The following is a 57671-nucleotide window of genomic DNA, read 5'->3' as shown; positions in this document are numbered from 1 at the left end:
GCCCGACGCCGAGATCATGGCCGCCGCATTCACCGGGCGCGTCCCCGCCGCCCTGTCCTGCTGGTACCCCCCGCCCGAAGACAACGCCCAAAAGCCCAAGCCCCGCCCCCAGGCCGCCCACAAAGAGCTCCTCAGGGCCCTAGGCAGCGCGCCCGCCGACGGCAACCGCATCAGCGCCTCGACCACCAGGCGCGGCTGGCTCATAGCCTCGTGGTCCATGGCCCACGCCCGCGAATACGGCCTCCGCGAAATCCGCTTCGCCAAGCACGCCTGGAGCGCCGAAACCGGCTACGACGGCTGGAAGGCGGACGAAAAGGCCGGCGGCACCCACGTCATCATCGACACCCCCACCCCCTAACCCCACCGCGCGGCCACGCATTCGGGAACCGGCCACCCCGGGAGCGCGAGGGGGCGCCGGTGCTTGGACCGAGGAGCGCCGGGAGCGCAGCGACCAGAGCGACGAGGGAAAGCACCGGATCAAGAGCCCCCTCGCCGCGCGCCGCAGGCGCGCAATAAACACAGCTCGGCCAACATGCCGGGAGACGGCTGTGTTGGCCTGCTTCCCTTCAGGAGCCGGCCAGGTCGATGGAGCCTGGGGGGAGGGGCTGGGCGTATGACGCCGTCCAGGCTTCGCCTTGGACGCGGTCGAAGGACAGGAGGCGTCCGTCCTGGGCTCGGTAGTCGGCGAAGTCGAGCAGTCCCCGGTCGGGGTAGCCTGTGGCGCCTTCGGATTTGAACGCCGCGGTGCCCCGGTCGGCGGGGTAGAACTCGACGCCTTCCACGATCAGCATGGATTTGGCCGGAACCATGCCCTGGGTGGGCACGGCCGTCCACAGGAGCACTTCTAGGTGTGGCGCGTCGGCGGGGAGCAGGCCGGGCCGTACCTCGACCGAGAGCCACTGGGATCGGGGTGTGCCGTCGTCGAGCAGCATCTCGGTCCATTGCCGTCCCTGCCACGACACGTGTATCGCTCCGATGACGCGGGCGCGCATGCCCTGGCAGTCGATCGCGTCGCCCACCTTGACGGTGCGCGGGTCGAGATAGTCGGTTCCGACGATCCCCGGGTGGCCTGTGGGAGCGGCGAGGGGAGGGTGGCTGGGCTGGTCGGGCGGCGATGGCGTCTCGGGGCGCTCAGTGTGGCCTTTGCGCCTGTCGCGGCGCATGGTGGCGAGGAACGCTCCGAGAATGAGAAGGATCAGGATGATGCTCAGTGCGAGGACGACCGTTGAGGTCATGGCGGGGCATCCTACTGGAGGCGGCGGATGGCCGCGTCGATGCGTTCGTCGGTGGCGGTGACGCCGATCCGGACGTGGTTTTTGCCCGCCTCGCCGTAGAAGTCGCCGGGTGCGGCGAGGATGCCGAGTTCGGCGAGTCGGCGCACCTGGTCCCAGCAGCCGGTGCCGTTGGAGGCCCACAGGTAGAGCCCGGCCGCGGAGTGTTCGATGGTCCAGCCGGCGGCCTCCAGAGCGGGGCGCAGCGCGGCGCGGCGCCGCGCGTAGAGCTCGTATTGGCGGTCGGCGTGTTCGTCGTCGTCGAGGGCGGCGGCGGTCGCCGCCTGGATGGGCGCCGGCACCATCATGCCCGCGTGCTTGCGCACTTCGAGGAGGCGCCGGATCAGCGCCGGGTCGCCTGTGACGAAGCCCGCGCGGTAGCCCGCGAGGTTGGACCGTTTGGAGAGGGAGTGTACGGCGAGCAGCCCCTCGTGTGATCCTCCGCACACTTCCGGGTGGAGCACCGACACGGGGTGCTCTTCGAAGCCCAGCCCGATGTAGCACTCGTCGGAGGCGACGACGGCGCCGCGTTCGCGTGCCCAGTCCACGACTTTGCGCAGGTGGCCTACGCCGAGTACGCGTCCGGTCGGGTTGGAGGGCGAGTTGACCCACACCAGCGGGACACGCTCGGGTCCGAGACTCACCAGGCCGTCGGTCGGGTACGGCGACGCCCCGGCGAGCCTGGCTCCCACGTCGTAGGTGGGGTAGGCCAGTTCGGGGAACACGACATGGTCGCCGGGCCGTACCCCGAGAAGGGTGGGCAGCCATGCGACGAGTTCTTTGGACCCGATCGTCGGTAGGACGTCGACCGGGTCCACCTCGACCTCGTGCCGCCGACGCAACCATTCGGCCGCGGCCCGCCGCAGCCTTTCCGTGCCGTGGGTCGTCGGGTAGCCGGGGCTGTCCGACGCGTCCGCCAGCGCCTTCCTGACCACGGCGGGAACCGGGTCGACCGGCGTGCCCACCGAGAGATCGACGATCCCGTCGGGGTGGGCCTGCGCGAGGTCCTTGTACGGCACAAGCCGGTCCCAGGGGAAGTCGGGCAGCGCGCTCACCATGGCGTCCCTCGTGGTCGAAAGGCGGGTCGGACTAGGTCAAGTGTCTTGCGTTCGGGCACGTCGAACATGACCAAACCTATCGGCCCGCGTGGGCCGGGCGTGGTCATGGCGACGGTCGCGCGTCAGTGGTCCTCGCCACCGGGGGGCGCGGCGGCGACCACGGGGTGGTCGCGCTCGATCTTGCCGACCTTGGAGGCGCCGCCCGGCGAGCCGAGCTCGTCGAAGAACTCGACGTTGGCCTTGTAGTAGTCCTTCCACTGGTCGGGCAGGTCGTCCTCGTAGAAGATCGCCTCCACCGGGCAGACCGGTTCGCACGCGCCGCAGTCCACGCACTCGTCGGGGTGGATGTAGAGCATCCGGTTGCCCTCGTAGATGCAATCGACCGGGCATTCCTCGATGCACGCCTTGTCCAGGACATCCACGCAAGGTTGCGCGATGACGTAGGTCACCTCGGGCTCCTTCTTGTTCCGCACCTTGGCACGAACTCGATCGCAGGTTGCTATGCCTAGTATTGCCGTGCCGAGCAAATGCCTGGAACAGAGGGGGGCGAAGTCGTTTGACTCCTCGTTTCGCAGCGCGCCTGACGGTGGCGATCGCTCCGTCCGACATCGGTGAAAGAGTCACGGTGCGACGCGCCGACGCCGACGGTTTCCGCGACACCGTCGGCACGCTTGAGGCGTGGTCCGACGGGGTTCTCACCATCCGCAAGCGTGACGGGACCCTGGTCGAGGTGCTGGAGAAGTCGCTCGTGGCGGCGCGGGTGGTCGGCGCGCCGAGGCGTTAGCGGAGTGGCCCTTCGGCCGCGCCTCCTCGACCTTCACGGCAGCTACGCGCAGTATGCATAGCGTGACCCTACGCATCAGCGCCGCAGCAGCAGTCCTTTTGACCAGCGCGATCGCCGGGTGTGGCGCACCGGCCGACGAGAAGGTCTACCCTCCGGTCAACCCCCAGGGCGCCTCGCTGAGCGCCGGGTTTTCCACGATGGAGCGCCTGGTTGAGGCCGCGAAGAAGGAGGGGGCGCTCAATGTCGTCGCGCTGCCGCGCGATTGGGTGAACTACGGCGAGATCATCGACGCGTTCAACGACGAATACGGCATCAAGGTCAACCAACTCGATCCAGGAGCCAACAGTCAGCGCCAGATCGACGCGGCCAAGCGAGGCGGACCCAACGCGCCGGATGTGCTGGATTTGACCTTGGACGTGGCTGTTACAAATACCTCCCTATTCGCTCCATACAAGGTGCTGGGATGGGCGGACATCCCGGATGACCTAAAAGATCATGGTGGAGCCTGGTATGCGGGTTATGGGGGATACGTCTCAATTGGTTATGACTCGCGCAAGGTGCAGCCGCCGACGTCCTTCGCGGACCTCCTCAAGCCCGGATACAGCGTCGCGCTGCCCGGCGACCCCCGGGAGACGATCTCGGCGTTCAGCGGCGTGATGGCCGCATCGCTTCCGGGCGGGCAGCCGGAGGCCGCCCGCGGCGTCGAGTTCTTCGGCAAACTCAAGCAGGCCGGCAACCTCACCGACCCCAAGGGCCAGGCCACGGCCGTGGTCGACTGGGACTACCTGAACGCCGCGCGGGCAGCCAAGGAGTCCGGTGCGTGGAAGGTCACAATCCCGGCTGACGCCGTACTCGGCGCGTTCTACGCGCAGGCGGTGAACCAGCGCGCGCCGCACCCCGCCGCGGCGAGGCTGTGGCAGGAGTTCCTGTTCTCCGACAAGGGCCAGAACCTCTTCCTGAAGGGCTTCGCGCGCCCGGCCAGGCTGGAGGCGCTGCAGATGAAGGGCACCGTGGACCTGGAGGCCGCGGCGAAGCTGCCGGAGGTCAAGGGCAAGCCGGTGGTGCTCACCGTGCCGCAGACGGACAAGGCACGTTCCTACCTGCACAGCGCGTGGGTGAAGACGATGGGGTGAGCTCTGCGGTCGGCTGTGGCGGCGTCCGGGATGAGTTCCGGCTGGAAACGCTCCCATGAGAGGGGTGAAGTGACTCCTGCGACAGGCGAGATAAATATGTCGTTCCCACATTCAGGCTCTAAAGTGTCATCTCCATAGAGTCCGAGGCACCTTGTCTCAGAATGTGAGCTGATGGTCTTGCAATACGGCACGCCGAGCACGATGCGGTGGAACGCGAAGACCTACGACAGTTCGTTTGGGTATGTCTCTGCTCTTGGCGCACCGCTGGTCGACCTGCTCGATCCCCGGCAGGGCGAGCGTGTCCTCGACCTCGGCTGCGGAACGGGCGCGCTCACCGCGGAGATCTCCATGCGCGGAGCGCAGGTTCTCGGCATCGACGGCTCCCCCGCGATGATCGAGAAGGCCCTCGCGGGTTACCCGGGCCTGGACTTCATCGTCGGAGACGGGCACGACTTCGGGGTGGCGGAGCCGTACGACGCCGTCTTCTCCAACGCGGCCCTCCACTGGATGAGCCGCGACCCCGACATGGTGATCGCAAATGTGCACGAGGCGCTCATCCCGGGCGGCCGGTTCATCGCCGAGATGGGCGGTGCGGGCAACTGCGCCGCGCTCATCGCCGCGATGTCGACGGCTTGGCGCGAGCACGGACTACGCGAGCCCGACCTGCCCTGGTACTTCCCCACGCCGGCGGAATACGCCCAACGGCTGGAGAAGGCGGGCTTTACGGTGAGGCTCCTTGAATACTTCGACCGTCCCACCCCGTTGGACGAATGCCCGGCGGGCGCGTCCGACTGGGTGCGGATGTTCGCCGGAACGCCGCTTGCGAACGTTCCGGCCGACCTGGTGGAACCACTGCTGCGGCGGGTGGACGAACTGGCGGCGCCCGCTCTCCGCACGGAGAGCGGTTGGATGGCCGACTACGTTCGTCTGCGATTCGCTGCCGTTCGCCGCTAACGGGCCCAATACATGGGGGCGATTTGCCAGACTATGGTCTGTTCCGTGGTTCCCGTCTGTAGCAGCACACGACAGTATGGCGAGGCTTGGGCCGCGAGACGCGAAGGGCTGGTGAACGGTGAGTCAGCCGGAGAGGGAACAGAGAGATGAACTTCAGCCTCAGTGACCTCGTACCCCCGCTGCGTTGGAGCGACGCAGCGGCCATCCCCCGGCTCAGAGACCGGCCAGACCTACCACCGGCCTGGTGGCGCAGCCTCCCGCTCCCCCACGTGCTCGCCGCCGTCGACGCCGGCGCCCTCGGGGAGCTCCTGACCGAGGCCGCCCTCGGCCAATGGCCCGCCGCCTCCGTCGGCGACGTCCTGCCCGCACTGCACGTCCTCGACCCCGACGACATCGACAGCCCCCAGGTCGCGATCGCCCTCGACCGCGCCGGGTCCTGGCCGGGCCTGCTCGCCCTCACCGGGCGCGAGCTGCTCGACCAGCCGTTCGTCCAGGCGAGACCCGTGCTGAACGCCCTCTTCACCGAGGTCTTCTTACGGCTGACGCCACACGCGGCCGGCCGTACGGCCGAAGCCGGCGCGGCCCCCCGAACCACCTCGGCCGTGTCCGGTCGCGCTCCCGAAACCCTCGTGGCCGAGGCCCCGGCCGCGAACGTGCCGCGGCAGACCGCCCCCTCCGGCAATGGACAGGTGCCGGGCCCCCCCGCCGAACGCCCCGCCCCGGGGACCGCTTCAGGCGGCGACGAGGCTCCCCACCCCTCGGGAGCCAAGGCCAAGGGGTCGAAGACCGACGGGACGGCTTCCGCCAAGGCGTCGGCCTCGGCGCAGCCGCAGGCCAAGACCGACACGCCCGGACGTCGGCCGGAGGCCGACCGGGCATCGGCCGCCGACCCGCAGACGTCCAAGGACACCAAGGACGCTAAGAACGCCGAGCTCGCGAAGGGCAACGACAAGGGGCAGCGGGCCGCCGGGGCGAAGTCCGACGGACAGGTGGCCGCCGCACCGCAGGCGGCCAAGCCGGCCGAGGCGAAGGCGGCCGACCACAAGGGCCACGCACCCCAGGCAACCGCCGACCCGGCGCAAGCCACGGCCAACCCCGAAGGCCCCGCGCAAGCCACGGCCGGCAAGAGCCCGGCGCAAGCCGCAGCCGACCCCAAGACCGCCAAGGGCCAGACGGCCAGTGCTCCCGCGCAAGCCGCGGCCGACAAGAGCCAGGCCCAAGCCGCGGCCAGCCCCCAAGGCGGCCCCAAGGCCACCAAGGGCCAAGCGGCCGACGCCCCGGCCCAAGCCCCAGCCGACGCACACCCGACCAAGGCCGACAAGAGCCGGGCGCAAGCCGCAACCGACCCCGAGACCGGGCCCAAGACCACCAAGGGCCAAGCGGCCGACGCCGCACACCCGGCCAACGCCGCACACCCGGCCAACGCCGACCAAGGCCAGGCACCTTCCGGCACGGCGCAAGCCACGGCCGACAAGAGCCGGGCGCAAGCCGCAGCCAACCCCGAGACCGGGCCCAAGACCACCAAGGGCCAAGCGGCCGACGCCCCGGCGCAAGCCACGGCCGACACCGCACACCCAGCCGAAGCCAAGCAGGGCCAGGCGCCCTCCGGCACGGCACAAGCCACGGCCAACCCCCAAGGCGGGCCGAAGAAGGGCCAAGCGGCCGACGCTCTGGCGCAAGCCGCAGCCGGCACCGCACACCCAGCCGAAGCCGACCAGGGCCAGGCACCGTCCAGCCCCCCGCAAGCCACGGCCGGCAAGTCCTCGGCGCAAGCCGCGGCCAGCCCTCAAGGCGGGCCGAAGAAGGGCCAAGCGGCCGACGCCCCGGCGCAGGCCGCGGCCGATGCCGACCAAGGCCAGGCGCCCTCCGGCCCCGCGCAAGCCGCTCAAGCCGCTCAAGCCGGAGTAGGCGATGGCCGGCCTGAGGCCGACGCGTCCCAGGTGCCTCCCCGCGCGGCGGAAGCGGTGGCCGACGCCGCCGAGCAGGGGGTGTCCGACGCACCTGAGGGCCCGGCCGGTACGGCGCAAGCCGGGGCCGAGGCCGAGGCGGGCAAGGACGCCGTGGACCGGTCGCCTCAAGGCGAGGCGGGTTCCGCGGAGGCGGCGGCCCCTGCAGAGGACGCGGGGGAAGGCGCTGCGCGGGAGCGGTCCGCTGCGGCGGACGGCGAGGCGGAGCCCGGCCCTGAAGGCCGCGAGGCGGACGGGGAGGCACCCGAGGCGCCCGCCGATGCGGACGACCGTGCGGACACGCCGGGCGGAGCGGCCGAACAGGCGGGCGCGTCCGCCGTACCGCCTGCCGGGTCGGCCGAGGTCCCCGCGCCCGGTGTGCCGGGCGGGCAGGGCCCCGGGGGCGCGGCGGCGGGAGCCGTACCTTCTCCTGGGGAGCCGGGTGGGTTCCCGAAGCCCGGCGCGCTGCCGAAGCGGGTGAAGGGCGTTTCGCCGGTTCATGCGGCGAAGGCGGCGTACGAGGCTCGGGCGGAGGGTGTCGCCGGCGGGGAGCCGGGCGAGGAGCCCACGCCGTTCCAGGCGTTCACGCCGACTCCGAGGCGGCAGGACGGGTTCTCGACGACCGGCGAGCAGGGCGGCCTGCAGGTCGACCTGTACGCGCTGGTGGAGGCGGCGTTCGCTCAACTGGACGACAAGAGCTGGGCGGTGGCGCAGAACCGGGTGTTCACGGATGTGCCGTCGTCGTCGGATGAGCTGGCGAAGCTGTTCGCGGTGTCGGCGGCCGAGATCGAGGAGCTTGAGGCGGACCTGAAGGTCCGGCTGAAGAAGTGGCTGGTGAGCGATGCGGCGACGCCGTACCGCGCCCACGCGGCCGAGATGGTGAGGCTGCTCGGGAAGGCCGCGCCGAAGGCGCGGCTGGTGGAGGCCGCGGACTGGCATGGCCGGGACCTGGTCTCGCTGGAGGTGTCGGCGTGGCAGTTCGTCTTGGCGACGCTGCCGGGCTACCGGCTGGTCGATGGCTGGGTGGTGGACGGCGACCTGGCGGAGCTGCAGGAGAAGACCCGGGAGCTGATCATCGGTTCGGAGCAGCCGCCGACGGTGAGCAAGGCGCTTGAGCTGGTGGTGTCGCTCGGGGTGCATCCGGATCTGGCCAAGGAGTGGCTGGAGAGCGTGCCGCAGCTTCGGATCACGCCTCCGGCGCAGGGTGCCGCCGCGGCTCCGGAGGAGCCCGCCGCTGCGGCGCCGCCGCTGAGCGAGGCGGCCCCGGCCGAGGTCGAGGCGCCGCCGCAGCAGCCGGTGAGCCCGCTGCGGGCGTTGAAGGACGTGTCAGCGACCCGCCGCTGCTTCCGGCAACCCGACGGGCGGTGGTGGCTTCGCGTGGATGTGACGGATGCCCACCTGAAGAACGCTGAATGCACGTTGCCGAGTGGTTTCGCGGCGTATCTCGGGCTTGTTCCGGGCGAGCGCCGTACGGTGCGGAGCGCGGCCGGGGACGTCACGTTGAGCTGGAGCACGGGCCCGGTGATCGAGTCGGTGCTTCCCCTTCTGGCCGATGTGGGGGCTAAGGAGGGCGGATACCTGTTCCTGACGCTGTCGGAGGAGGGCGTGCTGCGAGCCAGACACCTGTCGGCCGCGGGGCCGGGAGTGGATCCATTGACCAAGGCGCTGCGCCTTGTGGGGTATACGGCTCCGGGAGGCACGATCGAGCAGGCCGCGAGGGTCATCGCGACCAGGATCGGCATGTCGGGGCCGGTGACGGTGCCCGATCTCCTGACCCGTCTGCGCGAACGCGGGGACCGCGACCTGCTGTCCCTGCTCGGCTGAGCGGGGTCCCGGCGTGCCACGCTTAGCCATCGCCCCGGAGTTCCCCAAGGAGCTGGAATCCTTGGCCGGTTCCGTCCGCCGCGACGTCGTGGTCGCGGTGCGGCGGTTCCTCCAGTCGGTGACCTCGGCCCCGCACGCCGAGCGCGTGCGGGGCGCCAGGGACGAGCGTATGGCGACGCTGCGCCTGGCCGACCGCCACCGGGGTGTGGTGGCGCGGCAGGGCGATGTCTACTGGCTGCTCACCGTGCTTCCGGAGGCCGAGGCGTGGGCGTACGCGCAGCGGCTGCGGATCGGGGTGAACCTGGAGATCGGTGTCGTGGAGGTGTGGGACGCCGAGGCTTTGGAGCGGATCGAGCCGGCGCTGCGCCGTTCGGCCGACTCGACGGAGTCGCGGCTTCTCTCCCACGTGTGCGACGCCGATCTGCTGTCGGTGGGGATCGAGGCCCGTTTCCTGCCGCTTGTACGGCTGGTCGCCAGCGAGATGGCCCTCGACGCGCTGGAGCCGCTGATCCCGCGCACGCAGTATCTCCCGCTCGCGGCGCTGGCGAACGGCGGCACGCTGGCCGACGCGTGGCGCGAGCTGGCGACGTGCCGTACGGCCGCTGTCGTGCCCGGCCCCATCGACGCCGGAGACCTGTACGCGGCACTGCGGCGCAGCCCCGACCGGGCCGTGTTCGCCCCCGACGCCTGGGAGCTGGAGCGGATCCTGACGCGCCCGGACTGGTGCACGTTCCTGTATCCACAGCAGCACCGCCTGGCGCGCACCGACCGCTACGACAGACCGGTACTGGTCATTGGTGGTGCGGGCACCGGCAAGACTCTGGTAGCGCTCCACCGGGCCGCCCACCTGGCCAGGCAGGGCGGCGGGACCGTCCTGCTCATGTCGTTCTCCCAGCGGCTCAGCGGCGATCTGGCCGCCCGGCTCGACACGCTGATCGAGGACGAGGTCGCACGCAAGCGGGTCGAGGTGGGCAACGTCGACCGGCTGGCCCACCGGGTGGTCGCCGAGGCGGAGGGCCGCCAGCCGACGTTGGCGGGCAACGCCGAGCTGGCGGAGCTGTGGCGGGAGGCCACCGAGGTGTCGGGCACGACGCACGGCGCGGCTTTCCTGCTGCGGGAGTGGGAGCAGGTCATCCTCGCTCAGAACCTTCAGACGCTCGACGAATACCTCAACTCCCCGCGAAGCGGGCGAAGCATCCCCCTCGACGCCCGTGAGCGCGAGGCCGTGTGGCGCACCATCCAGCACGTCGTCACCACGCTGCGCGAGACCGGCAGGCGGACCCTGCTGCAACTCGCCGCCGAGGCGTCGGCCCTGCTCAGCCGCTCGACGGGCGACCTGCTCGATGACAGCGGGCCGGGGCGGGAGCCGTACCGGCACATCGTGGTGGACGAGGCGCAGGACCTGCACCCGGCGCAGTGGCGGCTGCTGCGGGCGGCCGTGCCGCGGGCGCCGAACGACCTCTTCATCGTGGGCGACCCCCATCAGCGCATCTTCGACACGCGGGTCACGTTGAGCGATGTCGGGATCAGCGCGGTGCCGCGCCGACTGCACGTGTCGTACCGGTTGCCGCAGGAGATCCTGACCTTTGGCGTACGGCTGCGCGGCGGCGGCCCGGCGGACGGGTTGGTCGAGGGCGTGCAGGAAATGTACGGCTATCGCGCGACGCGGCCGGGTGCCCGCCCCACGGTCCGGGCCTACGATTCCTTCGAATCCGAGCTCACCGGCCTTGTCGCCCACGTGCGGTCATGGCTGCAGGACGGCGTCGAACCCGGCGAGATCGCCGTGGCCGCGCGAACCGCCGAATCGGTGCGGGACGCGCGTACGGCACTGCGTACGGCGGGGCTCGCGGTTAGGGTGACGACCCTGCACGGTATGAAGGGGCTGGAATTCCAACGGGTGGCGGTGATCGGTGTGGCGGACGGCATCGTCCCGGCGCCGGACGCCCTCACCCCGGCGGGCGAAGATCCCACCGCTCGAGCGCACGACTTACAGCGCGAGAGGGGCCTTCTTTACGTGGCGTGTACGCGTGCCCGCGAACTGCTTTATGTGTCCTACTCCGGTAGGGCAAGCCCGTTCCTGCCACCCTGATCACATAGTCTGAACTGCGGATATCTTCCCTTTTGCCGGTTGGACCCCAATGAACCTGAGTCTGAGCGACATCGCGCCGCCCCTGCGCTGGACATCCCCCGGCCAGATAGCGCCCATCGCCAACGATCCACGCCTCCCCGAGGCGTGGTGGCAGGCGATCCCGCTCGACCGCGCCTGCGCCACCATCGGCGCATCCGACGTGGCCGCGCGGCTCGCCGACCTCACCCTCGCGTCCTTCGGCCACCTGATACTGGGGGACGTCCTCCCACTTCTCAGGTTCACCGACCCGGTGGAGAGCACCCGCACCGCCGACGGCCTCGGCAGAGACACGGTGCACAAGCTGTTCCACGGTGTGATCGAACGGCTGCTCGTGCCCGCGGAGGAACGCGTCGCCGTCCCCCTGCCGCCCTCCCGGCCCGAACGGCCCCTGCCCGAGGTCATCGACGAGGTCTTCACCGGGCTCGACGACAGGCAGCGGGCCATCGCCAGGGACCGCCTCTACGCCTCTCAGCGGGCCACCCTCGACGAGCTAGCGCAGAGATTCTCCGTCACCCGCGAACGCATCCGCCAGATCGAGCGCGACCTGCGCGACCACGTCGACGAATGGCTCACCGGGCCCGACGCGGCCCCGCTCGTCGCCCACGTGTCGTGGCTGCGCAGCAGACTCGGCTCCGCCGTACCGGCCGACGACCTCGCGGCGGCCGTCCCCTGGCACCGCACCGAGCTCACCACGCTGACCATCCCCGCCTGGCGTTTCGTGCGCACTCTGCTCACCGGATACGAACAGGTGGAAGGGTGGCTCGTCACCGGAGGCGCCGACGAGCTCAGGGAGAAGACCCGGCAGCTCTTCACCGACGGGCCCCGGTCGCTCGCCGAGGCCATCGGCATGGTCGCCCAGCTCGGCGTGCGGGAAGACGTCGCCGAGCGCTGGATCGCCGCCGTCCCCAACCTCCGCGTCCTGGAAGACCACGTGGTCGCCTGGCCGCGGAGCGTCAACGAGAAGGCCGAGGCGGTGCTCGCCGTCGCCGGCAGCGCCCTCACCCCCGAGGAGATCCAGGAGCGCATCGGCGAGGACTACAGCCTCGTCGGCATCCGCAACCAGCTCACCTCCGACGAACGCTTCCTGCGGGTCGACCGCAACAAATACGGCCTGGCACGCTGGGGCGGCGAAGGCTACCTCGGCATCCGCGAGATGATCGTCCGGGAGATCGAGCGGGCCGGCGGCGAGGCGTCGGTGTCCACCATCGTCGCCAACCTGACCTCCCGCTACGACGTCAGCGAGAGCTCCGTACGCGCCTACGCGGGCGGCCCCGGCTTCGAACGCACCCAGCGCGGCTGGGTGCGCGTCGCCGGCTCCGACGGCAACGGCGCCTACCAGCCCCGCAAGGACGTCTCCGAGACCCGGCGCTGCTTCCGCAGCCGCGACGGCCGCTGGTGGCACCGCGTCGACGTCAACGCCGAACACCTGCGCGGCTCCGGCTCCCCCCTGCCCACCGGCTTCGCCGCCTACCTCGGCATGGCGCCAGGCGGCCAGCTCACCGCCTCCGCCGCCTCCGGCGACGTCGTCATCAGCTGGCACAACCAGCCCACCATGGGCTCGATCCGAAACATCCTCTCGGAGGTCAACGCCTCCGAAGGCGACCACGTCTTCCTCACCGTCTCCGACGGCGGCGAACTGCTCACCCGCTACCTTCCGGTCGCCGCGCCCGCCATGCCCCCCGTCAACCGGGCGCTCCACCTCATTGGATACACCGCCCCCGTCGCATCCGAGGCCGAAGGCTACCGCCTCATCGGCGCCCGCATCGGCCTCCCAGAAAGCGCGCCCCGCGACGACATCATCGCCAGGCTCCGCGAACGCGGCGACCGCGACATCCTCGGCTTCCTCGGGGTGTGACCCACCCCTCCCGGCACGCCACGCCCGACGCGCAGGCGAGCCGCATTCAACGTGGCCCGCTCGGCGCAGGCTACGTTGAATGCGGGTAGTCGATGTAGCCCCGGTGGTCACCGCCGTAGAACGTCGCCCTGTCGGGAGCGTTGTACGGCCCCGCCGTCGAAACGCGATCCGCCAGGTCGGGGTTGGCCAGCCACGCCGCGCCCAGCGCCACCACGTCGGCGCCGACCGACTCCAGCGCGTCGCGCACCGCCTCGTGCGGCGGCAGCGGCGTCTCGTCCCGGTGCGGGTTCAGCACCAGCGTCCCCGACCACGCCTCGCGCAGCCTCTCCGTGATCGGGCGCATCCCCACCTTCTCCGCGACGTCCATGAACGCCAGGCCGTCGCCGGCCAGCTCGGCGAACAACGCGAGGTACAGCTCCTCGGGATTGTCCTCCTCGATGCCCAGGATCGTGGAACCGGGAGACACACGCAGCGCCGTACGCTCCGGGCCGACAGCGCCGGCGATGGCCCGCACGGCCTCCACGGCGAACCTGATCCGGTTGGCGGTCGAGGGGCCGCCCCACCGGTCCGTGCGGAGGTTCGCCCGAGCGCACAGGAACTGCTGGGGGAGGTAGCCGTTCGCACCGTGCAGTTCGACCCCGTCGAAGCCGGCCTCGATCGCGTTGCGCGCCGCCCGCGCCAGATCCCGGAGCGCGCCCTCGATGTCCTCCTCGCTCATCACGTTCGGCACCGGGTTGTCCTTCAGGCCCGACGCCGTGAACGACTGCCCCGGTGCCGCCACGGCCGACGGCGCCTCCGGCAGCAGCCCGCCCCGCACATCGGGGTGGCCCACCCGGCCCGCGTGCATGAGCTGAGCGAAGATCACCCCACCCTCCGTGTGCACGGCCTCGGTCACCTGCCGCCAGCTCTCCACCTGCTCCCGCGTGTGGAGTCCCGGCGTGTTCACGTACCCCTGGGCCACCGCACTCGGCTGGATGCCCTCTGACACGATCAGGCCGGCGGAGGCGCGCTGGCGGTAGTACTCAGCCATCATCGGCGTCGCGATCTCACCCACGCCGGCCCGGCTCCGCGTCATGGGAGCCATGGCAAGACGGTTGGCGAGCTTGATCTCTCCGAGCTTCACCGGGGTGAACGGGCTGGTCATCAAGGATTTCCCATCGTTTCCGACATTTGGTCACGACAAGTGTTGGAGGTCGCGAGACCGCTTGCCAAATGCCAGATTAGTTACTTACCTTTCATAAGTGACTTCCTTTGCCGCGCATGTCGCGCCCGCCACCGTCCCCGACAGCGCCTCCGGCAGCGCCCCCGACAGCGCTCCCGACAGCGCTCCCCACGAGATCAGCACCCGCGAGTGCAACGTCGTCCAGCACGTCCTGGACATCATCGGCCGCCGCTGGGCCGGCGCCATCCTCGTCGCCGGCACCCGAGGCGCCCGCCGCTTCAGCGAATACCGCCGCCTCATCACCGGCATCTCCGACCGGATGCTCTCCCAGCGGCTCAAAGAGCTCGAAAGCCTCGGCCTGGTCGAACGGCACATCGTACCCAGCACTCCGGTGCAGGTCCTCTACCAGCCCTCCCAGCGCGGCGAAGAGCTCGTCGCCTCCCTCCAACCCCTCATCACCTGGGGTGACCGCCACCTCCTCCCAGCCCCCTGACCACCCGCCCCCAACTCCCAATCCCCCAACTCCCAGAACTGGGAGAACCTGGGAGCAAACTGGGAGCAGCCCAGGACAGGGCCCCTGACCTCGTGTTTTACTGACCCCGAGACCCAACTCCCAGAACTGGGAGAACCTGGGAGCAAACTGGGAGCAGCCCACCGCTGTCCCGCCCACACCATTGATCCGAGGGCACATGCGAACGCCAGAGCAGCCACCGCCCACCGCCACGGTCCTGGGCCGCCTCGTCGACCCGCGCATCGCCGACGCCCTCGCAGGTGCGCTCGCAGGCGGGCCCCAGCCGTACCACCACTGGGACGACACCCGCTACCGCACACCTCCCCCGGGCCTGACGCGGGAGGAATGGTGGGCGGTGATCAAAGCGACCAGGCTGTCGACGAACCGCCGGATCCCTTTGACCAGCCCGGAGGGAACACCGTTCGCCTACTCGCTGCCCGACGAGGTGTTGCGCGACAACGAATTCGTGAGCACCCACACCGCCGGCATGATCAGCCTCGGCGAAGACGTGGCGAACCCGGCTGTGCGTGACCGATACCTCGTCAACTCGTTGATCGAAGAGTCGATCACCTCCAGCCAACTGGAGGGAGCCAGGACCGATAAACGCGTCGCTCAAGAGATGATCCGCTCGGGGCGCGAACCCCGCGACAAGAGCGAGCGCATGATCCTCAACAATTTCCACGCGATGGAGTTCGTCAGCAAGATCCGCGACGAGCCCCTCACGCCGGAGATCATCTGCCACATCCAGCGGATCGCCACCGAAGGCACCCTGGACACCCCGGAAAGCGCCGGACGATTCCAGTCGGCGCACGACAACCGCGTCGGCGTCTACGACACCACAGGTCACCTGCTCTACCAGCCACCGCCCGCCGACCTGATCCCCGAACGCATCGAACGGCTCTGCGCGTTCGCCAACTCCAGGGACACCACCACCTACCTACCGGGCGTGATCAGGGCGATCATCATCCACTTCATGCTCGGCTACGAGCATCCCTTCGAGGACGGCAACGGGAGGACCGCGCGCCTTCTCTTCTACTGGTCGATGCTGAACCAGGGATACTGGCTGACGGAGTTCATTTCAATCTCCCGCGTCATCAAAAAGGCTCCCGCGAAATACGGACGAGCCTTCCTCCACACCGAGACAGATGACAACGACCTCACGTACTTCATCCTGTTCCATTTGAAAGTGCTGCGCCGGGCGATCGACGAACTCAACGCCTACCTTGCCAGAAAGGTCGCCGAAGTGCGCGAGCTCACCGGCATCCTGCACAACGACTCCGGCCACTTCAACCACCGCCAGTTCGCCCTGCTCGGCAACGCGCTTAAAAACCCCGCCGCAAGATACTCGGTCCAGTCACACCAGACCTCCCACCGGATTTCCGCGGAAACCGCACGGCAGGATCTCGTCCAACTGGAGAAGTTCGGCTTCCTGGAGAAGCGCCGCCTCGGCAAAAAGTTCGTCTACCACCCCAAACCCAACCTGGCCGAAGCCATCAGAGCCTTCGGCCTCTAGGTCCCTCACGGGGCGGACAGGAGCGTGCTGAGGGCTTCCTGCCGCGTGGTCGACCGCGGGTCGTCGAACTCGGCGTAGGCGTCCAGCGCTTCGCGCCAGTGCCGCCGCGCCTCCTCCAGAGCCCCGTCGGCGGCCAAGGCGGCGGCAAGGTCGTCCAGCGCTACGGCGAGGAACCAGCGGTTGCCAAGTTCACGGTGCACTGAGGCTGCGCGGCGATGGAAGTCGGCCGCATCGGAGAACCGCTCAAGATGGCGATACGCCTGGCCTGCCCCGTTCCACGCGCGTGCCTCCCTGGTGCGGTCGCCGATGGTGCGCTGGATCACAGCGGCATGCTGATACGAGACGAGCGCGTCGGAGAACCGCTCCAACGACTGCTGGACGTCGCCGAGTTCGATGAGCCAGTAGCCTTCCCACATCCGGTTGCCATGCGACTGGGCTATCGCGACCGCGGCCTCGACCAACGGCAGCGCGCCGGAGGCGCGTCCGCTTTCGCGCAAGGTCATGGAGAGCACCCGCAGGACATTGCCCTCGCTCCCGGCGTCGCCGTATGACCGGTGCGCCTCAAGGGCCATGTCGAGCAGGGTCTCCGCTTTCGCGTACTCTCCAAGCTCGGCATACACCTGCCCGAGATTCCCCGAGACCAGCGCCTCCCTCCGTGCCTCACCGAGGTCCCGGAAAATAGCCACGCTCTGCTCGAAGTGCGATCGAGCCAGTCGCAGGCGGTGATCCCGCAGACCGATGAGGCCAAGCCCGTTCAGCGACATGGCCTCGCCGTACCGGTCGCCGATCTCGCGCCGGATCCCAAGGGCGCCCCTGTGAAACTCGGCCGCCCGCTCCGGGCGCTGGAACTGGGTATACGCCATCGCCAGGCCGTCGAGGTTCTCGGCTTCGCCGAAACGATCGCCAAGAGCGCGAGCCGCCTCAAGGCCCCGCTGCCCCGTCTCAAACCAGTCATGGAAGTCATTCAGGCGTGCGTAAATGGCCTTGAGAATCGCGGAAAGGCACCAGGCCGTCTCTGGAGATCCTGTGTCCACAGCCATCCTCGTCACATCGACGAGATTTCTCCGCTCCGCTTCATACCACGCTATAGCCTCACCATAGTCGCGAAAGAGCGGCACGTTCAGATCGCCGGGAGGAGGAGCCAGTGGAACAGGACGAGCTTGAGGTGTAATGCGGTGCTGAGCGGCAGCGGCTCCATGGAGATACCACGCGAACATCCGCTGTTCAGCGTCCAGCAGGTTCTCCGGGAGCTCTTCACTCTCTCCTTGTCCTGTCGCATACGCTCGCAACAGATCATGAAATTGGTAGCGGCCGGATCTGTTCTGTTCCAGTAAATGTGCCCCGACCAGCAGATCGAGCAGAGAGCGCACCTGGTTCAGCGGCCTCCTTGCCATCGCGGCGGCGACCTGGGCACCGAAATCAGCCCCGGGATGCGAGCCGAGCAAGCGAAACAGGTGAGCCGCCCCTTCGGGCAGCGCGCGGTAGGACCAGGCGAAGACCGCGCGTACGGCGTCGCCCTCCTCTCCGTCCACGATGGTCAGCGCCTCCCAGAGACCGGACTCATCGCGAAGTTCGGCGATCAGTTCGCTGAGAGGCATCCATGGGCGGCTCACAGCCCGTTCGGCAGCTATTCGTAGCGCGAGCGGCAGTCCCGCACACAGCCCGGAGAGTTCGGCGAGCTTCTCGGGGGCGTCGCCGCTGCGATGCGCGGTGGTCACCCGGCGGAGTAGGTCGACGGCGTCCGACTCGGACAGGATTCCGAGTGTCAAACGGTCCGCACCGTCACGCGCCACCAGCCCGGACAACCTACTGCGGCTCGTCACCAGCACCATGCAGGTCGCTGTGCCGGGTAGCAGCGGACGAACCTGTCCTACGGTCACTGCGTTGTCCAAGACCACGAGCATCCGGCGCCTGGCCAGCAACGACCGGTAAAGCGCGGATCGGGCTTCGAGATCATCAGGGATGGCGGCGGGCTTGACGCCCAAGGCCCGCAGGAAACGTTCGAGAACCTGCGACGCCTCCAAGGGAGGCCCGGGGTCGTAACCTCGCAGATTAACGTAGAGCTGCCCATCGGGAAACCGGTCTTGGACACGGTGCGACCAGTGGAGCGCGAGGGATGTCTTGCCCACGCCGGCCGTCCCGGCGATGACCGCCACGACAACACCCGACGATTGGCCGTCTCCGTCGTTCATCGCTCTGTCGAGCCGGGCGATCTCATCTTCCCGGTTCACAAAGCTCCGCACATCACCAGGCAACTCTCGCGGTGTCTGCCCAGGCGCGGTGGCCGCACCGTGAAAGTGCACCCCGCCATGCACGTTCCCGGCCTGGACAACATCGCCGGCATTGCCCGACAGATGTGTGTGGGTGCCCTTGTACATAGGATCCGGCTCGGGCTCTCGACTTTTGTCAGGCACGTCCGGTCCTAGGCCGCTCGGAAGGTCATAGATGAATTGCGGGGGGAGGAAGGTGGGCCACCTCGCGAGCGAAGTAGCTCCGCAGGTCCTCACCCTGGTCGAACAAGGCTTTGATGGATTCCCGGCATCGCATGACGGCGGATGAGTCGGTGAACCGGACGGCCCCGTCGCCCAGTCCATCGTCTGTGTAAACGATGCGGTACATCGTCGAGGCGCCGAGAACCACGACCTCGACCAGGCTGTCTTCGGACTCATGTCGACGGACGAGGTCGGGGCTGACCACCCGAATCCGTTCGCCGTGTTCCGCGCGAACGTTGAGCAGGTGCAGTTCCCATTGCAGGTAGGGCGTCAGGGGAGGCTCGACCACCCGAAGTCTGTGCATGGTCAGGCCCTGCTCGGCGGCACGTTGGAAATAGTCCTTGAGTTCCGTCCGCCTGTCGGCGATGAGGTCGAGGGATGCCTGCCAGTCGCCGGCGGCGAACGCCTCCCAGCTCGGGACCCCCGGTTCGATGAAGGACTGCCGCCGCTCGAACTTCCAGAACTCGTCATCGTGAAGGGCCCAGAGGCGCTGCCGGAACTCCGCCCTGTAGTCGGGGCGCTCAAGGCGTTCACCTGCGGAGTCAGAGGGGAGATCAGGCATCGGCGATGGCCGCCTTCGCGGAGAGGAAGGTCGAGCGCGGGATGACGACCAGGCGCTCGTCTTGGGCTATTTTCAATTCACCGGGGCGGCGGCTCCCGATATAAGTGCCGGTGAGGTCCTGGCCGACAACAGCGATGTCTCCGTTGTCGAGTTCCCAAATGTCTGGACACTCATCGCCTTCACCGCTGTCAGGCGGATTGCAGAGCCGTCGAGTGAGGGAGGCCAGTGGATCGGCTCGCCACGGAGTGTTCATGTGATTCTCCACGTGGAAATCCAACGAGGACCGGATCATAACATGGCGGAAAATCTAAAACAGCCAATAGAACATCAGGGCATAATCCGCCCATTAATAAATATATCCCGCCCGTCATCGAAATATCGCCATTTCGGCCGCCCGCAACCCGTATCATCACGCTAATGCCCGGCAGGCCTTCGGAAGATCGGCATCTATTATTGGGTGATCCCGCACCTCACACACCACGCCTCGAACGACCTGTCGAAACATCTTCAGACTTACAGCAGGTCGGCGCGGTGGGGTCAGAGGGGGGCGGCGCTGACGACGATGCCGTCTTCGTCGCTGTAGAGCCAGGCGCCGGGGGTGAAGGTGACGTCGCCGAAGGTGACGGGGGTGTCAAGGGTGCCCGCTCCGGTTTGCGTGCTTTTGCGGGGGTTGGAGCCGAGGGCCTTGATACCGAGGTCGAGGGTGTCGAGGGTGACGGTGTCGCGGATGGCGCCGTTGATGACGACGCCGGCCCAGTTGTTGGACACGGCGGAGGAGGCGATGACGTCGCCCATGAGGGCGGTGCGGAGGGAGCCGCCGCCGTCGACGACGAGGACGCGGGCGTTCCCGGGTGTGGCCAATGTCCGTTTGATGAGGGCATTGTCTTCGAGGCAGTGAATGGTCATGATTTGACCGAAGAAACGATTGCGTGTGCCGTACGAGCGGAATTGGGTTACGCAGCTTGACAGGGCGTCGCCGTGCTCGTCGATGAGGTCTGCCGTCGCGAAGTTCATGTGGGGGATTCTGCCGAATCCCGCGTGGGGGCTGGGGTTCAACTCACGGAGTCGCAGGCCACGGGGCCGAAGATGCACACCTTGCGCCCTGGAATCGCGTGACGCGACCGAGTTGCTTGGTGGCCGGGGACTGCCAAACTTGAGCGGGCACGCCACAGGGGAGGTCACGTTGAAGCTCAAGCCGTTCGGATGGATGCCGCGCCGCGTGCGATGGGTGGCGCGAGCGGTCAGCGTGCTGGTCGTGCTGGGGCTGCTTTTCGGAGGCGTGGCCGTGTGGGCGGTGCAGCGGTCTTTTCCGCAGGTGGAGGGGGCACTGGCGGTGAAGGGCCTGTCCAGTGAGGTGACGGTCTACCGCGACGGGACGGGCATTCCTCATATCTATGCGGATACGGCCGACGATCTGTTCATGGCGCAGGGATATGTGCATGCGCAGGACCGGTTCTGGGAGATGGATTTCCGTCGGCACGCCACCGCGGGCCGACTGTCGGAGTTGTTCGGAAGTGCCACGCTGACCGAGGACAAGGTCATTCGGACGATGGGCTGGCGCCGGGTCGCCGAGCAGGAGTTGCCGCTGCTCGATGAGGTGACCCGGCGATATCTCGACGCATACGCCAAAGGCGTCAACGCCTGGCTCGCCGACAACGACGGGGCGTCGCTGCGCGGCCTCGAATATGTGGTGTTGGGTGTTATCAATTCCGGCTATGAGCCCGCGCCGTGGACGGCGGTGGATTCGCTCGCCTGGTTGAAGGCGATGGCGTGGGACCTGCGGTCGAATGTGGAAGACGAGATCGGCCGGGCGCTGGCGGCGGCGAAGCTGCCGGCCGAGCGGGTGGGGCAGCTCTGGCCCGATTATCCGTTCGACCGGCACGACCCCATCGTCACTCAGGGGGCCCTGGACGACGGCGGGTTCGACCAGGACGCCGCCGACCCCGTGGACAAGAACCCGGCGCGTGACAACCGCAAATCGCGGAGCGCGCGCGAGGTGCGCGCCTCTCTGCGTGGGGCCGGCTCCGCCGTGGGCGGCGCGCTGGCGCGCGCTGCGGACGCGCTGCGGACGGTGCCCTCGCTGATCGGCGCGGGCCGTGGCGACGGGATCGGCTCCAACTCGTGGGTGGTGGGCGGGCGGCACACGGCGTCGGGCAAGCCGCTGCTCGCGAACGACCCGCATCTCAGCGCGTCGATGCCCTCGGTGTGGTATCAAACCGGGCTGCACTGCCGCACGGAGTCGCGGGAGTGCCCCTTCGACGTCACGGGCTTCACGTTCGCCGGCGTCCCGGGGGTGATGATCGGAAGGAATGACCGGATCGCCTGGGGGTTCACCAACCTCGGGCCGGACGTCGCGGACCTGTTCCTGGAGAAGGTGAAGGACAACGCCTACCTCTACCAGGACACGTGGAAGCCGTTGACGACCCGGGTGGAGGAGATCAAGATCGCGGGCGGCGCGCCGGTCAGGCTCACCGTGCGCGAGACGGGGAACGGCCCGATCATGTCCGACGTGCACAAGGGCATCGGGGGCGCCCTGCCGGGAGCGGCCAAGGCCGCGGGCGAGACGGCCGAGGCGGTGTCGCTGCGGTGGACGGCGCTGCAACCGAGCGCGACGGCGGATGCGATCTTCGCGTTGAACGCGGCCAAGGACTGGGCCGAGTTCCGCAGCGCGGCGGCGCTGTTCGCCGTCCCCTCCCAGAACCTGATCTACGCGGACGTCGACGGCAACATCGGCTATCAGGCTCCCGGCATCATCCCGATCCGTGCGAAGGGCGACGGCAAATGGCCGGCGCCGGGGTGGACCGGTGAATACGAGTGGACTGGTTCCATCCCTTTCGCCGAGCTCCCCAGCGTGCTCAATCCGCCCGAGGGCTACATCGTCACCGCCAACAACGCCGTCATCGACCCCGCGCGATACGGGCCGGTGCTGACCTACGACTGGTCGTACGGCTACCGCTCCCAGCGCATCCTCGACCGCCTCAACGGTGCGATCAAGACGGGCAGGCTCGACGTGGCGGCGATGAGCCGCATCCACCAGGACACGGGCAACGGGCTCGGCCCGGTGCTGAAGCCCGAGCTCATGAAGGTGCCTCTGGCCGGGCCGAGCCGGGACGCCCGGGAGCTCCTGCGCACCTGGGACTACTCGCAGGACGCCGATTCGGCCCCCGCCGCATACTTCAACGCCGTGTGGCGGCATCTGCTCATCGAGACCTTCAACGACGATCTGCCGGAGAGGGCACGGCCGGGAGGCGGCGACCGCTGGTTCGAGGTCGTCCGCACGCTGCTGACCCGCCCGGACGACCCCTTCTGGGACGACAAGGACACAAAGATCGTCGAAGGTAAGGAGGACATCCTGCGCCGCAGCATGGCCCTCGCCTACGACGAGCTGTCCGAGCTCCAGGGCGACAAGCCCAAGAAGTGGCGCTGGGGCGACCTCCACACGCTCACCCTCGCCCATGAGAGCTTCGGCACGTCGGGCATCGGCCTCATCGAGTCGATCTTCAACCGCGGCCCGATCCCGGCCCCGGGCAACGACGACGCGGTCAACGCGATCGGCTGGGACGTGCAGGACGGCTACCAGGTGACGTCGGTGCCGTCGATGCGCATGGTCGTCGACCTGGCCGACCCCGACCGTTCCCGCTGGATCAACCTCACCGGGGCGTCCGGGCACGCCTTCCACGACAACTACTGGGACCAGGCCGCCCTGTGGGCGCGGGGCGACACCACCCCCATGCTGGGCCGCCAGGAGTCGATCGAGAAGGCCGCGGTGCACACGCTGACCCTCACCCCATGACGCCTGGCTCAGGAATCGGCGGCCGAGTCGCTCTTCCTCGCCCATCGCGGTGACCTGCGCTGGTAGAAGCCATCCTCCAGCACGGCAAGGCGCTCAAAAGGGTTCCACGACGCCAGGTCACCGCACACGGCATACGACACCCCGAGCGACAGCACGTACAGCGGGAGCATGGGCAGTCCGAGGCACGCCGCCCACTGGGTGGCGTGCCTGGCCTCATGCTTGAGCAGGTTGCCTTGGGCGAGATACGCCGTGTCGTGCTTGGTCAGCACGACGTTGCCGACGGTGAACGCGCCCGCGATGGGAAACGGGAAGCGATAGCCGACGGCGAGCACCAGCCCGTCGGGGCCGGGGAGGCGGCGAGCCCCTCCCACCACGCTGACGGCAAGCCCGAGCGGAGTGCTCAGATTCACGTAGTTCAACACCCTGCGCATCTTCGGCCACGTTTCCACGTCGGCCCGACCTCCCTCCGAAAACGGTCACTGCCGGTACGGCTTCCGCCCGCCCGATCCCCGCTCACGCGGTCAGCCAACCGTTCCCTCCGCCGGTTCCGCCGCGATCGACCGCTCCAAGATGCCGAAATTTCCGGGATTAGTTGACCATGTCTCTGATGCCGAGATAATTACCCGACAACCAAACCCATAGACGCCCCCGATGATGATTGGCATCCCCCCGCTCATGAGATCAGTCATTGTGGCGGCCCTGGTGTGTTTAAGCGCGCTCGGAGCTGTCGGAGGATTTGTCCTTAGCCAGACCCCGTCCGAGCCGTCCTCCTTAATGGAGACCGCCTCGCTCAGCGCGGCGGCGGCCGCCGTGACCGAACCCGCGCGGGCGACCGACCTGCGCCTTCAGACGCCCACCCCCTCCCCCGCCGCGACAGCGACGGCGGCCCCCGCCTATACCGCCACGACCAAGATCGTCAAGAAGAGCGGGTACTCCTACCTGCAGGTCAAGGTGCAGACGCGGTCCAGCGCGAAGTTCAACGTTCGGCAGCGCGTGTGCCGAGCAAGCTCCTGCCGTACCGAGTCGCGGGACCTCATCGTCGCCAGCGGGAAGACGGGCACCACGACGCCCCTGCTGGGCAAGGGTTCCTACCGCAAGAGCGGCAAGCCGGTCGTCTCCGTGCTCCCGCTCCCGACCGTAACGACGACTGTCAAGGCCACGCCCACCGTGACCGCCACGGTGACCGCCACCCCCACCGTCACGGTCACCCCGCAGCCCGCCCCGACCGTCACGGTCACGGCCACGGTGACCGCCACCGTGACGGCCAACCCGACGGCGACCGCCACCCCCAACCCCCAGCGCTGCGGCGCCCCGGACAACGTCTGGGGCTACCACTACTGCAACTACGGCAACACCGTCGCGAACCCGCCGGCACAGTTGTGCACCGTGTTTGAGTGCATCCCTGCCTACGACGAAGGCGACGGCTACGTGGTCGTCTGCCAGGACGGAAAGCTCAGCAAGTCCGGCGGCCAGCAGGGCCACTGCTCCCACCACGGAGGATGGAAGGCGGACCTTCGAGACGGCTGGAACGGGACGACCACCAACTCGGCGGCCTCGGGCGCCCAGAACCCCTACACCCAGGAAGGCCAGCCCGCTCAAGGCGGGCAGTGACCACGCGACCCGCTCGTCCCGGAGCACACCGCTCCGGGACGGGCGGACCGCCTGAGATCCCCCAGAGCCTGGCGACAGCCGTACAAACCCTCACGGCCGTACAAATCCCTCACAGGCGCCGGTAGCGGCCCTCGTGGTAGAGCAGCGGCGAGGCATCGGACGGGGCCTCCATGGCGACGACGGCGCCGATGACGATGGAGTGGTCGCCGCCGTCGTGGACGGCCGTGGTGCGGCATTCGAGGGTGGCGATGGCCCCGTCGAGGAGGGCCACGCCGAGGGCGCCGCGGTGGTGGGGGAAGCCGTCGAGCTGGCCTTCGAGGTCGCGCCCGCTGCGGGCGAACGCCCGGGAGGCGTCCTCCATGGTGTCACCGAGCACGGACACGCCCCACACGCCTGCGGCGAGGACGGTGTCGTGGAAGCGCGAGCGCCGGTCGGCGCAGAAGAGCGTGAGGAGCGGGTCCAAGGACACCGACGCGAAGGAGTTGACGGTCATCGCGTGATCGATGCCGTCATAGTGCGTGGTGATGACGGTGATGCCGGTGGCGAAGCGCCCGACGATGCGCCGGTAGGCGTCCTGGGCGAGTTGCTGCTCGACGAGCGCGCTGGTCACCGTGGGCGGCGGCCACAGCATCCACTCCATGGGCTGGTCGTGCGACCAGGTGGACGGCTGGAACTGGTCAGGGCTTCGCACGGTCACCGCCTACTTGGACCCGGGGATTGGGGAACGCAGCAGCCATGAGCCGGAGGCACCCGGCGCGGCCGGCACGAGGACCACGGCGGCCAGCAGTACGGCGAAGCCACCGTAAACGTAGATCTGGCTCGCCGTGTCGTCCGTGAAGACGAGGTCTCCGGCGGGCCGCTGGGCGAGCAGGGCCGTGGAGACGAGCCCCCAGGCCAGGGCCGTCACCGCCGCGGCCAGCCTGCTTCGGGCGAGGCGGCCGAGGCCGTGGACGACGGCGAAGAGCAGCATCAGGGAGACGATCGCGGCGATCGGGATGTCGCGGCCGAGATACCAGGTGTGTTCGAATGCCCCGATGGCGCCGAGGACGAGGCCCAGCACGAAGAGCACGGCGTAGAGCGCCGCGGCGGTGGCGGCGGCCGGGATCTTCGGCCCCCTGGGCTCCGGCTCCGGACCTGTCTCGTGGGCGGGGGCCAGGGGAGTTTCGCTCATGTGCATCGAGGCTAGTTGATGCCCGCGAACAGGTCGTTCTCCCTGGGGGAGCCGATACCGCCCGCTTCGAGTGGGGCTCCTGCGGCGGAGCGGCCGGGCACGCCGGCCTTGAGGATGTAGTGCTCGACGCCGAGCGCTTCTTGGCCGATGTTGTTGGACAGGGCGAACCACGGAGCGTCGACGCTGATCTGGGTGGCGTGGGCGCGCATGGCGCCGAGTTTGGCGCGCACGTGGGCGCGGGCGTCGATCTCGGTGGTGATGTCGGCGTCGGCGGAGCCGAAGGGCAGGTCGTCGATCTCGTTGGGGAAGAAGGAGGTGCCCGCCTCGCGGAGTGCCTCGTCGGCGCGGCGCATGACCGATGTGGCTATGGCGGTGAAGTAGAACTTGGAGATGCGCCAGGGGGTGCCCTCGCCGTACGCGGGGTCGGCGGCGAGTTCGAAGGCGCGCCAGGACACGCGGTATGCCTGGATGTGGTCGGGGTGGCCGTAGAAACCGTTCTCGTCGTAGGTGACGAGCACCTGGGGTCTCACCTCGCGGATGACCTTGACCAGTTCGCCGGCGGCTTCGTCGAGGTCGGCCTGCCAGAACGCCCGGGGGTGCTCGTTGGCGGCGACGCCCATCATGCCGGAGTCGCGCCACCGCCCGGGGCCGCCGAGGAAGCGGTGGTCGGTCACCCCGAGGGCCTCGCACGCCTTGGCCAGCTCGTCGATGCGGTGGTCGCCGAGGGTGTCGTCCCGGTCGGCGGCCAGGTGGCGCAGGTCCTCGGGGATCACCTCGCCTTCCTCGCCGAGGGTGCACGTGACGAGCGTGACATGCGCGCCCTGCGCCGCGTAGTGCGCCATGGTGGCCCCGGTCCCGATCGACTCGTCGTCGGGGTGGGCGTGCACGAGCAGCAATCGGCGATCGTTCATGCGTCCGAGCCTAACCTCCGGCCGGGAGGCTGGCAGGATTGGGCCCATGAGTGCGAGCTTTCCGCGTCTTCAGGCCAGGACCCGCAGATTCTCCCTCGGGGTTCCGCGCGCTTTCTCCATCACGAGCGACGGCGAGCGTGTCCTTTTTCTCCGCACGAAGGGCGGCACCGATCCGGTGACGTGCCTCTGGGAGGTCGATCTGGCGTCCGGCGAGGAGAGACTCGTGGTCGATCCCCGCACGCTCGACGCCGACGAGGAGAATCTCCCGCCGGAGGAGCGGACGCGGCGTGAGCGGGCGCGTGAGTCCGCCGGCGGTGTGGTGGTCTATTCGACGGATTCGGCCACGGTGAGGGCGGTTTTCGCGCTGTCGGGCGGGCTTTACGTCGTGGAGGTGGCGTCGGGTGAGGTGCGCCGCCTGGAGACGCCGGGCGCCGTGGTGGAGCCGCGCCTGTCGCCGGACGGCACCAAGGTGGCCTATGTGTGCGAGCGGGCGCTGCGTGTCGCCGATCTCGCGACCGGGGTGGACGAGGCGCTGGCCGAGCCGGAGAGCGGCACGGTGTCGTACGGCTTGGCGGAGTTCATCGCGGCCGAGGAGCTCGGCCGTTCCCGGGGCCACTGGTGGTCGCCCGCGAGCGACGCGCTGCTGGTCGCGCGGGTGGACGAGGAGCCGGTGCGCCGGTGGTTCATCGCCGACCCGGCGAACCCGGAGCGGCCTCCGGTGGAGCACCGCTATCCGGCGGCCGGCACGCCGAACGCGACGGTGGAGCTGTTCGTGGTGGGGCTGCCGGGTTCGCGGGTGCCGGTGCCGTTCGAGCAGGAATACCTGGTCGAGGCGCTCTGGGATCTCCATGGTCTGGCGATCGTGACGGCGTCCCGCGACCAGCGGTCGCTGCGCCTGCTCAAGGTCGATCCCGCGACGGGCGCGTCGGCGCCGGTCCGGGAGGAGACCGACGAGGCGTGGGTGGAGCTCGGGCCGGGCGCGCCGGCGCACCTGTCGGACGGCACGCTCGTGTGGACGGCCGTGGCGGAGGGCGGAAACCGCCTGTTCGTCGGGGAGCGGCCGGTGACGCCGCCGACGCTCCAGGTGCGGGAGATCCTCGACGTCGACGGCGACACGGTGCTGTTCCGGGCGAGCGGCGGCGATCCCGCCTCCATCCACTTGTGGACGTGGGCGGGCGGTTCGATCAGCCCGCTGACGACCGAGCCGGGCGTCTACTCGGGCATCCGCTCGGCGGGGACGACCCTGATCACCTCCCAGGACATGGAGACCGAGGGGGTGACGGTCAGGGTCTTCTCCCCCGGCCGCCCCACGGTGACGATCGCCAACCTGGCCGAGCGTCCCGGCCTCGACCTGCGCGTGTCGCTGTTCCGCGCCGGTGAGCGGGATCTGGCGGCGGCGGTGGTGTTCCCGTCCTGGCACGAGCCCGGCTCGGCCAGGCTGCCTGTGCTCATGGACCCGTACGGCGGGCCGCACGCGCAGCGGGTGCTGGCGGCGCGCGGGGCGTTCCTCACCAGCCAGTGGTTCGCCGAGCAGGGTTTCGCGGTCGTCGTGGCCGACGGCAGGGGCACCCCCGGGCGCGGCCCGGCGTTCGAGCGCGAGGTCCGGGGCGACCTGGCGGCCCCGGTCCTCGCCGACCAGGTCGACGCCCTGCAGGGCGTGGCGGCGCAGTTCCCCGACGACCTCGACCTGTCGCGGGTGGGCATCCGAGGATGGTCTTTCGGCGGCTATCTGGCGGCTCTCGCCGTACTCCGCCGCCCGGACGTGTTCCACAGCGCGATCGCGGGGGCCCCGGTGACGGAGTGGCGGCTGTACGACACGGCGTACACCGAGCGCTACCTCGGCGATCCGAACGCCGACCCGCAGGCGTACGACCGGTCGTCGCTGTTCGGCGACGCCGACAAGTTGGACCGGCCGCTGCTGCTGATCCACGGCCTGGCCGACGACAACGTGGTGGCGGCTAACACGCTGCGGCTCTCGTCGGCGCTGGTGGCGGCGGGCCGCCCGCACAACGTGCTTCCCCTGTCCGGCATCACCCATATGACGCCGCAGGAGGTCGTGGCGGAGAACCTCCTGCTGCTTCAGGTGGACTTCTTGAAGAAGACGCTGGGCGTGTCGAGCTAGCCCTTCGCGGCGTCCTCCGGCAGGGCCTCGGCGGTCCCGGTGCCGTGCCAGCTCTCCCAGAGAGCGGCATACGACCCTCCGGCGGCGATCAGCTCGTCGTGGGAGCCGAGTTCGCTGATGCGCCCGTCCTCCACGACGGCGACGCGGTCGGCGTCGTGCGCGGTGTAGAGCCGGTGGGCGATGGCGATCACCGTGCGGCCTTCGAGCACGGCGGCGAGCGAGCGTTCGAGGTGGCGGGCGGCCCGAGGGTCGATCAGCGAGGTGGCCTCGTCGAGCACCAACGCGCGCGGGTCGGCGAGCACGAGCCGGGCGAGGGCGATCTGCTGGGCTTGGGCGGGTGAGACGACCTCGCCGCCGGAGCCGACGACCGTGCCGAGCCCGTCCGGGAGCGCCTCCACCCATTCCCACGCCTCGACGGCCCGCAGGGCCCGCACCACCGCCTCGTCGTCGGCCTCGGGCCGGGCGATGAGCACGTTGTCGCGGAGCGTCCCCCGGAACACGTGGTGTTCCTGGGTGACGAGCGCGACATGACCTCGCAGCTCGGACAGGGGCAGGTCGACGAGGGGCACGCCGCCCGCGGTGACGGTCCCCTCCCGGGGGCCGTGGATGCCGGCGAGGAGCCGGCCGAGGGTGGACTTCCCGGCTCCGGACGGCCCCACCATGGCGATCCGTTCGCCGGGCGCGACCGTGAGCGACACGCCGTGCAGCACGTCGTGGCCCTCGCGGTAGGCGAACCGCACGCCGGTCGCCGTGATCTCCTCTCCGCGGGGTACGGCGTCGCCGGCGACACGGTCGTCCCGCACGTTGGCGACACCGAGGAGGCGGGCCAGCGACGCGCCGCCGACCTGGAGCTCGTCGATCCACGACAGGAACCTGTCGAGCGGGTCGACGAGCATCTGGATGTAGAGCGTGGCCGAGGTGACCTGGGCCAGCGTCACCCAGCCCTCGATGTAGAACAGCCCGCCGATGACCAGCGTCCCCACGACGGGCAGGACGTAGGAGATCTCCGCCGAGGGGAACCACACCGTGCGCAGGCCCAGGGTGTAGCGCTCGGCCTTGTAGGACCTCGCGATGTCGGCGTCGGCCTTGTCGATCCTGCGCCGCTGCAGCCCGAGGGCCTCGACGGTGCGGGCGCCTTCGGCGGTCTCGGCGAGGCTTTCCGTCATGTCGGCGTAGGTCGCGTTCTCGCGCAGGTAGCCGTCTCGGGCGCGCTTGAGATACCAGCGCGTGGACACCCACAGGATCGGCATCCCGAGCAGGCTCGGCAGCGCGAGCAGCGGGCCAACCAGAAGCAGGGCGCCGACCGCGAAGACGAAGGTCACCAGCGCGATGAGGGTTTCGGGTACCGCCTGGCGCACGCTGCGCGACAGCGCCGACACATCGCGCGAGGTGCGGGTGATCAGGTCGCCCGCCCCCGCGCGCTCCACCGTGGACAGCGGGAGCGCGAGCACCCGGTCGACGAACTCCTCACGCAGCTCGGCCAGCACCTTCTCGCCGAGCTTGGACGAGGCGGACACCGCCATCTTCATCAGCACACCCTGCGCGACGACGAAGCCGCCGATGGCGAGGGTGACGGCGAGCACGTTGATGCCGCCGCCCCGCTGGACACCCTCCACCAGGCGGCCGAGCAGGGGCGGCGAGGCGAGTCCCGCGACCGCGGCGAGGCCGTGGAGGAGGAGGGCGAGGGACAGCTCCTTCGGATACTTCAGGGTCAACCGCCGCGCGTAAGCGCGTACCTGCGCCTGGTCGGCGACGGGCAGACTCTCCACGCTCATCCGGTTCAGTCCTCCCCTCGGGTCACGGCCGCCCGGTAGGCGGGCACGCGGGTCAGCAGGTCGCGGTGGGAGCCCTCGGCGGCCACGGCACCGCCGTCCACGTAGATCACGTGGTCGGTGCGGTCGAGGACGAGGGGGCTGGTGCTGCAGACCAGCGTCGTACGGCCGGACCTCGCCTTGGCCAGCCGTTCGGCGATGCGGGCCTCGCTGTGCGCGTCGACGGCGCTGGTGGGCTCGACGAGGATGAGCACCTCCGGGTCGGTGAGCACGGCGCGGGCCAGCCGGAGCCGCTGCTGCTGGCCGCCGGAGAACTCCCGGCCCGATTCGGCGACATGGGCGTCGAGCCCGCCCGGGAGGGCCTCCACGATGTCCTCGGCGCAGGCGGCGTGCAGCGCCAGCCGTACGGCTTCGCCGTCGGCGCCGCCGCGCACGTCGAGTTCGTCGCGCAGGCGTCCAGCGAACAGCCTGGCGTTGTTGTCGGACACGAGGATGCGGCGGCGGACCTCAGGCAGGGGCAGGTCGGCGAGGGGCACGCCGCCGAAGGTCACGTCGCCGTCGGTGTAGCGGCCGAGGCGTTCGGCGATGGCGATGGCCTCCTCGGGGGTGCTCGCGGCGACGGCGGTGAGCACCCCGGGGCGGACGGCGACGCCGGAGGCCGCGTCGACCAGCTCTCCCCCTTCGCTCGTGCCGGTTCCGCCGCCGACCTCGGGCTCGATGGACAGGATGCGTATGACGCGGCGGGCGGCGACATGCCCCTTGGTGAGGGAGTCGGCGGCCTCGGTGAGTGTGCGCATCGGTGCGATCAGGAACACCGCGGAGCCGTAGAACGCCACAAGCTGGCCGGGGGTGATGGTGCCGCCGAGGGCGAAGGCCGCGCCGAGCCCGGTCACGGTGGCGATCAGGATGCCCGGCAGCAGCAGCTGAGCGCCTTCGAGGTAGGACTCGACCGTGGCGACCTTGACGCCGGCCGCGCGCACCCGCTGCGACTCCTCGCGGTAGAGGCCGGCGAAGACCTGCTCGCCGCCGATGCCGCGCAGGACGCGCAGCCCCGCCACGATGTCGGTGGCCCGGGTGGCGAGGTCGCCCTGCAGTTCGCGGTGGACGTGCTGGCGTTTGTGGAGGGGTTTGAGCAGCGGGCCGAGCGCGGCGAGCATGAGCGGGATGCCGATCAGCACGAGCAGGCCGAGCACGGGTGAGGTCGCGATGAGGATCACGGTGACGGCCACGATCGCCACGACCGCGCCGGAGCCTCGCAGCAGGATGTCCATGGCGCTGCCGATGTAGGCGATGTCGGAGTTGCCGACGCTGACGACCTCGCCGGTCGACATCTTCTTGGAGAGCGTCGCGCCGAGCCTGGTGGACTGCCGGGTGGTGAGCTGGACCGTACGGTAGGCCGCGGCGAGCCAGTTGAAGAACGCGTAGCGGTGGCGCATGACGCCGCAGACCGCCTGCGTCGCGCCGAGCCCGAGAAGAACAGCCCCCCAGGTGAGGAGGGCCTCGGTGTCTTTCAGCCGGATCGCGTCGATGCCTCTGCCGATGGCGGTGGGGACGAGGGCCTGGGCCAGCCACCACAAGGTGGCGAGGGTGATCCCGATTGTCAGCGCTCGCGCCTGTCGGCGTGCGGTCCATCGAAGGTAGCGGGAAGGGCTTCTGAGATCTGGGGTGCCGGGATCGGCCTCTGGTAGCGGGCGCATAACCAATCCAGGCTGGCAAAACCCGTGCTCAGCAGGCAAACGCTTTTCCGGCCCCCGCCGTACGGCAAAGCGCTCCGCCGGGCCGTACGGCACAGCGGAGCGCTCCCGCGTGACACTTATTTGGCCGAGAGGTAATCCCGGTTCATGCGCGCGATCGCGTCGAGCGAGATGCCCTTCGGGCAGACCACCGTGCACTCGCCGGTGTTCGTGCAGCCGCCGAAGCCCTCGGCGTCCATCTGCTCCACCATGGCCTTGGCGCGGGAGTCGCGCTCGGGCTGGCCTTGCGGCAGCAGACCCAGGTGGGTGATCTTGGCGGCGGTGAACAGCGAGGCCGACCCGTTGGGGCAGGCCGCGACGCACGCGCCGCACCCGATGCAGGTGGCGGCGTCGAACGCGGCGTCGGCCGAGTCCTTCGGCACGGGGACGCTGTGGGCGTCGGGGGCCGAGCCCGCGGGCACGGAGATGAACCCGCCGGCCTGGATGATGCGGTCGAACGCGGAACGGTCGACCACCAGGTCCTTGACGACGGGGAACGCCGACGCGCGCCACGGCTCGATGGTGATCGTGTCGCCGTCCTTGAAGTGGCGCATGTGCAGCTGGCAGGTCGTGGTGGCCCGCTGCTCGCCGTGGGCGACGCCGTTGATCACCATGCCGCACATGCCGCAGATGCCCTCGCGGCAGTCGTGGTCGAACGCGATCGGCTCGTCGCCCGCGACGATGAGCCGGTCGTTGAGCACGTCGAGCATCTCCAGGAAGGACATGTCCGGCGATACGTCCTCGACCTTGTAGGTCGCCATTCGGCCCTCGTCGTCGGGGCCCTTCTGTCGCCAGACGCGCAGAGTCAGGTTCATGCCGCTCACTTGTAGCTCCGCTGGGTCATCTTGACGTACTCGTACTCGAGTTCTTCCTTGTGCAGGACCGGCGTGCCGTCCGGGTTCCACTCCCAGGCCGCGACGTAGGCGAAGTTCTCGTCGTCGCGCAGCGCCTCGCCCTCCTCGGTCTGGGACTCGGCGCGGAAGTGGCCGCCGCAGGACTCGGTGCGGTGGAGGGCGTCCAGGCACATGAGCTCGGCCAGTTCGAAGAAGTCGGCCACGCGGCCGGCCCGCTCCAGCGCCTGGTTGAGCTCCTCGTTGGTGCCGGTGACCTTGACCCGGCGCCAGAACTCCTCGCGGAGCGCGGGGATGAGCTCAAGCGCCTTGCGCAGGCTCTCCTCGGAACGCTCCATGCCGCAGTAATCCCACATGATCTTGCCGAGCTCCCGGTGGAAGGAGTCGGCGGAGCGGTCGCCCTGGACCGCGAGCAGCCGCTGGATCTTGCCGCGCACTTGGTCGACCGCCTCGTCGACGTCCTCCTGCGCGACCTCGCCGAAGGAGCCGGAGCCCGCGAGGTAGTCGCCGACCGTGGTCGGCAGCACGAAGTAGCCGTCGGCCAGGCCCTGCATCAGAGCCGAGGCGCCCAGGCGGTTCGCGCCGTGGTCGGAGAAGTTGGCCTCGCCGATCACGAACAGGCCGGGGATCGTGGACTGGAGGTCGTAGTCGACCCACAGGCCGCCCATCGTGTAGTGCACGGCGGGGTAGATGCGCATCGGCTGGTCGTACGGGTTCTCCCCGGTGATGCGCTCGTACATCTCGAAGAGGTTGCCGTATTTCTTCTCGACCGCGTCGCGGCCGAGGCGGCGGATGGCATCGGCGAAGTCGAGGTAGACGCCGAGGCCGCCGGGGCCGACACCGCGCCCCTCGTCGCACACGTTCTTGGCGGCGCGGGAGGCGATGTCGCGGGGGACGAGGTTACCGAAGGAGGGGTAGATCCGCTCCAGGTAGTAGTCGCGCTCGTCCTCGGGGATGTCGCTCGCGGGACGGCTGTCGCCCTTGAGCTTGGGCACCCACACCCGGCCGTCGTTGCGGAGGGATTCCGACATCAGCGTCAGCTTCGACTGGTATTCGCCGCTGACGGGGATGCAGGTCGGGTGGATCTGGGTGTAGCACGGGTTACCGAAGTAGGCGCCGCGCCGGTGGGCGCGCCAGATGGCGGTGGTGTTGCAGCCCTTGGCGTTGGTCGAGAGGAAGAACACGTTGCCGTATCCGCCGCTCGCCAGCACGACGGCGTCGGCGAGGTGGGTCTCGATCTCGCCGGTGACCATGTCGCGCACGATGACGCCTCGGGCCCGCCCGTCGCTGACGACGAGGTCGAGCATCTCGTGGCGGGTGTGCATGGTGACCGTACCGGCCGCGATCTGGCGCTCCAGCGCCTGGTAGGCGCCGAGCAGAAGCTGCTGGCCCGTCTGCCCGCGGGCGTAGAACGTGCGCGACACCTGCGCGCCGCCGAACGAGCGGGTGTCGAGCAGGCCGCCGTATTCCCTCGCGAACGGCACGCCCTGCGCGACGGCCTGGTCGATGATGTTCACGCTGACCTGGGCGAGGCGGTACACGTTGGACTCGCGGGAGCGGAAGTCGCCGCCCTTGACCGTGTCGTAGAACAGGCGGTAGATCGAGTCGCCGTCGCCGCGGTAGTTCTTGGCCGCGTTGATGCCGCCCTGGGCCGCGATCGAGTGGGCGCGGCGCGGGGAGTCCTGGTAGCAGAACGAGGTGACCTGGTAGCCCAGCTCGCCGAGGGTCGCCGCCGCCGAGCCGCCGGCCAGGCCGGTGCCGATCACGATGACGCGAAGCTTGCGCTTGTTCGCGGGGTTGACGAGCTTGGCGGAGAAGCGCCGCTTGTCCCAGCGGTCCTCCACGGGCCCTTCGGGGGCCTTGGTGTCCTGGATGGGTTCACCGACGGTGTACTTCACTTCACCACTCCGATCATCACCGCGAACGGGACCGCGAGGAACCCGATGACCAGCACCAGGGAGAACGCGGCGGCGGCCAGTTGCAGGCCCTTGCGGGTCCGGCCGCTGGCCAGGCCGAGCGTCTGGACGGCGCTCCACAGGCCGTGCCTGAGGTGCAGCCCGACCATGACCAGGGAGACGGCGTAGAACAGCGTGACCCACCAGCGCTCGGGGGCGAATCCCTGCACCATGCGGTCGTACGGCAGGCCCGCGGAGCCGGCCGGGTTGGCGACGCCGAAGGTCAGGTCCAGCAGGTGCCAGATGAGGAACAGCACGATGATGACGCCGCCCCACCGCATCGTCCGCGTGGCGTAGCCTCCCGCCTGGTTCTTCCGCTTGGCGGCGTACTTCACCGGACGCGCCTTGGCCGCGCGCCTGGCGAGGGAGATCGCCGACCACATGTGCAGGCCGACCGCGAGGACCAGCACGATCTCGACAAGCGTCAGCACCGTACGGCGCGGCACGGCGGGCTCACCCGCGGTCCGCAGGAACTCGGCGTAGTCGTTGAACGACTGGGCGCCGGAGAACACCTTCAGGTTGCCGAGCACGTGACCGATCAAGAACAGCACCATGATGGCGCCGGTGACGGCCATGACGGCCTTCTTGCCGTTGGTCGAGGTGAAGCGGCCGGTCTTGGCGGCAGGCTTTGTAGGCTTTTTGGGGCTATGGGCAGCGGGCGGGCGCACCGAATCGGTGGCCTCTCCCCGGTCAATCATCGCGGTCACGAGTTCACGCTAAGTATCGAGAAATCTGACCGTCCAAGTCATCACATGCCTGGTTCCGATAGCCGCGAGCTATGATCTCTGCTTTGGCGTGAATGCGTGACAGCCGCGTTACCGGCATTGCGACTAATCTCACACCCCGCGACCTGCTTCCATCACGTAAAGCACACGCCTCGATCGCTGACCGGACCACGACCCCTTCATGCCCGGGGCGGCCGAAACCGATCATGGCGATAGCCGTACGCTATGGAGCTGTGCAGCTCCAGCAACTCGCCTACTTCGTCGCGGTGGCGGAGACCCGGCACTTCACCCACGCCGCCGAGCGGATGCGCGTCGCGCAGCCGTCGCTGAGCAAGCAGATCAAGGCACTGGAGACCGACCTCGGCGCCCCGCTCTTCAGCAGAGCGCGCGGCAACGTCACCCTCACCCCCGCCGGCGAGGCCCTCCTCCCGCTGGCCCGGCGCATGCTCGCCGACGCCGACACCGCCCGCCGCGAAGTCGGCGAACTGGCCGGGCTGCGCCGTGGCCGCGTACGGCTCGGCGCCACACCCTCCCTCTGCGCCGGCCTCCTGGCCGACGCGCTCGCGAGATTCCACCGCGACTACCCCGGCATCGAGTTGCTCGTCGAAGAAGGCGGATCGCGTGACCTCGTCCGCGCCCTCGCGCGAGGCCAGCTCGACCTGGCATTGATCATCCTGCCCCTGCAGGGAGACGACCCGTCCCTGGTCACCGAGGAGATCCTGCGCGAAAACCTCGTCGTCGTGTCGCCGTCGCACGCGCGGGGCAGGGTGCGCAAGCCGTACATCAGGATCGACGAGCTGCGCGGGCGGCCGATGGTGATGTTCCGCCGCGGCTACGACCTGCGGGAGGCGACGCTCAACGCGTGCCGCCAGGCCGGCTTCGAGCCGCGCTTCGCCGTCGAAGGCGGCGAGATGGACGCCGTGCTGCGCTTCGTGGAAGCCGGCCTCGGCATCGCCGTCGTGCCCTCCATGGTGCTCGACGGGCGGCCCGGCCTCACGGGGACACCGCTCGTGCCTCCCGGCCTCAGCCGTACGATCGCCCTCGCACACCGCAAGGACGTCGAACCGACGCGCGCCGCCCAAGCGTTCCGCGCGACCCTCCTCTTCTACCTCGCCGAGGCGGCTCACGAACGCAGCCTGCCCCCAGGCGTCGAACTCATCACCCCCATCAGCCCAAACCCCTGAGGGCTGTATTTGATGGCGACGCTTCGCGTCGCGGCGAGGGGGCTCTTGACGCTCCTCAGTCCAAGCACCGGCGCCCCCTCGCACTCCCAGGGTGGGCAGGTCCCGAACGGGGTGGCCGAGCTGTGTTTGTTGCGGGCCAGTGACAGGAATCACACGGCGTGAGGGAAAAAGTGAGTGACCCTGCTCACATACCGGCACTGCCTCGCCGTAACGTATCCCCCACTAATCGCGTGTACGGAGTGCAGTGCAACCATGAGCAGAGTGACCGATTGCACACTGCGGAGTGGCTACACGTGCTACCGGTGACGAGCGCGCGACCGCGCCTGCTGGACGCGACCAGGTCCAGCCCGCGCGGAACCCGCTAGCGACCCGGACCCTCTGGCGAGCGGGGTCCGTGGGAGGTGGAGAAGTCCGCGATGTCCCAAACAACGACCGACAGCCCGGTCAGGCGACAACGAGCACAACTCAAGGTCCGTACGCTACGCACCGACCGGTGGTGGCTGGCCCCCGCCCTCACCTTCGTGGCTCTGGCGTCCTTCATCGTGTACGGCTTTTGGGCGATCTTCGACTCAAGCTACTTCGTCGAACCTTATGTTGCGCCCTTCTCATCGCCGTGCCTGGCAACCTCATGTCCCGAAGGTGCGCGCTTCTTGGGGTTCGCCCCCTTCGGCGATTGGTTCACCCTCCCGCCCGGCATCCTGATTCTCGGCTTGCCTGCGGGATTCCGGCTTACCTGCTACTACTACCGCAAGTCCTACTACCGCTCGTTCTGGCTCTCGCCGCCCGCGTGCGCCGTGAGCGAGCCGCACAAGAAGTACTCCGGCGAGACCCGCTTCCCGCTGATCATCCAGAACATCCACCGCTACTTCTTCTACGGTGCGATCGTCATCGGCGCGGTCCTGAGCTATGACGCCGTCATCGCCTTCCGCAACCACGAGGGCGAATGGGGCCACATGGGCCTCGGCACACTGATCCTGGTGGTCAACGCCGTCCTCATCGTGCTCTACACCCTGTCCTGCCACTCCTGCAGGCACATCACCGCCGGGCGGCTGAACCACTTCTCACGCCACCCGCTGCGCTACAAGGCGTGGACGTGGGTGTCCAAGCTCAACGCCAAGCACCAGCAGCTGGCCTGGGTGTCGATGTTCTCCGTCATGATCGCCGACCTGTACGTCCGGCTCGTGGCCAAGGGGGTCATCACCGACCTCCAGTTCTTCTAAGCCGTCCTCATAGGAACTGTGGATTGTCATGGATATCGAACGTCAACAATTCGACGTAGTCGTGATCGGTGCGGGCGGCGCCGGGCTCCGGGCGGCCATCGAAGCACGTCAGCAGGGCAAGAAGACCGCCATCCTGTGCAAGTCGCTGTTCGGCAAGGCCCACACGGTCATGGCCGAAGGCGGCGCCGCCGCGGCGATGGGCAACGTCAACAGCGCCGACAACTGGAAGGTCCACTTCCGGGACACCATGCGCGGCGGCAAGTTCCTCAACAACTGGCGCATGGCCGAGCTCCACGCCAAGGAGTCGCCGGACCGGGTGTGGGAGCTTGAGGCGTGGGGGGCGCTGTTCGACCGCACCGCGGACGGCAAGATCAGCCAGCGCAACTTCGGCGGGCACGAGTATCCGCGCCTGGCCCACGTCGGCGACCGTACCGGCCTTGAGCTGATCCGCACGCTCCAGCAGCGCGTCGTCGCGCTCCAGCAGGAGGACGCCGAGCGCACCGGCGACCCGGAGGCCTACATCAAGGTCTTCGCCGAGTTCACCGTGACCAGGCTGCTCAAGGACGGCGACGCCATCGCCGGCGCCTTCGGGTACTGGCGGGAGAACGGCACCTTCGTGGTCTTCGAGGCGCCCGCCGTCGTGCTCGCCACCGGCGGCATCGGCAAGTCGTACGTCGTCACGTCCAACTCGTGGGAGTACACCGGCGACGGCCACGCCCTGGCGCTGCTGGCCGGGGCCAAGCTGATCAACATGGAGTTCATCCAGTTCCACCCCACCGGGATGGTCTGGCCGCCGTCGGTGCGCGGCATCCTCGTCACGGAGTCGGTGCGCGGCGACGGCGGCGTGCTGCGCAACTCCGAGGGCAGACGCTTCATGTTCGACTACATCCCCGAGGTGTTCAAGGACAAGTACGCGACCACCGAGGAGGAGGGCGACCGGTGGTACACCGACCAGGCCAACAACCGCCGGCCCCCTGAGCTGCTCCCCCGCGACGAGGTGGCGCGGGCCATCAACTCCGAGGTGAAGGCGGGTCGGGGGTCGCCGCAGGGCGGCGTGTTCCTGGACGTCTCGACCCGGCTGCCGGCCGCCGAGATCGTCAAGCGGCTCCCGTCGATGCACCACCAGTTCAAGGAGCTGGCCGACGTCGACATCACCAAGGAGCCGATGCAGGTCGGGCCCACGTGCCACTACATCATGGGCGGGGTCGAGGTCGACGCCGATACGGGGGCGGCAGCCGTACCGGGCCTGTTCGCGGCCGGTGAGGTGTCCGGCGGGATGCACGGGTCGAACCGGCTCGGCGGCAACTCCCTGTCGGACCTGCTCGTCTTCGGCAGGCGGGCCGGAGCGGGAGCCGCGGCCTACATCGACGGCCTCGCCGTACGCCCCGCGGTGTCGGAGGAGTCCGTGGTCACCGCCCATGAGGAGGCGGTGGCGCCGCTGCAGCGGACCGGGGAGAACCCGTACGAACTTCACCAGGAGCTCCAGCGGAGCATGAACGAGCTGGTGGGGATCATCAGGAACTCCAAGGAGGTCTCCGAGGCGCTCGGCATGATCGAGAAGCTCCGCGCACGTGCCAAGAACGTCGGCGCCGCCGGAACCCGGATCTACAACCCCGGCTGGCATCTGGCGCTCGACCTGCGCAACATGCTGCTGGTGTCGGAGTGCGTCGCCCGCGCCGCCATCATCCGCGAGGAGAGCCGCGGCGGCCACACCCGCGATGACTTCCCCGTGATGTCTCCGGAATGGCGGCGCAAACTCCTGGTGTGCTCCGCCTCCTCCGACGGATCGGAGGTCAACGTCGAAGAGCAGGCCCAGCCCTCCATGCGCGACGACCTCATCGTGCTGTTCGACCGGGACGAACTGAAGAAATACCTCACCGAGGAAGAACTCGCCGACTTCGACGCAGTCGCCAAGGAGGCGTCATGACGTACAAGGCAAAATTCCGTGTCTGGCGCGGCGAAGGCGGCGAAGGCAGACTGGAGGACTTCACCGTCGAGGTGAACGAGGGTGAAGTCGTGCTCGACATCATCCACAGGCTCCAGGCCACCCAGGCCCCCGACCTGGCCGTGCGCTGGAACTGCAAGGCCGGGAAATGCGGCTCGTGCTCCGTGGAGATCAACGGCAAGCCGCGGCTCGGCTGCATGACCCGGATGTCCACGTTCGCCGAGGACGAGGTCATCACCGTCACGCCGATGCGCACCTTCCCGGTCATCAAGGACCTCGTCACCGACGTGTCCTTCAACTACGAGAAGGCCCTGCAGATCCCCTCCTTCACGCCGCCGAAGGACGTCAAGCCCGGTGAATACCGGATGAAGCAGATCGATGTCGAGCGGTCGCAGGAGTTCCGCAAGTGCATCGAGTGCTTCATGTGCAACAACGTCTGCCACGTCATCCGCGACCACGACGAGAACAAGCCGAAGTTCGCCGGGCCGCGGTTCCTCATGCGCATCGCCGAACTCGACATGCACCCGTACGACGTCGCCGACCGCAAGGACCTCGCCCAGGAGGAGCACGGGCTCGGCTACTGCAACATCACCAAGTGCTGCACCGAGGTCTGCCCCGAACACATCAAGATCACGGACAATGCCCTGATCCCGATGAAGGAGCGGGTCGTGGACCGCAAGTACGACCCGCTGGTGTGGCTCGGCAGCAAGATCTTCAAGCGCTCGTCCAGTAAGACGGGCTGACAGGAACAGCTGTCGGAGAGGGCGGGCCTGCGGGCCCGCCCTCCCCCATGACGGGGAGCGCGGCTACGGGGAGCGCGGCGCCACTGTGGGGGCCACTGTGGGCGCCACTGTGGGCGCCACTGTGAGGGTGACCGGCAGCTCGGTGAGCCCGCGCTGGCGCCACGACGCCTGCCACACCAGGCTGTCGAGCGGCCTCGCCGGGGCGAGATCGCGGCAGCGGCTCAGCAGGATCTCCAACGCCACCTGCGCCTCAAGTCGGGCCAGCGGAGCGCCCAGGCAGTAGTGGGCGCCGTGGCCGAAGGCGAGGTGTCCGTTCTCCGCCTCCGCCAAGGAGAAGCCGTCCGGGTCGGTGAACACCTCTTCGTCGCGAGCGGCGGAGGCGAGCCCGAGGAGGACCGTTTCCCCGGCCGGGATCAGAACGCCCCCGATCGTGACGTCCTCCGCGGCGAACCTCCTGATCGAGAACGGCGTCGAAGGCGCGAAGCGAAGAACCTCCTCCACTGCCGCGGGGATCAGCTCCGGCGACTCACGGAGCATCGCCAACGTGTCCGGGTGGCACAGCAGCGTGAACATCGCGTTGCCGAGCAGATGCACCGTGGCCTCGTAACCCGCCCACAGGATCAAGAAGGCGAGCGAGACCATCTCCTCCTCGCTCAGCCTGTCCTCCACATCCCGCATGGCGATCAGCAACGACAGCAGGTCGTCACCGGCGGGCGCCGCCCGCTTGGCCGCGACGAGTTCGGCGAAGAACACGGCGATGTCCTTGATCGCCTGCCTGGCCTCGGCCGGCCCCGCCTGCGCCGGAGCGATCAGCACCGACGCCCGGCTCCGGAACCTCTCGGCGTCCTTGGTCTCCACGCCGAGCAACTCGCCGATGACGGCGATCGGCAGAGGTACGGCGAAAGCCTCCACGAGGTCGGCCTCCCCACCGGGAGCGAGGGCGTCCAGCAGCCCGTGGGCGAGCTCCTCGACCCGGGGCCGAAGCCCGTCGACCCGCCGTTTGGTAAAGGCCTTCGACACGATCCGCCGAATTCGGGTGTGGTCGGGGGCGTCCATGTTGAGGAGGTTGGCGTCCAGCATCGGGGGAAGCTGGAAGCCGATATATCCCCCCTTTGAATTATTTTTGTCCAGGGAGAGTCGCGGGTCGCTCAGAGCGGCTTTGATGTCTTTGTAGCGTGTCACCAGCCAGATGGGGGACCCGTCCGGCGTCGTGCCCTTATGCACGGGCCCGGCCTGCCGCCACGCCGCAAAACTCGGATATGGATCCGCCATGAACTCCGCATCATTCTCAAGCTTGATCTCCTCGATTCCGCAGGGGATATCAGACATGCGGGTCCTCTGTTGTAGGTCGACCGCGCCGAGCCTCGGCCACCACCTCGGCGACGACAGGGGAACGGATAAATGCATCGGCCACACCGACCAGCCAGCCGATCTCGGTGCTCACATCCAGTTTCTCGATCTCCCTCTCCGGGACGGTGCCCACTCCCTCAGGCGACCTGCCGGAGCGCTTGGCCTCCAGCGCATCGGCCAGAACAGCGGCCTCGACCACCATGCGGAGCTTTTCCCCGCTATAGCCGTGCCGCTCCCCCATCGCGGTCGCCCTGTTTTCAACCCCCGGACTCCGATAGTCGCGTATCGCAAGAAAACCGTCTCGGATCTCTACGATCCTCCGGGTCAGCAGAAAACGTATGTCCCGGACCACCAACCATTCAGTGAACCTTGATCGCGGCTTTTCCAGTGCGATATCGGGGACGGCGTCGTGAAGCGCCTCCCACAGTGCCTGAGCTTATGAAAATGATATCGGCTGTTACCCCACTGGCGGACGATCGACAGGCGCGGCCCCCACAGCATCGCCGCCGTGAGGCCCACGACCTCCAGAATCCCCCCGAGCGCGGCGCCGATCTGAGCCAGCACCTCCCAGTGGCGCGGGTCCAGCCCTGCGGACGACGCGACCACCGCGGAGACCCTCACACCCACATAGACCAGGCCGAGCATGGAGCCCGCCGCGATGAGACGAAGCCCTCGCCGCAGCCATACATCCCCGGCGTGCGGCGCGTAGCGCAGGGCCAATCTGATCACATTGACCCTGACGACGGTGAAGGTCGTCAGGTAGAGCACGAGATATATCGAATATATCGGAAATCCAGCGTAAGTGACCGCGAAATCCCGGGTCCGCTCCCCCGGATTGGGTATCGCGAAGAACAGGGCGTACATGACGGCGATCACGATCGCCGCGGCCGACAACCACCACAGGGTCTTCTTCCGCGCGCGACTCCTGTCCTCCGACCAATACAGGATGAACGCCTGCTGCGACACCGCGAAAACAATGACGAGTGCCTGCGCCGTGACCCCGGCGATGTTGGGGACACCCGTGGACTCCCCGAGCCACTTCCACACCACCGGCACCGACAGGAAGAAAACCGCCGCCAGAAATCCCAGAGAAGCCGTCAGGGCGGTGCAGGCGGGATCGCCGCGATATCGAGGCATGCGCCAAAGCTGAATAACGAAGGCCAGCCCCGCGACGATCGCCGCCAGCGGGTAGGCGAAGTCGTTGACACTTATCACTGGTCGCCGTCCCCAGGGCCGATCGAATACGAGATCCTTCTGACGACGCCGACCACCTCATCGGGAATCTTCCATTTCCGGGAGGGAGCGTAAACCCCGACGTCCGAGAGAATCAACGTCGCTATCGTCTCCGCGACCACTTCCTCCTCACTTCCGTAACGGGTCCGCCCCAGAATGCGACGCACCATCACCGGGTCAAGATCGGGCATGAGAACATTGATATCGTCGTCATGCAGACCGGTCTTGACGCCGTGGCCGCAGAGAAGGTGGCCCAGCTCGTGGAGAATGATCAGCAATTGATGGGGGCCGCTCGTCCCCTCGTGAAAGAAAATGAAGTCGCTCGTCTCCGTCGAGACGCAGAGCCCGCACGGGCTTCCCGGCGGCAGGTCCCGCGGCACCAGGATGATCCGGCGCCCCCTCCGCTGTCCGAGTCTGCGGCACAACTCCTCGACCGTGAAAGGCTCCGGCAGGTCGAGGCCGCGAACCAATTGGGCCGCCCGACGCCGCATCCGCCGCCGCCGAAGCCGATCCCTCCACGCCGCTCGAACCGATGCGAATCCACCCACCTCTGAGCCTTCCAGATCACCGTGCGCCCATGGCCTCCGAAGAGGCAACACCCTCGTGGAGCGCCCCACGGGAACGGGCCCCTTGAGAACCCGACCCAAGGCATAAACAGAAAGAAATCATCGATGCAGCGTCACGTCCCTACGAGTGCATGACGTTATGCAGGACATTTCATCGAATGGATGTCCCCATTGTCCAACATGTGGATTAACCCCGACAAGCTTTAGCCGAAGGCGAATCCCCGCCCCGGCCTTCCCGGGCATTAAAAGGATGGCCCATGTCACCAATCACCCCGAAGGAGCCCCCCACACAAAAAGACGAGCCCCCCTCACCCCCTCTATAAACGCCCGTCACACTTCACATTCCATTCGCACACCGATAATCAATCTTTCAACCAGCCGAACCCCCACAGGCACGCCGTCGGCCGGTTCTTCCAGCACGTTCACCAGGACACGGCCCACGCCGCCGAGCACTGGCGGCACCCCCTGGCCGCACCCTGGCCGCACCGTGGCCGCACCGTGGCCGCACCGTGGCCAACTGAGCGGGACGCCAGAAGCCCTGTGCGCAGCGGCACGTGAGATCGCGGACGCGAACAGGCGAGGGGGCCTGACGCCCTCGGAGGCGGGGGCGCGGTCAGCGCTTTTTGCGGCCCCACAGGCGGCGCTTAGAGCCTTCCAGGTGAGGTCCGGGGAGGGGGTAGATGGTGGTGGACGCAGCACTCGTCGAGGTGTCGGCGGGTGGCGGGGTGGTGCCCTCGGTGGGCGCGGCGGCACCGTGGCCGGGAAGGGTGGGCGCGGCGGCACCGTGGCCGGGAAGGGTGGGCGCGGCGGCACCGTGGCCGGGAAGGGTGGGCGCGGCGGCACCGTGGCCGGGAAGGGTGGGCGCGGCGGCACCGTGGCCGGGAAGGGTGGCCCCGGACGTGTCCGTACCGGGGAGGTGGGCCGCCGGGGTCGGCTGCGCCGGGAAGGGCGTGTCCGGCCCGCCGGGCTGCTGCGCCTGGGACGGGATCACGGTGGTGGACGTGTCGGCCGGTTGGCCGATCGGGCCACCAGCGGGATCGGGCTGGTGGGCCGGGTGCGTGCTCTTGGCCGCGTCCCCACCCGGAGCCTCGCCGGGCATGGAACCGGCCGATCCCGTACCGGGCATGGGCTGCGACGGAGACGGGCCATCGGCCGGGGGCCCGTCGGTCGGGCCGGGCCGGTGGGCTGGGAAGGCGGACCCGTCGGGCAGGTGGGTGGTCGGGGGGACGGCGGTGATGTCGTAGGTCTGCCCGGTGGCGGGGTCGAACAGGCGGCCGGTCATCGGGTCATACATCGCACGCTGCCCCGGCTGGCCACCGTCACCGGCCTGACCGCCCGGCATCGGGGCGTAAGGGTGTCCTTGCCCCTGCTCGCCCGGGTAAGCGGGGTAGGTCTGGACGGGGACGAAGCTGATGATCGGAGCGTAGGCCGGCCCGCCCTGGTAGGCGTAGCCCTGCTGCCCGGGGTAGGCGGGATAGGGCTGGTAGTGCGGCTGGGCTCCGGAGCCTGGCACGCGGGGACCCGCCTTGCGCACGGCCGCCGCGTGCGCCATGCGGCGCAGACGCCCTTCGAAGATGAGCACGGCGAACAGCGCCAGAAGCACGAGGACGAGCGCGGGAATCGCCAGCGTACGGCTGAGCGTGGCCTGGTCGTATTCCGGTGTCGCCTGACGCAGTTCAACCGGTACCGACTCGGGCGCCGGCTCCTCGGCCGCCGGGGGTTGGAAGGCGTCGGCGGGACTGGGAGCGGGATTGGACGCCTGGCCGTTCGCCTCGGGGAAGTTGAGGACCGGTTCCGAAGCGCTGTCGGCAGGCTGCCCTGGCGGCGAGACCTGGGCCGGCGGGTTGACGGGCAGCGTCGGCACCGCGTCGGCAGGCGCCGCCGGGGGCACCGCTGGGGGTGCCGCCGGGGCCTGAGCGGGGGGCGCAGTGGTCGCGCTGCGCCGCGGGCGCTTCGGGGTGGGTGTGATGGTCTGGGTGACGGTGACGCGGGGGGTGCTTTCCGGGTTTGCCGTCGGTCGGCCCGGGGTGCGCGTGACGGTGACGGTCTCGGTCACTTGCGGCCCCGGATCCTCCGGGTTCCAATCGCCGTCGGGGTTGCCTTCGATGATGTCCGTGGCCCGCGCGGCGACCTTGGCGCCTGCCACACTGGCATCGGCGCTCATCAGCGGCACTGCCGCGAGCACCACGATTCCGCTCAGACCGAGTGACAACGCCGCCGCCGAGACGGCCTTGTATCGTCCGAGTGCCGCCACCGATGCCCTCCGCGATATCCCCGTTTGGTTAGTCAAGGAAAATTCTATGCGGGCATAAGTAACAGTAAACCCCCATATTCATGGCATCCAGGAGTTTCTTCACCGGATTGTGAGTCGCGGCCACCCCCGGCCTTACCCTGACTGACAGCGTGCGTCAGGTCCGACCGTGCAGGTCAAGGGCCATAAACCATGCCGGACCAGCGCCTTCTCCATTGCGCCCCCCGCGACAGCCGCCAGCCCCACAGACCACCCAAAAGGACTACGTCCGTAAAGCCCGACGATGCCCTGACGCCTCCCAATCCCATGACAGAGACAACGGAGACAACGGAGACAACCGTGACCACCGTGACCACCGTGACCACCGTGACCACCGTGACCACCGATCACGTCAAACCGGCCCCCGCCGTACGGCAGGAGCCGGCGCACCGGGTCGAACCGGTCAGGCGGCCCCGCCCGGCTCCGCGGCCCGGAAGGCACGAAGTCGACGGCGGCGCTGAATGGAGCTCTGCAACCACAGCAATCCCAGGAGCCCGGCCACCGCTCCGGCGGCGATCGGCAGCCCCTGCGCACCCGTCAGCGGCTTGGATTCCGCCGCCTTGACCTGCTTGGCCGGTGCCGCGATCTCCCTGGGCCACGGCGCGCCGAGCGCCTCCTCGCCGGGGGACGTCACGGCGGGGCCGGGCTGGGCCTGCGGCAACTGCACCGCCCCTCCGGCCCACTGGCCGGGCGCCCCACCAGGAACCGCCCCCGGCGGGATGGCGGGCACCGACAGTCCGGCGGCGCCGCCCGACCCGCTCGTTCCCTCACCGGGAAGGACCAGCGGGGGCGCGGCGGGGACCGGGAGGGCGGCGCCCGCCACCGGCGCGGGCGCGGCGGGAACGGGGTTCATGGGTGCCACGGGTGCCACGGGGGCGAGCGGCGCGGCGGGAGCGAGGGCGGCCGAGGCACCGGTCCGCGTCGTCTTCCCCCTGTCCCGCGCGCCGGGCCGTACGCCGGTCGTGGCGGCGCCCCTCACAGCCTGATCGGAGCCACCGGAAACGCGTGGCGTGCCGGCGCCCGCACGCGGCAGCGCCGCCGAACCGCCCGGCTCACCCGGCCGCACGGGACCGCCGGCGATGTACGGCGAAGCCGGGCTCTGCGGCTTCGCCGCCCCGCTCACAGGCCCGGACATCCCCGGAAGCGCCCGCGTCCCCTGCTCGGTCTCGGCCCGCGGGATGGACTCACCGGCCTTGGGCCCGCCGTTCGACTTCCCGGCTCCCACCGGGCCGCCCGACATGTCCGCAGGCCCCGCAGCCTCGGGGGACGTGGCCACGCCACCGGAAGCGGCGGGCGTCTCCGTCCCCCCGGAGCCCAGCACACCGCCGAGGATGCCGCCCGCCTGGCCGGTCGCCGGCTGCTCGGATCCCGCGCCCTGCCCGTCCACGAGCTTCCCCACCGCCAGTACGGCTGCCGCATGCGCACGCGTCGGCCCCCTGTCGCCCGGCTCGGCGGACCGCCCCCGCACCCCCGCCTCACCCGCGGCGCCGGCACCTCCACCGGCGCCGACCTCGACCTTGGCCATCCTCGTGAGCCACCGGCGGCCTGGCGCCTTCGCCGGGGCCTTGGCATGGGCGGTGACCACGATCTCCCGCACCCCGCCTGACGCCTTCAGCCGTATCTCCACGGGCTCGTCCGCACCGACGCCGCCCAGCGCGCACGTGGCCGCGGACCGACCTGTCGCGTCCGTGTCCCGAAGGGCCGGGCGAGGCCGGAGATCGCGTCGCTCCGCCCGGCCGGGCTCGGCGGATGCCCTCGCGCAGCGCAGCGAGTCGAGAGCGTCGCTCGGCACGGTGGAGACCGAGATGCGCGCGCCGACGGCGGGACCCGGCAGGCGCACGCGGAACCGGAAGTCCTCGCCCGCGGCGAGCCAGCGGACGACGTTGTCACGGCTGTCGGTCTCGCGCAGGTCGAGCGTCACGCCGAAGCCGTCCCCCGCGAGAGAGCCCCGGGCCCGTGGCTCGGTACGGGCGGCGGCCCCCCGGGCAGCGGCGGAACCACGTACGGCCGCCCCGGCCCCCCGAACGGCGCTCCCGGATGGCACTTCGGCCCCCCGAGCAGAGCCCCCCGAATCCCGCTCGGCATCCCGGTCGGCGCTCTCGGGGCCGTGGCCCGCGTCGGAGTCCGACGGACTCGACGGACTCCACGCGCCGGTCTCCGCGGAAGCGGACCGGCCTTGGGGCGCGGGGTCCGCCCCCTCCCCCAGGGCTTCTGGCAGGGCATGGGCGACCCCGGAGCCGAGAATCAGAACACCGGCTCCCCAAGCTGTGACAAAGCGGGCACGCCCCCACCAATTGGCCACTGCGCTTCTCCGTTTCCCCCGATACGGACGCGCGATAATCACGCCTAGTAATCGTTATGTCACCGAGCGATGGAATTCAACCCTCGCGAAGGAAATCCTCCACCGCCCGCACGATGGGAAGGTCCGCCGGAAGCCACGGCACGCCGTACAGTTCATCCGCGCTCAGCCAGCGCAGTTCGAGATGCTCCCTGGGCTCCGGCACACCCGTGACGATCTCTGCGAGCCAGACCCGCATGATGTAGCCGCTGCCGAGCGGCCAGTCGCCCCCGACGCGGTGACCGGGACGCACGACGACCCCGAGCTCCTCCTCGCATTCGCGCACCAGGGCGTCGACCTCGTGTTCGCCCGGGTCGACCTTGCCACCGGGAAACTCCCATCCCCCCGCGAGCTCGGGGGGTTCGGCGCGCTGGGCCGCCAGCAGGCGGCCCCCTTGCACGATCGCGGCTCCCACCACGAGCACGTCAGTGAGCATCGGTCGCCTCCCTGCGGTCGCCGTACCGGTCGGGGCCCGGCCGGGGACGGCGTTCCACACGGCCATGACAGTCGGTCATCCGCCGATTGTGTCAGCCCTGCTCGATGCGTTTGATCTCCTCTATGACATCGGGGTGAGCGAGCGGCCGGGTATAGCCCACGATCTTGTCCCGGTTACGGTATGTAGTCACCTTGATGGGACCGCACATCGTGCACCTGGCCTCGATCATTTTGCCGGGCGAGACGACCATCCCGACGTGGCCGGGCCGGTCGGGCCCGGTGCCGGGGCCGGCATTGAAGAAGACGAGGTCGCCCGCCTGCTCCTCACCCGCGGCGATGCGCTTGCCGAACGGCCACTGCACGAACGTCGTGCGCGGGATCGACAGACCCGCCTGCCGGTAGGCCATGTAGATGATGCCCGAGCAGTCGTAACCGTCCGGCCCGGTGCCGCCCCAGATGTACGGCTTGCCGCGCTGCGCGAGCGCGTAGTCCAGGATCTTGCCGACCAGCTCGCTCGGCGCCGCCTGGATCAGAGGGTCGTCGCAGGCGGCCTCGGCCTCCGGCGGCGTCTTGATCGTGCCGTCCTTGGCGTAGCGCTTGGCGATCTCCATCACCTGGTCGACATACCACCAGGCGCGGTTGTAGACGAACAGCGCCCGCCGTACGTTCTCCGGTGCGCCGTTGCGCTTGAGCATCTTGGCCGCGCCGAGAATGGCGTCGGCGGGGTTGTAGACGTCGGCCCAGCCGTCGCCGTCCCCGTCCGAGGCGTAGCCGTTGAACGTGGACGGGATCTTGATCTTGGACTTGCCGCCCCACGTGCTGATGAGGAACTGCATGGGCCCGGCGGCCCCCGCGTAGTTCGTACTGCTCTGGACGCCCTTGAGGCGGGAGCGTCCGTGGTCGGTCTCACGTTTGCCCACGGCGGCCAGCACGTTCCACGGAACGCCGATCTCCTTGCCGTGTTTCCGGTAGAGCTCCATGTATTCCGTGGGGATGTCGGAGCCCGCCGTCTCCGACTCGTCGCCGTCGGCGTTCAGATTCACTTCTCGGCAGTCGGGGAGTTCACTGCCGCTGATAAAGGAGGGGATGGTCGTCATCACCATCGGCGCGACGATCACCGCTGTCAGCAGAACCCCGGCAACACCGATGATCAGAGCTATGCGCACCCGGGGGGTCAATGCTCGTTGTCTCCCTCCTGGCCGGCTTCGGCGGATTGCAGGTCGAAGACGCGCCATTCATCACCGACCTGCGTCAGTGTCACGGCGTACTCCTCCGCACGCTCGGCGGGGCCGTTCTTGCTCTCGACGGTCTCGGTGCCGAGCACGATGAAGATCACAGAGGTGTGGTCCACCTTCCTGATCTCCTTGAGTTTGCCGGTGGCGCGGGAGACCACCTGGTCGGCGCGGTCGCGTTCGACGGTGCCGGGGGCGGTGACGGTGCGGGTCAGAAGGGTGCCGAGCTCGCCCGTCGTGTACGCCGTGAGCCGCCGGGCGCGGGCCTCGGGGTCGTCCTGGTAGCTGTAGGTGCCGTGCTCGCCGACGAAACGCTCCGCGACGTCGGCGGCCGAGGCGAGCTCTTCCCTGCTCATCGGCAGATAGGAGTAGATGTCGAAAGGCGGGAGGCTTCCCGTCGGGGCGGGCACGGGCGGCAGCGTGTCGCCGCCGCCCTCCTCTCCCTCGGCCCCCGCGACGGTGCGGCCAACGCTCGCCGGTTCGTCGGCGGGAGTGCCGCCGTCCTGCGCGAAGGTCAGGTAGATGCCCACAGCGGCAAGCATCACGACGAGTCCGGCGAACGCGATGCCTCTGCGCCCGCCACTGGGCTGTGCCACGTATCAGTCCCTGTCAGTGTTCGACGGGCGGAGCCAGAAGGGCACCGACGGCTCCTCTCGGCCGCCTCCACCGGAAGACGACGAGCCGTCACGGCCGCTCAGCCAGAGCGGCGGCGCCTCGGCACGGCGGGAACCGCCCGAACCGCCCGAACCATTCGAACCGCTCGAACCGCTCGAACCGCTCGGGGTGCGCCGCTCCGACGACGAGCCGCCGAACAGGCCGCCGCCCCCGGACGAGGCCCGCGAGCCCCGAGAGGACCCGGACGAGCCGGACGACCTCGATGAACCGGATGAACCGGATGAACCGCCTCCGAACAGGCCGCCGCCGCTGCGCTCAGAGCGGGCCCGGGGCACACTGGCCCCGCCGGACGCCGAACCGCGCGAGCCGCCGAACAGGCCGCCACCGCCGCCGCCACCGCCGCCTCCCGAGGACGCCCGCGGGGAGCGGGAGGACCCGCCGGACGAACCGCCCACGGGCGCCCATCCGCCGCCGGACCTGCCGCCGAACCACCCGCCGCGGGAACCGCCCGAATCACCGGAGGACGAACCACTCGGCCCCACCGTGACCGGACCGGACGGACCACCCGGGCCACCCGAGCCACCCGGACCGCCGACCGCGGGGCCGCCGACCCCCGGTCGCCTCGGACCGCCCGACAGGTTGAGCGGCGGAGCGGCGCCCGCGCGCTGTACGGCGGCGCCGCGAGCGGCGGCCTTCCGCCGCACGCCGCCGCCGTTCTGCCCGTCGGTGTCGAGCGGCGCCGGCTGGACGCCCACCGGAACCCGGGCGCCCGAAGGCGACACGCCCTGCGCGCCGTCCTCTCCCCGCACCCGGCCCTGCGCGACGGCCGCAGCCGCCGCGGTGCCGGCCCCGCCGGCCATGGCCGCGCTCTGCAGCAGGGGCTCGGCCTTGCGCATGCCCCACCGTCCCACGCGATAGCCCGCCACCGGAGGCAGTACGGCCGCCGCCCGGCTGAGCATCGGCGCGGTCGCCGCCTCCCCGAGCATGCGCGTGGTGATCGAGTGCCCGTCCATCCGGGCGAACAGGTGCTGGAACGGCCGCCTGTAGAAGAAGACCGCGATCGTCATCAGCGCCATGAACAGAAGCTGCATGCCCCACGAGAGGCCGGTCGACATGACGAGGGCGTAGCCGTACACGAGCACGCTGAGCACCAGGGCCAGGACGGCCTGGCGCAGCAGTGTGCCGATCAGCATCTCGACCCAGCGCATCGCGATGATGCGCCCGGTGCCCGGATGCACGCCGATGAGCAGGAAGACCGGCCCGAGGACCAGCAGCAGCAGGAATCCGACCTTCAACACCAGCAGCGAGACGGCGACCAGGAAGATGAGCAGTCCCGCGACCATGGCCGCCATCAGGGCGCCGATGGCGATGCCGAGCCGACTGGTCCAGTCCTTGCCCTGGAAGATGAAGAAGGTGGGCGTGCCTTCGAGCTTGCTCGCGACATCCTCTTGGTAGCGGAGCTGGTGGGCGGTGCTGTTGGGGCTCTGCTTGCTCTGCTCCTGCCGGTCGACGGCCTGGATGTCGAGCAGGAGGGGCCCGTAGGTCTGGACGGCCTTGGCGTTGGGGTCGGCCGTGCCGAACTGCCCGGCGAGCCAGGGCTTGCAGACGAGGGTGGACCAGAGGGCGTCGGCGTTCTGGTCGACGGCGGAGACGCCCGTCTTGCCGAGCCCCTGGTCGGGCTCCTTGCCGCCCTTGAGCGGAAGGCAGGAGGCGCCGCCCGCGCCGGGCAGCCCGGACATCGCCGAGTTGATGACCTCGCCGGTCTTCTCGGTGACGACCTTGCCCATGCTGGTGAAGTCGCCGGGGCGGCTGAAGAACCACACCGCCACCGTCACCGCGATCACCATCCAGATGACGCCTTCGGTGGTCGTCGTGGCCCGTCGGCGGATCAGGCCGTACCACGCGAGCCAGATGGCGCCGACGATCACGATCGGCCGCAGGTAGGGCCAGTACATCGCCGAGGCGAGGTTGGTGATGACGTCGTCGACCATGTCCTTGAGGGACTGGAGGGGGCCCTCGGTGGCCGCCGCCTGGTAGGTCGTGATGGTGAGCCGGTCGATGGACTTGGCGGCCGTGAAGACGGCGTTGGCCCACGAGTTGCCGATCACGGCGGCGATGTCGCTGCACCCGAGCTGGTAGGTGTGCCAGAACTGCCCGCTGGTGCCGTACCGCTCGTAGTTGGTGGCCGGGTCGGGGATCGCCTCGCCGCCGATGGTGCCGGTCGCCGAGTTGCTCGGCGGCTTCACCACCGCCGCGTCCTCCGCCGTCGGTGGTCTGAGCAGTCCGTCCATGCTGTTGCCGACGACCTCGGGGGCGAGGTCCGCCGACAGGTCGCAGGGTCCTGCTGCCGCGGGTGCCGATCCGAAGACCAGCGGCAGTGTCAGGACGCCGATGAATGCCACGAGAACAAGGGCGATGCGCCTGCGGAGCCGCCCGCGCTTACGCCGCCGTCCCTCTGGAGGGACCGTCATTACCGCACCTCCTGCGCCGCCGACCCCGTCCTACCCACTCCCCTAGGAAGATCATGCACGCTGTCGCTGGGTTTGTCGTGTGTCGGATTCGTGTCGAGCCATCGGAGCAGCTCGGGTGATATGAGGTCTACTCCTATGCGTCCCGCACGGCCATCCAAATCGCGGAATATGCACTCGCCGTTTCCCAGCGACCGAAGAACGGCCTTGTGCTCCTCCGACGCGTCGACGCCGAGCAAAGACATGACGTGGTCGACCTCGACACGCTCGGTCGACCGGAAGGCGAACACCGACGACAGACAGTTGGTGACCTGTTCGTTGAGGAGGTCGCCCGCGTTCTGCGAGACGAGCACCAGCGCGGTGTTCCTGGAACGGCCCATCCTGCTGACCTCGGGGACCAGTTTGGCCCCCTCCGGCGTGGAGGTGATCGCCCACGCCTCGTCCAGGAAGATGGCTTTGGGCGCGCGCCGGTCGAGGCCGTTCATCAGCCGACGTGCGAACTGCGACACCAGATAGAGCAGGGCGACCGAGAGCCGCTGCTCGTAGGAGTAGTCGTCGCGTCCCGTCGAGACGTCCGGCAGCGTGAGACCGCCGAGGGTGAAGACCGTCGTCCAGCCCTCGGTGTCGATCTGGTCGCCGCCCGAGGCGTCGAAGCACAGCGTGGCGAGATGCATCTCCGACATGGAACGCAACACCGCGCCGAGGTTCTTCGACGCGGGGTCCTCGGCCTGTTCCAGATAGTCGACGACCTTGCCGAGCGAGGGGTCCTCGGCGTTGGAGACGGCCGCCACCGCCTGGATCATGGCCGACTCGCGCTCCTCCGACATGCGGGGAAGCAGCAACCGCAGCGTCTCGGTCGCCATGGTCTTCCTCGCCGCGATGTCGTCGCCGAAGGAGAACGGATCCAGCAGGCCGGGCGCCGCCGACCCGAGCGGGATGACGCGCGCCTTTCGGCCGCGGCTCTGCAGCAGCTTGACCAGGGACTCGGCGTCGCCCTTGGGGTCGATCACCGCGACCGTGACCCCGCGCAACGCCATCTGATAGATCAGCAGCAGCGCCAGCGTCGTCTTGCCTCCGCCGGGCTCACCGGTGATCGCGATGGCCGTGGGCCGGTTGCGGCTCGCCGCGACCAGCGGGTCGAAGTGGACGATGCTGCGCGCCCGGCCCAGGGTCTCGCCGATGTACGGCCCATGCCACCCGGAGGTGACCTCGTCCACGCGATCGCCCAGATCGACGGTCGCCGTGGACATGCCGCCCGCGATCGTGCGGAGCGGCTGGCGCTGGGCGTAGGCGTTGACCCGCACCCGCTCGCCCGGCAGCGCCTCGCAGAACAGCGAGAACTGGTCACCGGTCGAGTTCACGATGTCGATGCCGACGTCCCGGTAGTGCTCGACGACGGCCTCGACCCGCTGCACGCAGATCTCCTCCGTCGGCGCGGACACGATCAGCCGGTGCCAGCCGTACACGAACGGCAGGCGCTCCTTGGTGATGCCGTGTTCGAGCATGCGGGCGGCGTCGATCTGCTCGGCCAGCGCGATGGGGGCCTCGGCCCCCGCCTCCCGGATGTGGATGTCCATGTCGCGGGCGTGCGCTAGCTTGCGCGCGACGTCCTTGCTGGCCTTGATGGGCGGGATGAGCCGCATCCGGGATGAGAACTCCACCGGGAAGGGGAGCTGGTCGGCGAAATGCACCCATGGTTCGCCGTCCGGGAACGGCATCAGGTCGGGGAACCGGGCGAAGGACAGGTGCGCCACGAACGAGTCACCCGTCGGCTGCTCGATCTTGAGGAGCGATCTGCCGTTGTGGATGGTGCCTTCGAGCAGCGTCTCGATCTCGCCCTTGCCCCAGCGGCGTTTCGGGCTCGCCGACGGCGGCGGGTCGCTCAGGGAGCCGCTGGCGGCGTGCTGGAACAGCCACGCGATCTCCGTGGAGGTCGCGTGGCGCGCGTAGAGCGCGCTGCCCGCCAGTGCCCGGCCGAGCCGTTCCGCCTGCTCGGTCCAGCGGCTGATCTCGCTGTCCGGAACATGGTCGTCGTCGATGCCGAGCGCCTTCTCGCTGCGCTGATAGAAACCAAACAACTGCGACAGCACACCGGTGCCGAGTTGGGCGCCTCGGGGTCCGAGGCGCACCCCGAGGTAGACCTCCTTCGTCCAGAAGTCCTTGGCCCAGACGTGGCGGTACATCTCCTCCAGGTAGTCGCGCCACCCCGGCCCCTCGTCCGATGTCGCGTTGAGCGCAAGCGCCCATTCCGCGGCCGGGTATGTGCGGTGTGCGACCCGTAGGTGCACCTCGGCGTCCGACATCCGGATGGCGGCCAGGGCGATGGTCACGTTGGTGGCCACCGCCTCCCGCTCTTCGGGGGTGACAAACTCATAACTGACCGTTGGAAGTCGGAAATATGCCCATGCGGCGGAGTCCGTCAGCAGAATTCGATCGTCGAAGTACCGCACGGCCAAGCGACTCCGCGCCCGCGAAGCCCTGGTCACTCGTCGTTCACCTTTTCACCTGGACCACCTGAGCAGCCCGTCTCCCTCGCCAAATGATCACCGAGCGTCCTCCACGTCCGGTCACGGGCAGCCGATCGGCCGACTCGGAGCCGGCCACACGGGCCGACAGGCCGACCGGATGCGCGATGCTCACCGGGCCACTTCCTCCTCACTCTGCCGAACGGCCTGCGGGCCTCCGAACCCCGCGATCACAACACCCGCGAGCGCCACGTAGGCCCTGCGCCCCGCCGCACGCAGATGGCTCGGATCCACCAGCGGCACGCCGCCCGGAGCCAGATCGTCCTCCCACGGGACCCGGACGATCGCCCGGCAGCGGCCCCGGGCCACCGCCTCCGCCTGCTCCACATCGGCCATGCTGCGGCGGCTCACACCGTTGATCACCATCACCGCTCTGCGCCGCAGATCACCACACCCGTGCCCGTCGAGCCACTCGTAGGTCATCGCCACCGCGTCCGACGCGTCCTCGCTCGCCGGGGCCACCAGCACGAGCTGGTCCGCGTACGGCAGGACCCGCGCCGCCAGCGCCGCCGCCGGATCCACGACCATCAGCTTGAAGTGGGAGTCCAGCACGCCCATCGCCTGGCCGAGCCTCTGGTCGGAGAACAGCGTCCGGTCCGCGAGACGCTGCTCGGCGCCCGCGTCCGTATCGGCCCCCACCACCTCCAGGCCCGAAGGGCACCGGCTCGTGTAGTTGCGCACACTCAAGTAGCCGCCCACCTGGTCGATGCCGTTGAGCAGCGAGGTCAGCGTCTCCGGCGACTCGGGTTTGATCCTCGTCGACAGGCTGTGCCGTCCCGTGTTCGCGTCGATCGCCAGCACGCGCTCCTCGCGGTAACGCGCGAACGTGTGCCCCAGCATCAACGCCGTCGTCGTCTGCCCCGCGCCGCCAGTGCACCCGAGCACCACGATGCGCCGGCTCCCCGGGAACGCCCCGCGCGCACGCGCCTCGTCCACCTCCGAGCCATCCGTACGGCTACCGCCCGCGCCGATGACCACCTGCGCCAGCCTGCGCCAGCCGCCCGACGGGTCGCGCCCCACCACCGACTCGACCCGGCGCACCCGGCCCGTCCCGGCCGGCCTCGGCCCGGGCGCCGGCGCCTCCGGCACCGACGGCAACCCGGGAACCGACGGGACCGCCGGCCCCGTCTCCCGAGCCGGCCCCGAGGGCACCGCCCGGATCGACACCGGCGGCGTCGTCCCCGCCGCCCCGGCCCCCGGCCCGTTCGCCGTCTCGCCGTCCGCCTCCTTGGCCCCCGTACGCGCGGGGAACCCCACCTGCGGCTTCCCCCGCCGAGCCCCACCGGCCCCCTGGGCACCGCCGCGGGACCCGTCCTCGCCGGACCGCCCGCCGCCGCCCCTGTCGCCCTGGGCACCCGGCCGTACGGCACCGGCCCCGGTGTTGTCGGCCCCGGTGTTGTCGGCCACGGCCTTGTCGCCCCCGGCCGCCGGCCGTACGCCATCGGTCTGCGGAGCACCACCGGCCTCGACAGAACCGCCACGGGCACCCGGCCGTACGGCACCGGCCCCGGTGACGTCGCCGCCTCCGGTCGGCTTCGCCGGAGGCGCGTCCGCCGCGCTCGCAGCGCTCGCGGTCAACCGCCCGGCCTGACCCGCCTGACCGGCGTCCTCGCCAGGCGAGCCCGGCGTGCCGCGGTTCGCCGACCACCGGCCGGGCACCACGCTCGGCAGGTCGTCCGGCCCGGCCGTG

45 protein-coding genes (2 of these 45 cut by a window edge) are annotated in these 57671 nt (G+C 69.5%); 16 read left to right on the top strand and 29 right to left on the bottom strand.

Annotated elements, in window-relative coordinates:
* A protein-coding gene (locus tag BLQ73_RS11705) for a hypothetical protein (protein ID WP_093170425.1) crosses the window boundary here: on the top strand, positions 1-358 show its 3' end. It extends 494 nt beyond the left edge of the window; the window shows 358 of its 852 coding nt (coding positions 495-852); its start codon lies beyond the left edge, outside the window; its stop codon occupies positions 356-358.
* A gap of 208 nt (positions 359-566) precedes the next feature.
* Here BLQ73_RS11705 and BLQ73_RS11700 read toward each other — a convergent pair whose 3' ends face one another.
* From BLQ73_RS11700 to fdxA, 3 genes are all read right to left on the bottom strand, one after another.
* Positions 567-1235, bottom strand: coding sequence for a DUF4178 domain-containing protein (locus BLQ73_RS11700; RefSeq protein WP_093170424.1), 669 nt, complete (start codon positions 1233-1235; stop codon positions 567-569).
* Positions 1236-1246: 11 nt separating this feature from the next.
* Positions 1247-2329, bottom strand: coding sequence for a succinyldiaminopimelate transaminase (dapC, locus tag BLQ73_RS11695; protein WP_093170423.1), 1083 nt, complete (start codon positions 2327-2329; stop codon positions 1247-1249).
* A gap of 122 nt (positions 2330-2451) precedes the next feature.
* A complete protein-coding gene (gene fdxA / locus BLQ73_RS11690) occupies positions 2452-2778 on the bottom strand; it encodes a ferredoxin (protein ID WP_093170551.1) in 327 nt (108 codons plus the stop codon).
* Between the two features lie 176 nt (positions 2779-2954).
* On the opposite strand from fdxA, the gene BLQ73_RS11685 reads away from it, so the two are divergent.
* The 6 genes from BLQ73_RS11685 to BLQ73_RS11660 all read left to right on the top strand — a co-directional run bounded on the left by BLQ73_RS11685 (position 2955) and on the right by BLQ73_RS11660 (position 12953).
* Positions 2955-3113, top strand: coding sequence for a hypothetical protein (locus BLQ73_RS11685; RefSeq protein ID WP_245691008.1), 159 nt, complete (start codon positions 2955-2957; stop codon positions 3111-3113).
* A 62-nt stretch (positions 3114-3175) separates the two neighbouring features.
* A complete protein-coding gene (locus BLQ73_RS11680; protein ID WP_420820007.1) occupies positions 3176-4246 on the top strand; it encodes an ABC transporter substrate-binding protein in 1071 nt (356 codons plus the stop codon).
* Positions 4247-4417: 171 nt separating this feature from the next.
* On the top strand, positions 4418-5200 hold the full coding sequence (locus BLQ73_RS11675) for a class I SAM-dependent methyltransferase (protein WP_093170420.1): 783 nt from the start codon (positions 4418-4420) through the stop codon (positions 5198-5200).
* A 146-nt stretch (positions 5201-5346) separates the two neighbouring features.
* Positions 5347-8970, top strand: coding sequence for a hypothetical protein (locus tag BLQ73_RS11670; RefSeq protein WP_093170419.1), 3624 nt, complete (start codon positions 5347-5349; stop codon positions 8968-8970).
* Between the two features lie 13 nt (positions 8971-8983).
* Positions 8984-11059, top strand: a complete 2076-nt coding sequence (locus BLQ73_RS11665; RefSeq protein WP_093170418.1) for a UvrD-helicase domain-containing protein — start codon at positions 8984-8986, stop codon at positions 11057-11059.
* A 49-nt stretch (positions 11060-11108) separates the two neighbouring features.
* Positions 11109-12953, top strand: coding sequence for a sigma factor-like helix-turn-helix DNA-binding protein (locus BLQ73_RS11660; protein ID WP_093170417.1), 1845 nt, complete (start codon positions 11109-11111; stop codon positions 12951-12953).
* A 70-nt stretch (positions 12954-13023) separates the two neighbouring features.
* Here BLQ73_RS11660 and BLQ73_RS11655 read toward each other — a convergent pair whose 3' ends face one another.
* Positions 13024-14097, bottom strand: a complete 1074-nt coding sequence (locus BLQ73_RS11655; protein WP_093170416.1) for an alkene reductase — start codon at positions 14095-14097, stop codon at positions 13024-13026.
* Positions 14098-14194: 97 nt separating this feature from the next.
* Between BLQ73_RS11655 and BLQ73_RS11650 the strand changes: the two genes are divergently transcribed.
* On the top strand, positions 14195-14608 hold the full coding sequence (locus BLQ73_RS11650) for a winged helix-turn-helix transcriptional regulator (RefSeq protein ID WP_218125787.1): 414 nt from the start codon (positions 14195-14197) through the stop codon (positions 14606-14608).
* A 196-nt stretch (positions 14609-14804) separates the two neighbouring features.
* Positions 14805-16139: a Fic family protein gene (locus tag BLQ73_RS11645; protein ID WP_093170415.1), complete on the top strand. Its 1335-nt coding sequence runs from the start codon at positions 14805-14807 to the stop codon at positions 16137-16139.
* Positions 16140-16144: 5 nt separating this feature from the next.
* On the opposite strand, the gene BLQ73_RS11640 is transcribed toward BLQ73_RS11645, so the two are convergent.
* The 4 genes from BLQ73_RS11640 to rraA all read right to left on the bottom strand — a co-directional run bounded on the left by BLQ73_RS11640 (position 16145) and on the right by rraA (position 20207).
* Positions 16145-18517, bottom strand: a complete 2373-nt coding sequence (locus BLQ73_RS11640) for an ATP-binding protein (RefSeq protein WP_093170414.1) — start codon at positions 18515-18517, stop codon at positions 16145-16147.
* Positions 18518-18578: 61 nt separating this feature from the next.
* Entirely contained in the window at positions 18579-19193 is a 615-nt protein-coding gene (locus BLQ73_RS11635; RefSeq protein ID WP_093170413.1) for a DUF6879 family protein, read from the bottom strand.
* Positions 19186-19446 (bottom strand): hypothetical protein, encoded by a 261-nt coding sequence (locus tag BLQ73_RS11630; RefSeq protein ID WP_093170549.1) that lies wholly within the window; start codon positions 19444-19446, stop codon positions 19186-19188. Before BLQ73_RS11630 ends, BLQ73_RS11635 begins: the two co-directional genes overlap by 8 nt.
* A gap of 284 nt (positions 19447-19730) precedes the next feature.
* Positions 19731-20207, bottom strand: coding sequence for a ribonuclease E activity regulator RraA (gene rraA, locus BLQ73_RS11625; RefSeq protein WP_093170412.1), 477 nt, complete (start codon positions 20205-20207; stop codon positions 19731-19733).
* A gap of 169 nt (positions 20208-20376) precedes the next feature.
* Here rraA and BLQ73_RS11620 point away from each other — a divergent pair, with 169 nt between their 5' ends.
* Positions 20377-22986, top strand: coding sequence for a penicillin acylase family protein (locus tag BLQ73_RS11620; protein WP_420820006.1), 2610 nt, complete (start codon positions 20377-20379; stop codon positions 22984-22986).
* An 8-nt stretch (positions 22987-22994) separates the two neighbouring features.
* Here the strand turns inward: BLQ73_RS11620 and BLQ73_RS11615 are convergent, their stop codons facing one another.
* Positions 22995-23435 carry a hypothetical protein gene (locus BLQ73_RS11615; protein ID WP_218125785.1) on the bottom strand — a complete coding sequence of 147 codons (441 nt, stop codon included), beginning with the start codon at positions 23433-23435 and terminating at the stop codon, positions 22995-22997.
* A 325-nt stretch (positions 23436-23760) separates the two neighbouring features.
* Between BLQ73_RS11615 and BLQ73_RS32250 the strand changes: the two genes are divergently transcribed.
* The gene (locus BLQ73_RS32250) at positions 23761-24597 is read left to right on the top strand and encodes a hypothetical protein (protein WP_093170411.1); all 837 of its coding nucleotides are present in this window, start codon (positions 23761-23763) and stop codon (positions 24595-24597) included.
* Between the two features lie 109 nt (positions 24598-24706).
* On the opposite strand, the gene BLQ73_RS11605 is transcribed toward BLQ73_RS32250, so the two are convergent.
* From BLQ73_RS11605 to mshB, 3 genes are read right to left on the bottom strand one after another with little or no spacing between them, the layout of a single operon-like run.
* Positions 24707-25288 (bottom strand): flavin reductase family protein, encoded by a 582-nt coding sequence (locus BLQ73_RS11605; RefSeq protein WP_245691007.1) that lies wholly within the window; start codon positions 25286-25288, stop codon positions 24707-24709.
* Between the two features lie 9 nt (positions 25289-25297).
* A complete protein-coding gene (locus BLQ73_RS11600) occupies positions 25298-25768 on the bottom strand; it encodes a DUF6113 family protein (RefSeq protein ID WP_143020215.1) in 471 nt (156 codons plus the stop codon).
* A gap of 11 nt (positions 25769-25779) precedes the next feature.
* Positions 25780-26679, bottom strand: coding sequence for an N-acetyl-1-D-myo-inositol-2-amino-2-deoxy-alpha-D-glucopyranoside deacetylase (gene mshB / locus BLQ73_RS11595; RefSeq protein WP_093170409.1), 900 nt, complete (start codon positions 26677-26679; stop codon positions 25780-25782).
* A gap of 46 nt (positions 26680-26725) precedes the next feature.
* Here mshB and BLQ73_RS11590 point away from each other — a divergent pair, with 46 nt between their 5' ends.
* Positions 26726-28801 carry a S9 family peptidase gene (locus BLQ73_RS11590; protein ID WP_176955381.1) on the top strand — a complete coding sequence of 692 codons (2076 nt, stop codon included), beginning with the start codon at positions 26726-26728 and terminating at the stop codon, positions 28799-28801.
* Here BLQ73_RS11590 and BLQ73_RS11585 read toward each other — a convergent pair.
* From BLQ73_RS11585 to BLQ73_RS11565, 5 genes are all read right to left on the bottom strand, one after another.
* Positions 28798-30576: an ABC transporter ATP-binding protein gene (locus tag BLQ73_RS11585; RefSeq protein WP_093170408.1), complete on the bottom strand. Its 1779-nt coding sequence runs from the start codon at positions 30574-30576 to the stop codon at positions 28798-28800. The two genes, BLQ73_RS11590 and BLQ73_RS11585, sit on opposite strands and share 4 nt — an antisense overlap.
* Positions 30577-30581: 5 nt before the next feature.
* Entirely contained in the window at positions 30582-32270 is a 1689-nt protein-coding gene (locus BLQ73_RS11580; protein WP_093170407.1) for an ABC transporter ATP-binding protein, read from the bottom strand.
* Positions 32271-32386: 116 nt separating this feature from the next.
* Positions 32387-33121 (bottom strand): succinate dehydrogenase/fumarate reductase iron-sulfur subunit, encoded by a 735-nt coding sequence (locus BLQ73_RS11575; RefSeq protein WP_093170544.1) that lies wholly within the window; start codon positions 33119-33121, stop codon positions 32387-32389.
* Positions 33122-33126: 5 nt separating this feature from the next.
* Entirely contained in the window at positions 33127-35055 is a 1929-nt protein-coding gene (locus BLQ73_RS11570) for a fumarate reductase/succinate dehydrogenase flavoprotein subunit (protein WP_093170406.1), read from the bottom strand.
* The gene (locus BLQ73_RS11565; protein ID WP_093170543.1) at positions 35052-35810 is read right to left on the bottom strand and encodes a succinate dehydrogenase cytochrome b subunit; all 759 of its coding nucleotides are present in this window, start codon (positions 35808-35810) and stop codon (positions 35052-35054) included. Before BLQ73_RS11565 ends, BLQ73_RS11570 begins: the two co-directional genes overlap by 4 nt.
* 260 nt (positions 35811-36070) lie before the next feature.
* Between BLQ73_RS11565 and BLQ73_RS11560 the strand changes: the two genes are divergently transcribed.
* The 4 genes from BLQ73_RS11560 to BLQ73_RS11545 all read left to right on the top strand — a co-directional run bounded on the left by BLQ73_RS11560 (position 36071) and on the right by BLQ73_RS11545 (position 40929).
* Positions 36071-37021, top strand: coding sequence for a LysR family transcriptional regulator (locus tag BLQ73_RS11560; RefSeq protein WP_093170405.1), 951 nt, complete (start codon positions 36071-36073; stop codon positions 37019-37021).
* A 416-nt stretch (positions 37022-37437) separates the two neighbouring features.
* Positions 37438-38241: a hypothetical protein gene (locus BLQ73_RS11555; RefSeq protein WP_093170404.1), complete on the top strand. Its 804-nt coding sequence runs from the start codon at positions 37438-37440 to the stop codon at positions 38239-38241.
* 28 nt (positions 38242-38269) lie between these two features.
* Positions 38270-40168, top strand: a complete 1899-nt coding sequence (locus tag BLQ73_RS11550; protein ID WP_093170403.1) for a fumarate reductase/succinate dehydrogenase flavoprotein subunit — start codon at positions 38270-38272, stop codon at positions 40166-40168.
* Positions 40165-40929: a succinate dehydrogenase/fumarate reductase iron-sulfur subunit gene (locus BLQ73_RS11545; RefSeq protein WP_093170402.1), complete on the top strand. Its 765-nt coding sequence runs from the start codon at positions 40165-40167 to the stop codon at positions 40927-40929. The genes BLQ73_RS11550 and BLQ73_RS11545 overlap by 4 nt, the downstream gene beginning before the upstream one ends.
* Positions 40930-40992: 63 nt before the next feature.
* On the opposite strand, the gene BLQ73_RS11540 is transcribed toward BLQ73_RS11545, so the two are convergent.
* The 12 genes from BLQ73_RS11540 to BLQ73_RS34580 form a co-directional block, all read right to left on the bottom strand.
* Positions 40993-42258 carry a cytochrome P450 family protein gene (locus BLQ73_RS11540; protein ID WP_093170401.1) on the bottom strand — a complete coding sequence of 422 codons (1266 nt, stop codon included), beginning with the start codon at positions 42256-42258 and terminating at the stop codon, positions 40993-40995.
* Positions 42251-42667, bottom strand: a complete 417-nt coding sequence (locus tag BLQ73_RS34840) for a DUF6545 domain-containing protein (RefSeq protein ID WP_338056621.1) — start codon at positions 42665-42667, stop codon at positions 42251-42253. The genes BLQ73_RS11540 and BLQ73_RS34840 overlap by 8 nt, the downstream gene beginning before the upstream one ends.
* Positions 42604-43494 (bottom strand): MAB_1171c family putative transporter, encoded by an 891-nt coding sequence (locus BLQ73_RS11530; RefSeq protein WP_093170399.1) that lies wholly within the window; start codon positions 43492-43494, stop codon positions 42604-42606. The genes BLQ73_RS34840 and BLQ73_RS11530 overlap by 64 nt, the downstream gene beginning before the upstream one ends.
* Complete coding sequence (locus tag BLQ73_RS11525) at positions 43491-43982, bottom strand: ImmA/IrrE family metallo-endopeptidase (RefSeq protein WP_143020214.1); 492 nt, start codon at positions 43980-43982, stop codon at positions 43491-43493. The genes BLQ73_RS11530 and BLQ73_RS11525 overlap by 4 nt, the downstream gene beginning before the upstream one ends.
* 709 nt (positions 43983-44691) lie before the next feature.
* Entirely contained in the window at positions 44692-46332 is a 1641-nt protein-coding gene (locus BLQ73_RS11520) for a hypothetical protein (protein ID WP_093170397.1), read from the bottom strand.
* Between the two features lie 439 nt (positions 46333-46771).
* Positions 46772-48289, bottom strand: coding sequence for a hypothetical protein (locus BLQ73_RS32245; protein WP_093170396.1), 1518 nt, complete (start codon positions 48287-48289; stop codon positions 46772-46774).
* A 457-nt stretch (positions 48290-48746) separates the two neighbouring features.
* Positions 48747-49142, bottom strand: coding sequence for a (deoxy)nucleoside triphosphate pyrophosphohydrolase (locus tag BLQ73_RS11510; protein WP_093170395.1), 396 nt, complete (start codon positions 49140-49142; stop codon positions 48747-48749).
* 91 nt (positions 49143-49233) lie between these two features.
* Positions 49234-50319 (bottom strand): C40 family peptidase, encoded by a 1086-nt coding sequence (locus BLQ73_RS11505; RefSeq protein ID WP_245691005.1) that lies wholly within the window; start codon positions 50317-50319, stop codon positions 49234-49236.
* Positions 50316-50969, bottom strand: a complete 654-nt coding sequence (locus tag BLQ73_RS11500; protein WP_093170393.1) for a hypothetical protein — start codon at positions 50967-50969, stop codon at positions 50316-50318. Before BLQ73_RS11500 ends, BLQ73_RS11505 begins: the two co-directional genes overlap by 4 nt.
* 3 nt (positions 50970-50972) lie before the next feature.
* Positions 50973-53459, bottom strand: coding sequence for a type IV secretion system protein (locus BLQ73_RS11495; RefSeq protein WP_093170392.1), 2487 nt, complete (start codon positions 53457-53459; stop codon positions 50973-50975).
* The gene (locus tag BLQ73_RS11490) at positions 53459-55942 is read right to left on the bottom strand and encodes an ATP-binding protein (protein ID WP_093170391.1); all 2484 of its coding nucleotides are present in this window, start codon (positions 55940-55942) and stop codon (positions 53459-53461) included. Before BLQ73_RS11490 ends, BLQ73_RS11495 begins: the two co-directional genes overlap by 1 nt.
* A gap of 150 nt (positions 55943-56092) precedes the next feature.
* Positions 56093-57671, bottom strand: partial view of a TcpE family conjugal transfer membrane protein gene (locus BLQ73_RS34580; RefSeq protein WP_093170390.1) — the 3' portion only. It continues 1496 nt past the right edge of the window; the window shows 1579 of its 3075 coding nt (coding positions 1497-3075); its start codon lies off the right edge, out of view — the gene reads right to left on this strand; it ends in the stop codon at positions 56093-56095.

The sequence above is a fragment of the Sinosporangium album genome (assembly GCF_900100605.1).
Lineage (GTDB): Bacteria > Actinomycetota > Actinomycetes > Streptosporangiales > Streptosporangiaceae > Sinosporangium > Sinosporangium album.
This window is presented reverse-complemented; position numbering and strand designations above follow the sequence as displayed.

Coding starts and splice junctions, on each gene's coding strand:
- BLQ73_RS11700 (WP_093170424.1), bottom strand. CDS start 1,235: ATGACCTCAACGGTCGTCCTCGCACTGAGCATCATCCTGATCCTTCTC.
- dapC (WP_093170423.1), bottom strand. CDS start 2,329: ATGGTGAGCGCGCTGCCCGACTTCCCCTGGGACCGGCTTGTGCCGTAC.
- BLQ73_RS11675 (WP_093170420.1), top strand. CDS start 4,418: ATGGTCTTGCAATACGGCACGCCGAGCACGATGCGGTGGAACGCGAAG.
- BLQ73_RS11670 (WP_093170419.1), top strand. CDS start 5,347: ATGAACTTCAGCCTCAGTGACCTCGTACCCCCGCTGCGTTGGAGCGAC.
- BLQ73_RS11660 (WP_093170417.1), top strand. CDS start 11,109: ATGAACCTGAGTCTGAGCGACATCGCGCCGCCCCTGCGCTGGACATCC.
- BLQ73_RS11655 (WP_093170416.1), bottom strand. CDS start 14,097: ATGACCAGCCCGTTCACCCCGGTGAAGCTCGGAGAGATCAAGCTCGCC.
- BLQ73_RS11645 (WP_093170415.1), top strand. CDS start 14,805: ATGCGAACGCCAGAGCAGCCACCGCCCACCGCCACGGTCCTGGGCCGC.
- BLQ73_RS11640 (WP_093170414.1), bottom strand. CDS start 18,517: ATGTACAAGGGCACCCACACACATCTGTCGGGCAATGCCGGCGATGTT.
- BLQ73_RS11635 (WP_093170413.1), bottom strand. CDS start 19,193: ATGCCTGATCTCCCCTCTGACTCCGCAGGTGAACGCCTTGAGCGCCCC.
- BLQ73_RS11630 (WP_093170549.1), bottom strand. CDS start 19,446: ATGAACACTCCGTGGCGAGCCGATCCACTGGCCTCCCTCACTCGACGG.
- rraA (WP_093170412.1), bottom strand. CDS start 20,207: ATGAACTTCGCGACGGCAGACCTCATCGACGAGCACGGCGACGCCCTG.
- BLQ73_RS32250 (WP_093170411.1), top strand. CDS start 23,761: ATGGAGACCGCCTCGCTCAGCGCGGCGGCGGCCGCCGTGACCGAACCC.
- BLQ73_RS11600 (WP_143020215.1), bottom strand. CDS start 25,768: ATGAGCGAAACTCCCCTGGCCCCCGCCCACGAGACAGGTCCGGAGCCG.
- mshB (WP_093170409.1), bottom strand. CDS start 26,679: ATGAACGATCGCCGATTGCTGCTCGTGCACGCCCACCCCGACGACGAG.
- BLQ73_RS11590 (WP_176955381.1), top strand. CDS start 26,726: ATGAGTGCGAGCTTTCCGCGTCTTCAGGCCAGGACCCGCAGATTCTCC.
- BLQ73_RS11585 (WP_093170408.1), bottom strand. CDS start 30,576: ATGAGCGTGGAGAGTCTGCCCGTCGCCGACCAGGCGCAGGTACGCGCT.
- BLQ73_RS11580 (WP_093170407.1), bottom strand. CDS start 32,270: ATGCGCCCGCTACCAGAGGCCGATCCCGGCACCCCAGATCTCAGAAGC.
- BLQ73_RS11575 (WP_093170544.1), bottom strand. CDS start 33,121: ATGAACCTGACTCTGCGCGTCTGGCGACAGAAGGGCCCCGACGACGAG.
- BLQ73_RS11565 (WP_093170543.1), bottom strand. CDS start 35,810: ATGATTGACCGGGGAGAGGCCACCGATTCGGTGCGCCCGCCCGCTGCC.
- BLQ73_RS11555 (WP_093170404.1), top strand. CDS start 37,438: ATGTCCCAAACAACGACCGACAGCCCGGTCAGGCGACAACGAGCACAA.
- BLQ73_RS11550 (WP_093170403.1), top strand. CDS start 38,270: ATGGATATCGAACGTCAACAATTCGACGTAGTCGTGATCGGTGCGGGC.
- BLQ73_RS11545 (WP_093170402.1), top strand. CDS start 40,165: ATGACGTACAAGGCAAAATTCCGTGTCTGGCGCGGCGAAGGCGGCGAA.
- BLQ73_RS11540 (WP_093170401.1), bottom strand. CDS start 42,258: ATGTCTGATATCCCCTGCGGAATCGAGGAGATCAAGCTTGAGAATGAT.
- BLQ73_RS11510 (WP_093170395.1), bottom strand. CDS start 49,142: ATGCTCACTGACGTGCTCGTGGTGGGAGCCGCGATCGTGCAAGGGGGC.
- BLQ73_RS11495 (WP_093170392.1), bottom strand. CDS start 53,459: ATGACGGTCCCTCCAGAGGGACGGCGGCGTAAGCGCGGGCGGCTCCGC.